General features: G+C 34.5%; 50 protein-coding genes (1 of these 50 cut by a window edge). 27 read left to right on the top strand and 23 right to left on the bottom strand.

All coding sequences use genetic code 11. The features are described from left to right. The 8 genes from DM397_RS10935 to DM397_RS10900 all read left to right on the top strand — a co-directional run. Positions 1-1,807, top strand: the 3' portion of a protein-coding gene (locus tag DM397_RS10935; protein WP_111377565.1) for a glycoside hydrolase family 2 TIM barrel-domain containing protein. Its footprint begins 680 nt before the window's first position; the window shows 1,807 of its 2,487 coding nt (coding positions 681-2,487); the start codon falls outside the window, past its left edge; it ends in the stop codon at positions 1,805-1,807. 195 nt (positions 1,808-2,002) lie between these two features. Beyond that, positions 2,003-4,402, top strand: coding sequence for a glycoside hydrolase family 31 protein (locus DM397_RS10930; protein WP_111377564.1), 2,400 nt, complete (start codon positions 2,003-2,005; stop codon positions 4,400-4,402). A gap of 268 nt (positions 4,403-4,670) precedes the next feature. Then, positions 4,671-6,677 carry a glycoside hydrolase family 97 protein gene (locus tag DM397_RS10925; protein WP_111377563.1) on the top strand — a complete coding sequence of 669 codons (2,007 nt, stop codon included), beginning with the start codon at positions 4,671-4,673 and terminating at the stop codon, positions 6,675-6,677. A gap of 183 nt (positions 6,678-6,860) precedes the next feature. Further along, a complete protein-coding gene (locus DM397_RS10920) occupies positions 6,861-8,417 on the top strand; it encodes a GH39 family glycosyl hydrolase (protein ID WP_111377562.1) in 1,557 nt (518 codons plus the stop codon). A gap of 93 nt (positions 8,418-8,510) precedes the next feature. Further along, positions 8,511-10,748, top strand: coding sequence for a glycoside hydrolase family 3 C-terminal domain-containing protein (locus tag DM397_RS10915; protein WP_111377561.1), 2,238 nt, complete (start codon positions 8,511-8,513; stop codon positions 10,746-10,748). 98 nt (positions 10,749-10,846) lie between these two features. Next, on the top strand, positions 10,847-12,355 hold the full coding sequence (locus DM397_RS10910) for a cellulase family glycosylhydrolase (RefSeq protein ID WP_111377560.1): 1,509 nt from the start codon (positions 10,847-10,849) through the stop codon (positions 12,353-12,355). Positions 12,356-12,470: 115 nt separating this feature from the next. Beyond that, positions 12,471-14,417 carry a sialate O-acetylesterase gene (locus DM397_RS10905; protein ID WP_111377559.1) on the top strand — a complete coding sequence of 649 codons (1,947 nt, stop codon included), beginning with the start codon at positions 12,471-12,473 and terminating at the stop codon, positions 14,415-14,417. Positions 14,418-14,702: 285 nt separating this feature from the next. After that, complete coding sequence (locus tag DM397_RS10900) at positions 14,703-17,099, top strand: glycoside hydrolase family 95 protein (protein WP_111377558.1); 2,397 nt, start codon at positions 14,703-14,705, stop codon at positions 17,097-17,099. A gap of 299 nt (positions 17,100-17,398) precedes the next feature. On the opposite strand, the gene DM397_RS10895 is transcribed toward DM397_RS10900, so the two are convergent. Then, positions 17,399-17,944, bottom strand: a complete 546-nt coding sequence (locus DM397_RS10895; RefSeq protein ID WP_111377557.1) for a CvpA family protein — start codon at positions 17,942-17,944, stop codon at positions 17,399-17,401. Positions 17,945-18,189: 245 nt separating this feature from the next. Here DM397_RS10895 and DM397_RS10890 point away from each other — a divergent pair, with 245 nt between their 5' ends. From DM397_RS10890 to DM397_RS10875, 4 genes are all read left to right on the top strand, one after another. After that, the gene (locus tag DM397_RS10890; RefSeq protein WP_111377556.1) at positions 18,190-18,546 is read left to right on the top strand and encodes a hypothetical protein; all 357 of its coding nucleotides are present in this window, start codon (positions 18,190-18,192) and stop codon (positions 18,544-18,546) included. Between the two features lie 186 nt (positions 18,547-18,732). Beyond that, complete coding sequence (locus tag DM397_RS10885) at positions 18,733-19,182, top strand: hypothetical protein (protein ID WP_239457839.1); 450 nt, start codon at positions 18,733-18,735, stop codon at positions 19,180-19,182. 84 nt (positions 19,183-19,266) lie between these two features. Then, complete coding sequence (locus tag DM397_RS10880) at positions 19,267-20,286, top strand: phenylalanine--tRNA ligase subunit alpha (RefSeq protein WP_111377554.1); 1,020 nt, start codon at positions 19,267-19,269, stop codon at positions 20,284-20,286. A 91-nt stretch (positions 20,287-20,377) separates the two neighbouring features. Then, on the top strand, positions 20,378-20,785 hold the full coding sequence (locus tag DM397_RS10875) for a hypothetical protein (RefSeq protein ID WP_111365565.1): 408 nt from the start codon (positions 20,378-20,380) through the stop codon (positions 20,783-20,785). Positions 20,786-20,931: 146 nt separating this feature from the next. Here the strand turns inward: DM397_RS10875 and DM397_RS10870 are convergent, their stop codons facing one another. From DM397_RS10870 to DM397_RS10860, 3 genes are all read right to left on the bottom strand, one after another. Beyond that, on the bottom strand, positions 20,932-21,927 hold the full coding sequence (locus DM397_RS10870; RefSeq protein ID WP_111377553.1) for an NAD(P)H-dependent glycerol-3-phosphate dehydrogenase: 996 nt from the start codon (positions 21,925-21,927) through the stop codon (positions 20,932-20,934). Between the two features lie 348 nt (positions 21,928-22,275). Next, the gene (locus DM397_RS10865; protein WP_111377552.1) at positions 22,276-23,433 is read right to left on the bottom strand and encodes an iron-containing alcohol dehydrogenase; all 1,158 of its coding nucleotides are present in this window, start codon (positions 23,431-23,433) and stop codon (positions 22,276-22,278) included. 171 nt (positions 23,434-23,604) lie between these two features. After that, the gene (locus DM397_RS10860; RefSeq protein ID WP_162615479.1) at positions 23,605-24,366 is read right to left on the bottom strand and encodes a type 1 glutamine amidotransferase domain-containing protein; all 762 of its coding nucleotides are present in this window, start codon (positions 24,364-24,366) and stop codon (positions 23,605-23,607) included. Positions 24,367-24,451: 85 nt separating this feature from the next. Here DM397_RS10860 and DM397_RS10855 point away from each other — a divergent pair, with 85 nt between their 5' ends. From DM397_RS10855 to DM397_RS10805, 11 genes are all read left to right on the top strand, one after another. After that, a complete protein-coding gene (locus DM397_RS10855) occupies positions 24,452-25,357 on the top strand; it encodes a LysR family transcriptional regulator (RefSeq protein WP_111377551.1) in 906 nt (301 codons plus the stop codon). 68 nt (positions 25,358-25,425) lie between these two features. Further along, complete coding sequence (locus DM397_RS10850; protein WP_111377550.1) at positions 25,426-25,794, top strand: PKD domain-containing protein; 369 nt, start codon at positions 25,426-25,428, stop codon at positions 25,792-25,794. 110 nt (positions 25,795-25,904) lie between these two features. Beyond that, positions 25,905-26,597: an NUDIX hydrolase gene (locus DM397_RS10845; RefSeq protein ID WP_111377549.1), complete on the top strand. Its 693-nt coding sequence runs from the start codon at positions 25,905-25,907 to the stop codon at positions 26,595-26,597. Positions 26,598-26,671: 74 nt separating this feature from the next. Next, entirely contained in the window at positions 26,672-27,505 is an 834-nt protein-coding gene (gene prs / locus DM397_RS10840; RefSeq protein ID WP_111377548.1) for a ribose-phosphate diphosphokinase, read from the top strand. A gap of 125 nt (positions 27,506-27,630) precedes the next feature. Next, positions 27,631-28,158, top strand: coding sequence for an NADAR family protein (locus tag DM397_RS10835; RefSeq protein ID WP_111377601.1), 528 nt, complete (start codon positions 27,631-27,633; stop codon positions 28,156-28,158). A 10-nt stretch (positions 28,159-28,168) separates the two neighbouring features. Further along, complete coding sequence (locus tag DM397_RS10830) at positions 28,169-28,675, top strand: O-acetyl-ADP-ribose deacetylase (RefSeq protein WP_111377547.1); 507 nt, start codon at positions 28,169-28,171, stop codon at positions 28,673-28,675. 41 nt (positions 28,676-28,716) lie between these two features. Continuing rightward, a complete protein-coding gene (locus DM397_RS10825) occupies positions 28,717-29,265 on the top strand; it encodes an RNA 2'-phosphotransferase (protein WP_111377546.1) in 549 nt (182 codons plus the stop codon). Between the two features lie 19 nt (positions 29,266-29,284). Next, a complete protein-coding gene (locus DM397_RS10820) occupies positions 29,285-30,124 on the top strand; it encodes an ADP-ribosylglycohydrolase family protein (protein ID WP_111377545.1) in 840 nt (279 codons plus the stop codon). A gap of 2 nt (positions 30,125-30,126) precedes the next feature. After that, positions 30,127-30,858 (top strand): metallophosphoesterase family protein, encoded by a 732-nt coding sequence (locus tag DM397_RS10815; protein ID WP_111377544.1) that lies wholly within the window; start codon positions 30,127-30,129, stop codon positions 30,856-30,858. Positions 30,859-30,860: 2 nt separating this feature from the next. Next, positions 30,861-31,322, top strand: coding sequence for a nucleoside 2-deoxyribosyltransferase domain-containing protein (locus DM397_RS10810; RefSeq protein ID WP_111377543.1), 462 nt, complete (start codon positions 30,861-30,863; stop codon positions 31,320-31,322). Further along, positions 31,319-32,788: a nicotinate phosphoribosyltransferase gene (locus DM397_RS10805; protein ID WP_111377542.1), complete on the top strand. Its 1,470-nt coding sequence runs from the start codon at positions 31,319-31,321 to the stop codon at positions 32,786-32,788. Before DM397_RS10810 ends, DM397_RS10805 begins: the two co-directional genes overlap by 4 nt. A gap of 187 nt (positions 32,789-32,975) precedes the next feature. Here the strand turns inward: DM397_RS10805 and nadD are convergent, their stop codons facing one another. The 4 genes from nadD to DM397_RS10785 all read right to left on the bottom strand — a co-directional run bounded on the left by nadD (position 32,976) and on the right by DM397_RS10785 (position 35,647). After that, complete coding sequence (nadD, locus tag DM397_RS10800; protein WP_111377541.1) at positions 32,976-33,557, bottom strand: nicotinate (nicotinamide) nucleotide adenylyltransferase; 582 nt, start codon at positions 33,555-33,557, stop codon at positions 32,976-32,978. A gap of 108 nt (positions 33,558-33,665) precedes the next feature. Then, positions 33,666-34,238: a guanylate kinase gene (gene gmk / locus DM397_RS10795; RefSeq protein WP_111377540.1), complete on the bottom strand. Its 573-nt coding sequence runs from the start codon at positions 34,236-34,238 to the stop codon at positions 33,666-33,668. Between the two features lie 96 nt (positions 34,239-34,334). Then, entirely contained in the window at positions 34,335-35,195 is an 861-nt protein-coding gene (locus DM397_RS10790) for a YicC/YloC family endoribonuclease (RefSeq protein WP_111377539.1), read from the bottom strand. 104 nt (positions 35,196-35,299) lie between these two features. Next, positions 35,300-35,647, bottom strand: a complete 348-nt coding sequence (locus tag DM397_RS10785; protein ID WP_111377538.1) for an arsenate reductase family protein — start codon at positions 35,645-35,647, stop codon at positions 35,300-35,302. Positions 35,648-35,726: 79 nt separating this feature from the next. Here DM397_RS10785 and DM397_RS10780 point away from each other — a divergent pair, with 79 nt between their 5' ends. Beyond that, positions 35,727-36,182, top strand: coding sequence for a DinB family protein (locus DM397_RS10780; protein WP_111377537.1), 456 nt, complete (start codon positions 35,727-35,729; stop codon positions 36,180-36,182). A gap of 33 nt (positions 36,183-36,215) precedes the next feature. Here DM397_RS10780 and DM397_RS10775 read toward each other — a convergent pair whose 3' ends face one another. The 6 genes from DM397_RS10775 to DM397_RS10750 all read right to left on the bottom strand — a co-directional run bounded on the left by DM397_RS10775 (position 36,216) and on the right by DM397_RS10750 (position 43,253). Then, entirely contained in the window at positions 36,216-36,704 is a 489-nt protein-coding gene (locus DM397_RS10775; protein WP_111377536.1) for a septal ring lytic transglycosylase RlpA family protein, read from the bottom strand. Between the two features lie 91 nt (positions 36,705-36,795). Continuing rightward, positions 36,796-37,218: a hypothetical protein gene (locus DM397_RS10770; RefSeq protein ID WP_111377535.1), complete on the bottom strand. Its 423-nt coding sequence runs from the start codon at positions 37,216-37,218 to the stop codon at positions 36,796-36,798. 107 nt (positions 37,219-37,325) lie between these two features. Further along, positions 37,326-40,106 carry a TonB-dependent receptor gene (locus DM397_RS10765; protein ID WP_317048804.1) on the bottom strand — a complete coding sequence of 927 codons (2,781 nt, stop codon included), beginning with the start codon at positions 40,104-40,106 and terminating at the stop codon, positions 37,326-37,328. A 331-nt stretch (positions 40,107-40,437) separates the two neighbouring features. After that, positions 40,438-42,081: a glucose-6-phosphate isomerase gene (gene pgi / locus DM397_RS10760; RefSeq protein WP_111377533.1), complete on the bottom strand. Its 1,644-nt coding sequence runs from the start codon at positions 42,079-42,081 to the stop codon at positions 40,438-40,440. A 114-nt stretch (positions 42,082-42,195) separates the two neighbouring features. Then, on the bottom strand, positions 42,196-42,681 hold the full coding sequence (locus tag DM397_RS10755) for a lipocalin-like domain-containing protein (RefSeq protein ID WP_111377532.1): 486 nt from the start codon (positions 42,679-42,681) through the stop codon (positions 42,196-42,198). A gap of 11 nt (positions 42,682-42,692) precedes the next feature. After that, a complete protein-coding gene (locus DM397_RS10750) occupies positions 42,693-43,253 on the bottom strand; it encodes a short chain dehydrogenase (protein ID WP_111377531.1) in 561 nt (186 codons plus the stop codon). A 95-nt stretch (positions 43,254-43,348) separates the two neighbouring features. Between DM397_RS10750 and DM397_RS10745 the strand changes: the two genes are divergently transcribed. After that, a complete protein-coding gene (locus tag DM397_RS10745) occupies positions 43,349-44,191 on the top strand; it encodes an AraC family transcriptional regulator (RefSeq protein WP_111377530.1) in 843 nt (280 codons plus the stop codon). 16 nt (positions 44,192-44,207) lie between these two features. Here DM397_RS10745 and DM397_RS10740 read toward each other — a convergent pair whose 3' ends face one another. The 9 genes from DM397_RS10740 to DM397_RS10700 form a co-directional block, all read right to left on the bottom strand. Next, positions 44,208-44,828, bottom strand: coding sequence for a hypothetical protein (locus tag DM397_RS10740; protein WP_111377529.1), 621 nt, complete (start codon positions 44,826-44,828; stop codon positions 44,208-44,210). Between the two features lie 23 nt (positions 44,829-44,851). Beyond that, entirely contained in the window at positions 44,852-46,072 is a 1,221-nt protein-coding gene (locus DM397_RS10735) for a M23 family metallopeptidase (RefSeq protein WP_111377528.1), read from the bottom strand. A gap of 25 nt (positions 46,073-46,097) precedes the next feature. Beyond that, positions 46,098-47,039 carry a tryptophan 2,3-dioxygenase family protein gene (locus DM397_RS10730; protein WP_111377527.1) on the bottom strand — a complete coding sequence of 314 codons (942 nt, stop codon included), beginning with the start codon at positions 47,037-47,039 and terminating at the stop codon, positions 46,098-46,100. Then, positions 47,039-47,809: a DUF3108 domain-containing protein gene (locus DM397_RS10725; protein ID WP_111377526.1), complete on the bottom strand. Its 771-nt coding sequence runs from the start codon at positions 47,807-47,809 to the stop codon at positions 47,039-47,041. The genes DM397_RS10730 and DM397_RS10725 overlap by 1 nt, the downstream gene beginning before the upstream one ends. A 298-nt stretch (positions 47,810-48,107) precedes the next feature. Further along, positions 48,108-49,268, bottom strand: a complete 1,161-nt coding sequence (gene hppD, locus DM397_RS10720; RefSeq protein WP_073415588.1) for a 4-hydroxyphenylpyruvate dioxygenase — start codon at positions 49,266-49,268, stop codon at positions 48,108-48,110. A 214-nt stretch (positions 49,269-49,482) separates the two neighbouring features. Continuing rightward, entirely contained in the window at positions 49,483-50,640 is a 1,158-nt protein-coding gene (locus DM397_RS10715) for a homogentisate 1,2-dioxygenase (protein ID WP_111377525.1), read from the bottom strand. Between the two features lie 318 nt (positions 50,641-50,958). Next, entirely contained in the window at positions 50,959-53,229 is a 2,271-nt protein-coding gene (locus DM397_RS10710; protein WP_111377600.1) for a patatin-like phospholipase family protein, read from the bottom strand. A gap of 7 nt (positions 53,230-53,236) precedes the next feature. Next, positions 53,237-55,027 carry an excinuclease ABC subunit UvrC gene (gene uvrC, locus DM397_RS10705; protein WP_162615478.1) on the bottom strand — a complete coding sequence of 597 codons (1,791 nt, stop codon included), beginning with the start codon at positions 55,025-55,027 and terminating at the stop codon, positions 53,237-53,239. A 107-nt stretch (positions 55,028-55,134) separates the two neighbouring features. After that, complete coding sequence (locus DM397_RS10700; protein ID WP_142479087.1) at positions 55,135-55,662, bottom strand: hypothetical protein; 528 nt, start codon at positions 55,660-55,662, stop codon at positions 55,135-55,137. A gap of 105 nt (positions 55,663-55,767) precedes the next feature. Between DM397_RS10700 and DM397_RS10695 the strand changes: the two genes are divergently transcribed. After that, positions 55,768-56,745, top strand: coding sequence for a succinylglutamate desuccinylase/aspartoacylase family protein (locus DM397_RS10695; protein ID WP_111377522.1), 978 nt, complete (start codon positions 55,768-55,770; stop codon positions 56,743-56,745). Continuing rightward, the gene (locus tag DM397_RS10690; protein ID WP_111377521.1) at positions 56,732-57,301 is read left to right on the top strand and encodes a 5-formyltetrahydrofolate cyclo-ligase; all 570 of its coding nucleotides are present in this window, start codon (positions 56,732-56,734) and stop codon (positions 57,299-57,301) included. Before DM397_RS10695 ends, DM397_RS10690 begins: the two co-directional genes overlap by 14 nt. Positions 57,302-57,671: the final 370 nt, after the last annotated feature.

Raw genomic sequence — 57,671 nt, 5'->3', positions numbered from 1 at the left:
AAAGGCAACTGTAACGACTACTATTTTTAAAGAAGACAAAAAAGTAACCTCAGTTACTCAAGATATAACCATCAATGCCAACGAAAATCAAACGCTCAATCAATCGGCAGTAGTTGAAAATCCGATTTTATGGTCAGATGAAAAACCGGAATTGTACACAGCAGTTACCGAAATTTCGCTTGACGATAAAATCATTGATCAATATAAAACCACTTTCGGAATCAGAGACTTCAAATTCGATTTGAATAAAGGTTTTATTTTGAATGGAAAACAGGTCAAAATAAAAGGTGTTTGTATGCACCACGATTTAGGTCCGTTGGGTTCTGCAATTAATACTCGCGCCATCGAGCGTCAGTTAGAGATTTTGAAGGAAATGGGCGTAAACGGAATCAGAACTTCTCATAATCCGCCTGCTCCAGAGCTTTTAGAGCTTTGCGATAAAATGGGTTTCATTGTTATGGATGAAGCTTTTGATATGTGGAAACAAAACAAAACGAAATACGATTATGCAAATGATTGGGACAAATGGCACAAACAAGATCTAACCGATCAATTGTTGCGCGACCGAAATCATGCCAGTATTTTTATGTGGAGTATCGGAAATGAAATTCCAGAACAATGGAATGAAACAGGTATTGAAATTGCAAAAGAATTGGCCGCAATTACACGTCAATATGATAAAACACGTCCGTTGACTGCTGGAATGAATCCGCCAGTAAACATGAATATTGATGCTGTGACTTTGCAATTTGAGAAAAAAAATGTTTCGATTAATCCGCTTGCGGGATCTGGAGTTTTAGATTTAATCGGATACAATTACGCACATCAGACATTCGAACATCATTTGAAGAATTTCCCAAATACACCTTTCATCGCAACTGAAACTACTTCAGGTTTACAGACAAGAGGATATTACGATGCCGTTTCAGATACTATCAAAAAATGGCCAGTAAGATGGGATCTTAAATTTACAGAAGGAAATCCAGGAAATACCGTTTCAGCTTACGATCAGGTACAGACTCCGTGGGGTTCAACACATGAAGCCACTTGGAAAATCATCAAAAAACATGATTTCTTAGCGGGCATGTACGTTTGGACAGGTTTCGATTATATTGGAGAACCAACTCCGTACGAATGGCCATCTGTAAGTTCGTATTTCGGAATTGTTGATTTAGCCGGTTTCCCGAAAGATGTGTATTATATGTACCAAAGCGAATGGACAGACAAAACCGTTCTTCACATTTTCCCACATTGGAATTGGAAAGCTGGACAAACTGTTGATGTTTGGGCCTATTACAATAAAGCTGATGAGGTGGAGCTTTTTGTAAATGGAAAATCAGTTGGAAAAAGAAGTAAAAAAGGAGACGATTTACACGTAATGTGGAGAATTCCTTTTGAAGCAGGAACTTTAAAAGCGATTTCTCGTAAAGACGGAAAAGTAGTTTTAGAAAAAGAAATTAAAACGGCTGGAAATCCTTCTCAATTAAAACTGACTGCGGATAGAAGTACCATTAAAGCAGACAAAAACGATTTGTCATTTATCACAGTTGATATTTTAGACGATAAAGGAACAATTGCACCAAATGCAAATAACGAAATTAATTTCTCTTTAAAAGGAAACGGAAAAATAGTAGGTGTTTGCAGCGGAGATCCGGTTAGCCACGAATCGTATAAAGGAAATAAACATACCGCTTTGGCTGGAAAATGTTTAGTTATTGTACAATCTGGAGATCAATCTGGAAGATTGGAATTGACTGCTAAAGCGAATGGGCTAAAACAAGCTACAATTGTAATTACAGCTGAATGATAATTATAATACGTTAAATTTTAAACACATAGAAACATAGATTTTTTGTTTGTGAAAAAGAAAATTAAAAGAAACTAGTTTCTAACACATAGCTATGTGAATTTAAACAAGTGAAACGCCTTTTTAAAGACTCCGATGAGCTATGATTCTATGTGTTTAAAAGATTTTAAGATATATAAAGAATAAAACTAACTCATGAAAAACAGACAACTAACCACATTGTTTTCGGCTTTTATGCTTGGATTTGTTTTGATGCCAAAAGCATCAGCTCAAATTCAGAACGCAGATGTGCTGAATGCGCCAATAGATATCAGTAAAGATTTTCAGAACTATCTGAACACCTTTTATTTTGCAGACGAACTGGCTTCTTTTGATCCTGCAACGGGAAAAGGAACCATCAAATATTTGAGATACAATTATAAAACACGTCAGGCTTTCAACAACATGATGATGAAACCAGATGTGGAAAAAGCAAACGAATTTCCAACAACAGAATACGCAGAATCTCCTGTTTTGCCATTCGAAATTCAGTTTGTTTCAGACAGAACCCTTCGTATCAAAACGACTTCAGGGCCACAATTTCATCCGCAAAAAGAGTCTTTAATGCTAGTTGACGGCGTTGCGCCAAATCACCCAGAATTATGGAAATATGCTAAAATTGAAGGTGGTCACAGTTATACTAGCAAACACGGAAGAGTTGAAATTTTGACAAAACCTTGGCACGTAAAAATCTACGATGAAAAAGGAAAACTGCTGACAAGCACACTTCACGATACGGACTTTAAAAACACGTATACACCAACGCTTCCATTTTCCTATGTTCGCAGAAATAGCGATTATTCAAGAAGTATGGGCGCGGCTTTCAGTTTAGAACCAGACGAAAAAATATTTGGTTGCGGAGAATCTTTCACACAATTCAACAAACGCGGTTCAAAAGTAGTTTTATGGACCGATGATGCAAACGGAATCCAAAATGAAACCATGTACAAACCAATTCCGTTTTACATGAGTAGCCGAGGTTACGGAGTTTTCATGCATCATTCAACACCAATTACAGTGGACTTTGGAAAATACTTTTCAAGTGCCAACGAAATGTATATTGGAGACGACGAAGCCGATTTGTTTTTCTTTATCGGAGAACCAAAAGATATTTTAGATCAATATACCAATTTGACAGGAAAAGCAGCTATGCCACCACTTTGGTCTTTCGGTTTTTGGATGAGCCGTATTACCTATTTCTCAGAAAAAGAAGGACGTGATGTTGCCAGAGATTTGCGTAAATACAAAATTCCAACCGATGTAATTCACTTTGATACAGGCTGGTTTGATGTAGATTGGAGAAATAACTACGAGTTTGCAAAATCTCGTTTCCCAGATGCTACAAAAATGATGTCTGATTTAAAGAAAGACGGTTTCCAGGTTTGTCTTTGGCAGTTGCCTTATTTTACGCCAAAGAATACTTTATTTCCAGAAATTATGGATAAAAACTTAGCCGTAAGAGACAGAAAAGGAAATCTTCCTTATGAAGATGCTGTTCTAGATTTCTCAAATCCAGAAACCATTTCTTGGTATCAAGGAAAATTGAAAAAGTTATTTGATGAAGGCGTAGCAGTTTTCAAAGTAGATTTTGGAGAAGCAGCTCCGCCAGACGGAATTTATCATTCGGGAAGAACTGGTTTCTATGAGCATAATTTATATCCGTTACGTTATAATAAAGCTGTTGCAGAAATCACGCAAAAAGAAAAAGGATATACTTTAATCTGGGCAAGAAGTACTTGGGCAGGATCACAGCGTTACCCTTTACATTGGGGAGGAGATTCTGAAACTACAAACGGAGCAATGTCGGCTGAATTACGAGGTGGACTTTCATTAGGACTAAGCGGATTCAGTTTCTGGAGTCATGATGTTGGAGGTTTTGCCACAAAATCTCCTGAGAATATTTACAGAAGATGGACACCGTTTGGAATGTTTACATCTCACGTAAGAAGCCACGGAGAACCGCCTCGTGAACCTTGGTTGTACAGCAAAGAATTCTTAGAAGGATTTAGAAAGGCAGATAATATGCGTTACGAATTGATGCCATATATCTACGCTCAAGCAAAAGAAAGTTCTCAAAAAGGATTGCCAATGATGCGTGCTTTATTTGTAGAATATCCAAACGATCCGGGAGCTTGGTTAGTGGATAATCAGTATTTATTTGGTTCAAGTATCTTAGTTGCACCGCTTTTTGAAGAAGTTGAAGAAAGAGACGTGTACCTTCCAGAAGGGACTTGGATTGATTACCAAACTAAAAAAGTGTACCAATCGGGCTGGCATAAAATCAAAGCAGGCGAAGTGCCAATCGTAGTTTTAGTAAAAGATGGAACAGCAATTCCGCACATCGGTTTAGCGCAGTCTACAAAAGATATGGATTGGAGCAAATTGACCTTAAAAGTATTTGCAAGCGATAAAACGACTTCGGCAACAGCCAAAGTATTTTTACCTGAAGGCGATGCGGTACAAGAAATAAAAGTGAATAAAAACGGAAACAATTTTGATGTAGTAGCAAATCCATTAAACGGAAAAACCACTTTTAAAACAGAGTGGGCAAAATAAAAAAGTTAGCCACTAATTGCACGAATTATCACAAATTTAATTCGCGGAAATTAGTGCAATTCGTGGCAAAAAAAAATATTTAAACACATAGAAACATAGATTTTTGTTTTTGAATAAAAGAAATTGGAAAGAAACTAGTTTCTCACACATAGAAAGCTATGTGAATTTAAACAAGTGAAACGCCTCTTTTAAAAATTCCAATAAACTATGTTTCTATATGTTAAAAAATATAGCCAGCATTTAGGCAAAAAATATAATACCAAAAAACATGAAAAACTATCTAATTCTCCCAGCCGCATTGTTTTCTATAGCAATAGGCTACAGTCAAAAAACGAAAAACGCTTACGAATTGGCATCGCCAAACGGAAAGAATACAATCAAATTTGAGCTGGTAAAAAATGCTCCAAAATACGCAGTTTCTCACGGAAAGACAGAAGTAATTTCTCCTTCTGATATGGGATTTGTATTGAAAGGAAACGAAGATTTAAGCACAAACTTTGAAATAAAAGGAGCAAAAACTTCTACGTTTGATGAAACTTGGGAACAAGTTTGGGGAGAAAAGAAAAATATTAGAAACCATTACAATCAATTGGTTGTTTATTTGCAGCAAAAAACAGGAAACAAAAGAAAATTACAAATTCAGTTTCGTGCTTTTGATGACGGAGTGGCTTTTAGATATGTTTATCCAAAACAAAATGTAAAAGACAGTATTTTCATCATGGATGAAAAAACAACTTTCAACTTAAAAGAAGATGGAAAGGCTTGGTGGATTCCGGCAAACAGAGAAAACCGTGACGAATATCTTTTCAAAGATGCGCCAGTTAGCACTTTAGATACCGTTTTAACTCCATTAACAATAGAAAGTAAAAGCGGATTAGCGTTAAGTTTCCACGAAGCAAACCTGATCGATTTTGCCAGTATGACTTTGGTCAATAATAAAGGAACAGAATTAAAGTCGGATTTGGTGCCGTGGCCTGATGGAGTTAAAGTTCGCGTAAAAGATTCGTTTACTTCTTCTTGGAGAACGCTTCAAATAGGAGAAAATCCAGGAGAATTGATTACTTCTTATTTGGTTTTAAACTTAAACGAGCCAAACAAATTAAAGAATACAAACAGTTATTTCAAACCATACAAATATTTAGGAATTTGGTGGGGAATGCATATTGGGAAATATACTTTCTGGGAAAGCGACAAACAAGGAGCAACTACAAAACACGCTGAAGAGTATATCGACTTTACAGCAAAAGAAGGTTTCAATCATTTATTAATCGAAGGTTGGAACAAAGGTTGGACACCGGGTTGGTATGAAAACCGTATGCACATGTTCAGTTTTACAAAAAGCGCAGACAATTTCGATCTTGAAAAAGTAGTCGAATACGGAAAGAAAAAGAATATCGAATTAATCGGTTATCACGAAACAGGTTCAAACTTAATTAACTATTTAAAAGAAGTTGACGAAGGTTTTGCTTTGTACAAAAAACTTGGAATTCATACCGTAAAAATTGGTCACGTGGGTTCGAAACTGAATATGAAACAAATGCACTTTGGACAATTTGGAGTGAACTATTTCAGATATATTTTAGAAAAAGCGGCGCAATATGATTTAGCCGTTTTATACCACGAATCGATAAAAGATACGGGAGAAAGAAGAACGTATCCAAACATGGTTTCCAGAGAAGCAGCGCGAGGACAAGAATATAATGCTTGGAGTGAAGGAAATCCGCCAAACCATTTAAGTATTATTCCGTTTACAAGATTGCTTTCTGGCCCAATGGATTTTACACCTGGAATTTTTGATGTTGAGGTAAAACAAGGTTATCCTGGAAAAAGAATCCAAGGAACAGTTGGACAGCAATTGGCATTGTATGTAACGATTTACTCTCCAATCCAGATGTTGGCAGATCTTCCAGAAAACTACGAAGGAAAACCAGCTTTACAATTCTTAAAAGATGTTCCAACAGATTGGGAAGACACTAAAATCTTAGAAGGAAAAATTGGCGAATACATCACAACAGCAAGAAAAGACAGAAATAGTGCCGATTGGTATCTAGGAACTTTAACAAATGAAAAACCTAGAAATGTAGAAGTTTCATTATCATTCTTAGATCCAAGTGCGACTTACGAAGCTCAGATTTATGTTGATGCCGAAGGAACAGATCAAACGCATAATCCAGAAGCAGTAGCAATTTCTAAGAAAATAGTAAAAGCTTCAGATAAATTACAATTGAAATTAGGTGGAGCTGGCGGTGGAGCAGTGAGATTTAAAAAGCTATAATTATTAATTTCTCAAACCCGACAGGTTTTAAAAACCTGTCGGGTTTACTCAACACAATGATTATACACAACGTAATCTGTAGAGACGCACTGCAGTGCGTCTAACATATAGTTAGAAAATAAAATATTTAGCCACTCCCGATAGCTATCGGGAGTGGCTAAAAATAAACAAAACCATTTCCAGATGAAAAAACTTTTAATAGTAGCAGTTTTATTTAGTTCAGTCCATTTGATGGCACAAAACCGAACGATAAAAGTGGATTATAAAAAAGAAGCAGGAAAATTAAACACCATGTTCAAAGAATGCATCGGTGCCGGAAGAGCAAACGAAGGTTTGAGAGCCGACTGGCAACAGCAATTGGCATTGGTGAAAAAAGAATGCGATTTTAAATACATCCGTTTTCATGGTTTATTGTCTGATGATATGGCCGTTTATCGTGAAGACGAAAAAGGAAATCCAGAATACAATTACCAATATGTAGACGTTTTGTTCGATTATATTGTGAGTTTAAAAATGAAACCGTTCGTAGAATTAGGTTTTATGCCTAATGCATTAGCAAGCGGAAAAGAAACTATTTTCTGGTGGAAAGGAAATGTAACACCTCCAAAAGATTATAAAAAATGGGAAGATTTAGTTAAGAATCTAACCCAGCATTTTAAAGAGCGTTATGGAGACGAAGAAGTAAAAACATGGTATTTTGAAGTTTGGAACGAACCAAATCTTTCACCTGGATTTTGGAGCAGCACACAGCAAGAATATTATAAATTATACGATTACGCCACTCGCGGTGTAAAAGCAGTAAATCCAGCTTACAAAGTTGGTGGACCTGCAACAGCTGGTTCTGCTTGGGTTGCTGAAACAATTGATTTTTGTGCGAAGAATAACGTCCCAATGGATTTTGTTTCAACACATACTTATGGAGTAAAACACGGATATTTGGACGAATTCGGAACTTCGGGAACGATTTTAAATCAGGACGAATGGAGTGTGAGTGGTGAAATTATCAATTCTAGAAAGTTGATTACGGAATCGGCAAAACCAAATCTGGAATTGCATTATACAGAATGGAGTACATCTTATACGCCAGCAGATCCAATTCACGATAGTTATCATTCGGCAGCGTATATTTTACAGAAATTAAAACAAGTTGGAAATGCGGCAAACTCAATGTCCTATTGGGTTTTTACTGATATTTTTGAAGAAGCGGGACCAAGATTTACGCCTTTCCACGGAGGTTTCGGATTATTGAATACGCAGGGAATTAAAAAACCAGCCTATTTCTCTTATTATTTAATGAATAAATTAGGAGAAACAGAACTTCAAAACTCAGATAAAGCTTCTTGGACTTCCAAAAATGCAAAAGGTGATGTTCAGGTTTTACTTTGGGATTTTACGAATACACATCCAGGCGATAAAGAATTGAATCAAACCTATTACATTAAAGACCTTCCATCAAAAGAAAAAGGAAAAGTGAAAGTTGAAGTTGACGGAATGCAAAAAGGAAAATATCTTTTAGAAATTTACAAGGTAGGTTACAAAGTAAATGACGCTTACGCGGATTATCTGGCGATGAATAAACCGAGTCAGTTAACACGTGAGCAAGTCAATTCCATAAAAGAGAAAAATAACGGCACGCCCATTTCGACAGAAAAAATTACAATTGACGGAAAAGGAACTTTCAGTAGAGAATTTAAAATCAACGAAAATGATGTTATAATGCTGAATTTAATTAAACAATAATTTTAGAGAAAACCACAAATACATAATATTAACGGTATTTAAAGAATATGTGTGAGGCTCAAAATCTTTAAATAAAAAAACACCTAACTATCTATGAAAAACAAAATGATATTCCTTTCATCAGCTCTAGTTTTTGCGTTCTTTACTTCATGTAAAAACGATGCACAGACAACGGCTTCAAATTCGGCGCAGACCGAAGAATACGTTGGAAAAGAAATAAGTACAGACCATGATGCAGAAATCGACAAACTGATTTCGCAAATGACATTAGAAGAAAAAATCGGAATGCTTCACGGAAACAGCATGTTTGCCAATGCAGGTGTAAAACGTTTAGGAATTCCAGAATTAAAAATGGCCGATGGTCCACTGGGAGTTCGTGAAGAGATCTCAAGAGATAATTGGGCTCCAGCAGGATGGACAAACGATTTTGCAACTTACTATCCTGCGGGAGGTGCTTTGGCAGCAACTTGGAATGCTGAAATGGCACATACTTTTGGAACCAGTTTAGGAGAAGAATTGCGTGCAAGAGACAAAGACATGTTGCTTTCTCCAGCCATCAATATGGTGAGAACACCGCTTGGAGGAAGAACTTACGAGTATATGTCTGAAGATCCGTTCTTAAACAAAAAAATCGCTGTGCCTTTGATTGTTGGTTTGCAAGAAAAAGATGTAATGGCGTGTGTAAAACATTACGCGGCAAACAATCAGGAAACGAATCGTGATTTTGTTGATGTTCAAATTGATGAGCGTACGCTTCGCGAAATTTATCTTCCAGCTTTTGAAGCTTCGGTAAAAGAAGCAAAAGCGTATAGTATAATGGGGGCTTACAATAAATTCAGAGGCGAATATTTATGTGAGAACGATTATATGCTAAATAAAATCCTTCGTGACGAATGGGGATTTAAAGGCGTTGTAGTTTCAGATTGGGCTGCGGTGCATTCTACAGCAAAATCATTGAAAAGCGGTTTAGATATTGAAATGGGAACTCCAAAACCTTTCAACGAATTTTTCTTAGCCGATAAATTAATTGCTGCAGTTAAATCTGGAGAAGTTTCTGAGAAAGAAATCGATCTGCATGTAAAACGTATTTTAAGAGTTTTATTCCAAGTGAAAGCAATGGGCGGAGGCGAGCGCGCAAAAGGAAGCATCGCAACCGAAGCACATTATCAAGACGCTTACAAAATTGCAGCTGAAGCAATCGTATTGTTGAAAAACGAAAACAATGCATTACCATTAAAACTGGATGGAGTAAAATCTATTGCCGTTATCGGAAACAACGCGACAAAGAAAAACGCTTTGGGCGGATTTGGAGCGGGAGTAAAAACCAAAAGAGAAGTTACACCGCTTGAAGGTCTTAAAAATAGACTTCCTGCATCAGTTAAAATCAATTATGCTGAAGGATATTTAGAGCGTTACGATAAAAAGAACAGAGGAAATTTAGGAAATATTACGGCTAATGGTCCTGTTACAATTGACCAATTAGATCCAGCAAAAGTTCAAGAAGCAGTAGAAGCAGCTAAGAACTCTGATGTAGCAATTGTTTTTGCGGGTTCAAACCGTGATTACGAAACAGAAGCTTCAGACAGAAGAGACTTACACTTGCCTTTTGGACAAGAAGAATTAATCAAAAAAGTAATAGAAGCTAATCCAAAAACGATTGTTGTAATGGTAGCTGGTGCTCCTTTTGATATTAATGAAGTAAGCAAAAAATCTTCAGCTTTAGTTTGGAGCTGGTTCAACGGTTCTGAAGGTGGAAATGCTTTGGCTGATGTTATTTTAGGAAAAGTAAATCCGTCTGGAAAATTACCTTGGACAATGCCTGTTGCTTTAAAAGATTCTCCTGCACATGCTACAAACAGTTTCCCTGGAGACAAAACGGTAAATTATGCGGAAGGACTTTTAATTGGATACCGTTGGTTTGATACTAAAAATGTAACGCCATTATATCCTTTTGGTTACGGATTATCGTACACTAATTTTGCTTTTGGAAATCCAAAAACGAATAAAACAGCTTATGCTTTAACAGATGTAATTGAAGTTTCTTTAGAAGTTAAAAATGTAGGGAATGTTGAAGGAAAAGAAGTGGTTCAATTATATACTTCAAAACCTGATTCTAAAATTACTCGTGCAGCACAAGAATTAAAAGGTTTCAAAAAAGTTGCTGTTAAAGCTGGAGGTTCAGAAAAAGTAACGATCAAAGTGCCAGTTAAAGAATTGGCTTATTATGATGTTGCTTCTAAGAAATGGACAGTAGAACCTGGAAAATATACTTTGAATTTAGGTAACTCTTCAAGAGATTTAAAATTCAAAGTAGATATTACAGTTAAATAAAACTGATATTGCTATAAAATAACCAAACTATTAACGCCAGCCCATGTACCAGCTGGCGTTTATTTTAAAAACTTACACTTAACTTAAACCAAACCAAAATGAAAAAAACAATTGGAGATTACCTTGCAAGCGTGCTTTTATCTTTTGCATTTTTAGGAGTTTTAGCATGCAGTTCTGATAAAGAAACAGCACAAAATTTGACTGTAAAAGGATTAACAGTAAACACAGATAAAATTGATTTTCAAAGTGCAGAAAGTAATGCTGAGATAACCATTAATAGTGAAGCTACAGCTTGGCTATTACAAATCTCAAACGCAAGCTGGATAAAGCTCAGCAAAGTGGCAGGAACTACAGGAACTACGGTTGTTCAGGTTACTGTATTAGAGAATACGACTTTAACCGCAAGAACAGGAATTATAACATTAACTTCGGGAGAGGCAAAACCTTTACAAATAAAAGTTTCTCAGGCAGCAGGAAAAGCAGTTGATGGCACATATCCAAGCTATAATACAAATCCGCTTCCTGCAGATGCTACAGGAATGAGCAGTACGGCAGTTCAATTGGCGGCAAAAATGAAATTAGGCTGGAATATAGGAAATACATTAGAAGCAACAGGAGGAGAAACAGCATGGGGAAATCCTAAAGTAACTAAAGAGCTAATAGACTTGGTAAAAGCGAATGGTTTTAATGCAATTAGAATTCCATGTTCATGGAATCAGTATTTAGCTAATGCTGAAAAAGCGCAAATAAAAGCAGATTGGCTTAACAGAGTAAAAGAGGTTGTGCAATATTGTGTAGATAATGATATGTATGTTATTGTTAACATTCACTGGGATAATGGTTGGCTTGAAAATAATGTTACAGAAGCTAAAAAAGACGCAAATAATGCTAAACAAAAAGCATTCTGGGAACAAATCGCAACTGAATTGAGAGGTTTTGATGAACATCTTCTTTTTGCAAGTGCCAATGAACCAAATGTTGAAAACGCAACGCAAATGGCTGTTTTAACTTCTTATCACCAAACTTTTATTGATGCCGTTCGTTCTACTGGAGGAAAAAATGCATATCGTAATTTAATCGTACAAGGTCCATCAACCGATATTGAAAAAACAAATAAATTAATGACAACTTTGCCAACAGATAAAGTGCCTAACAGAATGATGGCAGAAGTTCATTATTATACACCATATCAATTTGCTTTAATGGACAAAGATGCTGACTGGGGGAAAATGTTCTACTATTGGGGAAAAGAATATCATTCATCAACAGATCTTACTCGTAACGCAACATGGGGAGAAGAAGCAGATTTAGATAAATTCTTCCTTTCTATGAAAACGCAATTTGTAGACAAAGGAATTCCAGTAATTTTAGGAGAATTTGGAGCTATAAAACGCACTAACTTGACTGGAGATGATTTAACTTTACATTTAGCATCAAGAGCTTATTTCTTAAAATATGTAGTAAAACAATCTAAAGCTAATGGGTTAATTCCTTTTTATTGGGATGCTGGAAATTTAGGAGTAAATACAATGTCGTTATTTGATAGAAGTAATAACACAGTTTATGATGCCCAAGCATTAAATGCTTTATTGGATGGATTAAAGTAAAAAATATAGCCCCAAAAACACATCAGTGATATAAGTAAAATTAAGTAAAATTCAAAAATGAGCTTATGTTTTTTTATATCACTTTTGTTGTTTTAATTATTTAAATTAAGAATTAATGAAAAAAGCAATAGTTTTTATTTTGTTGATATTTAGTGTGATATCTAGCGCTAATGTAAGAATGCCTTTAATATTCTCTGACGGAATGGTACTCCAAAGAGACAAACAAATTCCGATTTGGGGTTTTGCTGATGCGAATGAAAGCGTAGAAGTTCATTTCAACAAACAAATCAAGAAAACAACAGCCGATAAAAACGGAAAATGGACGGTAAATTTGAATGCGGAAAAAGCCGGCGGACCATTCGAATTGATCATTATCGGAAAAAATAAAATCACGATCAAAAATGTTTTGGTTGGAGAAGTTTGGATTTGCAGCGGACAATCGAATATGGAATTTCAGGTTTTCAAAACCATGAATGCTGAAAAAGAAATTAGCAGTGCCAATTATCCAATGATTCGCCATTTTGGTGTTGCACAGGATTTAAGCGGAACTCCAAAAGACAATTTAAAACAAGGGAAATGGGAAGAAGCCAATAAGGAAAATGTTGGGAACTTTACAGCAGTCGGATATTATTTTGCTAGAAAATTATATTCAGAATTAAAAATCCCAATCGGAATCATCAATACTTCCTGGGGCGGAACCAATGTGGAAACCTGGACAAGCCGTGAAGCTTTTGAAAACAGCCCAGATTTTAAAGCCATGATTGCCGATGTTCCAACCGTAGATATCAATGCCATTTTTGAAACGTATAAAAAATCGGTTTTAGATAATCTGAAAAAAGTGCAAGGTTTTGATGTTTCGATGGAAAACGAAGAGCAATTTAAAGACCCAAATTTCCAAGACAAAAACTGGCCAGAAATAAAAGTTCCTTCACTTTGGGAAAACCAACAGATTGGCAATATCGACGGAATTGTCTGGATGCGAAAAACAATTGTTTTAACAGCAGAACAGGCTAAAAAAGAAGCCGTTTTACATTTAGCAAAAGTAGATGATGAAGATAAAACTTATGTAAACGGAGTTGAAGTTGGAACGAATAATCTTTGGGATGCTAAAAGAATTTACAAAATTCCAGCTAATGTCTTAAAAGAAGGAACAAACGTAATCGCAGTAAGAATTACAGACTATAGTGGCGGCGGCGGAATTTACGGCGATCCAGCCGATTTGAAAATCGATTTTAAAGATTCTAATGTACCGCTTGAAGGACTTTGGAAATTCAATGTTGTAAAAGTGAGAATCGAAGTTTCACCAAACAGTTATCCGTCATTATTGTACAATGCAATGGTAAATCCGTTGGTTCCTTATGCTATTCAAGGTGCTTTATGGTATCAAGGAGAAGCGAATGTTTGGAGAGCGGCAGAATACAAAAAATCATTTCCTGTAATGATCAACGATTGGCGAAGCAAATTCAAACAAGGAAACTTCCCTTTTTATTTCGTTCAATTGTCCACTTTTGATGAGTTCGGAGGCAATAGCCAAAAAGGAAGCCGTTGGGCAGAACTTCGCGAAGCACAATCGGAAACTTTAAAATTGCCAAACACCGGAATGGCGGTTACAACCGATATCGGAAATGCAAAAGACATTCATCCAACCAACAAACAAGACATTGGATTACGTCTGGCTGCCATTGCGATGAACAATCTTTATGGTAAAAAACAAGTTTACAGCGGCCCAACTTATAAATCTCAAACAATAAAAGGAAACGAAATTATCCTTACTTTCGATAACATCGGCAGCGGATTATCAACGCCAAATAATGATGAATTAAAAGGTTTCGAAATTGCAGGCGCAGACAAAGTTTTTCATTCCGCGAAAGCGATAATTAAAGACAACAAAATAATCGTTTCAAGTGATAAAGTTCAAAACCCCGTTGCTGTGCATTACGGTTGGGCAGATGACGATACACAAATCAATCTTTTCAATAAAGAAAAATTCCCAGCATCGCCATTTAGAACGGATAATTGGGAAATGCTAACGGCGAATGAAAAATATAAAGTGAGTAAGTAGTTATTAGTCGTTAGTGATTAGTCCTCAGTCCCCAGTAAATAGCTAAATAATTCGCAACGATATATGTTCCCCTAGGAACATTTCATCGGTAGCAATGGATGAAATCCGTTGATGAAAAAATAAACGTCCCGTAATAATGTTCCATAGGAACATCTGATTGATTATAGGTTTTTATCCTAACAGGTTTCCAAAACCTGTTAGGTATCACTAGATTTTTTTATTAGTTTAGATAAAAAATAAATACCTAACAGGTTTTTAAAACCTGTTAGGATAATATAACCAAATATGATTAAAAAAACATTTTTCATTTTACTTCTCACGTCTTGCTACACAAACATTTCGGCGCAATCCAAAAATGTTTTATGGTATAAACAACCCGCTGAATTCTTTGAGGAAAGCTTAGTTTTAGGAAACGGAAAAATGGGAGCAACCGTTTTTGGAGGAGCCAATTCGGATAAAATTTATTTGAATGACATTACGCTTTGGTCAGGTGAACCCGTAAATGCCAATATGAGTCCTGAAGCTTATAAAAACATTCCGGCAATTCGTGAAGCTTTACAAAAGGAAAATTACAAACTGGCAGAAGAACTCAATAAAAAAGTTCAAGGAAAAAACTCCGAGTCGTATGCGCCTTTAGGAACATTAGAAATTAATAATTCTGAAAAAGGCAAAGCAGTAAATTATCATAGAGAATTGGATCTTTCGAATGCCATTTCGAAAGTAAGTTATGAAATGGCGGGCATAAAATATACACGCGAATATTTCGTATCGGCTCCAGATAAAGTCATGATTATCAAATTGACGGCCGATCAAAAAGGAGCTTTAAATTTTGATATTAATCTAAAAAGCCTTTTAAAATCAAATGTTGAGGTAAGAAATAATATTTTGGTTTTAACAGGCTCTGCACCAATTCATGAAAACGCGGGATATAATGTACCTCAAAAATATTTGAGCTTAAAAGAAAGAGGAACACGATTTACAGGTTTAGTCCAAATTAAAAAAACAGACGGAACGGTTACAAGCTCTAGAGAAACGTTGACTTTAAAAGACGCAACCGAAGCTACAATTTTTGTTTCTGTTGCGACAAGTTTTAATGGTTTTGATAAAAATCCTGCGTCAGAAGGTTTAGATGATGTTTCGATTGCTTTGCAAAATCTGAATAATGCCTATGCAAAAGCATTCGACAAACTAAAAGAATCTCATATTGCCGATTATCAAAAATTCTTTAATCGTGTCAATTTAGATTTAGGAAAAACAACCGCTCCAGATTTACCGACCGACGAACGTTTATTACGGTATGCTGACGGAAAAGAAGATAAAAACCTAGAAATTCTATATTTCAATTTCGGACGTTATTTATTGATAAGTTCGTCAAGAACTTTGGGTGTTCCAGCCAATTTGCAAGGACTTTGGAATCCGTATGTGAATCCGCCTTGGAGCAGTAATTATACGATGAATATCAATCTGGAAGAAAATTACTGGCTGGCAGAAAACACCAATCTTTCCGAAATGCATTCGTCACTTTTGAGCTTTATTAAAAATCTTTCGGTAACGGGAAAAGTTACAGCGAAGACTTTTTACGGAGTAGATAAAGGCTGGGCGGCGGCACACAATTCTGATATTTGGGCCATGACCAATCCGGTGGGACAGTTCGGAAAAGAAGATCCAATGTGGGCATGCTGGCCAATGGCGCAAGCGTGGTTGAGCACTCATATTTGGGAACATTATACTTTTACACAAGATTTAGGGTATTTGAAAAAAGAAGGATATCCGTTAATGAAAGGTGCTGCTGAATTTTGTTTAGGTTGGTTGGTTACCGATAAAAACGGAAACTTAATTACATCGCCTTCAACTTCACCAGAAAATCAATATAAATTGGCAGATGGTTTTGTTGGAGCAACATTGTACGGAGGAACTGCAGATTTAGCCATGATTCGCGAATGTTTTGATAAAACCATAAAAGCTTCAAAAGTGCTAAATACGGATGCTGATTTTAGAAAAAAACTAGAAACAGCACTTTCAAAACTGCATCCGTATCAAATTGGAAAAAAAGGAAATCTGCAGGAATGGTATTTTGATTGGGATGATGATGAACCAAAACATCGTCATCAATCGCACTTATTCGGACTTTTCCCTGGCGATCATATTACACCTTTAAAAACTCCAGATTTGGCTGAAGCTTCAAAGAAAACATTAGAAATAAAAGGCGACGAAACCACAGGTTGGTCAAAAGGATGGAGAATCAATCTTTGGGCAAGACTTTGGGACGGAAATCGTGCGTATAAAATGTATCGTGAATTGCTTCGCTACGTAGATCCTGACGGAAAGAAGACAGAAAAACCAAGAAGAGGAGGAGGAACCTATCCGAATTTATTTGATGCGCATCCGCCATTTCAAATTGACGGTAATTTTGGAGGTGCAGCTGCGGTTGCTGAAATGTTAGTGCAATCAGACGAAAATGAAATTCGACTATTGCCTGCTTTGCCAGACGCTTGGGCAGAAGGTTCTGTGAGCGGTATCTGCGCCAGAGGCGGATTTGAAATTGAAATGAATTGGAGTGATAAAAAAATACAAAGAGTAATTATTTCTTCTAAAAATGGAGGAAAAACAACTTTGATTTATGGAGATAAAAAACAAGAAATTGTTTTAAAGAAAGGAGATAAAAAAGAAATTAATTTTTAAAATAATATTTGATTTTATAGTTAAACCCGACAGGTTTTTGAAACCTGTCGGGTTTTGTGTTTTTATGCAAGCTTCGGAGAAGCGAAATATTTATAGAATAAAATAAACATTTACAATATAAAGCTCCAGCGGAGCGACATATAAATTATTTACAATTCAATATTTCGCTCCGCTGGAGCTCTTTACATTCGGACGGTTTAATTTCTATAAATATTTCGCCTCGCTGAGGCTTTTTAATAATAAACCCGACAGGCTCTTGAAACCTGTCGGGTTTAATTCAATTTTGAACGACCAAACTATTATTTTTCTGTCTGTTCTTTTTCTTCTTCTGGTTTCTCAGAATGCTCCTTTTTAAAAGTTTCGTACCATTCTTCAATAGAAGGATAAACAAAAGCAGCCACTTTTTTCACTGGATTATAAAAAATATAACTGTCTAAAGTTTCTTTTTTTGCGAATGTATTATTGAAATTAATTTTCTCAAACAAAGCAATAAAAATACTCAGGATTAAGATGGTCTTTAAAACCCTGAAAAAACCTCCGCCCAATTTATTCATCCAGCCAAGCATGGCAAAATCGGCAATTCCAGTTAAAATTTTTGCCAAGAAATAAACGCCAATTACAACTAAAATAAAAGTCAGGATAAAAGCCGTAATTTGAATATTGGTCGGATTCCAAGAAACATGTTTTGAAATCATTCCAGTCATTAAAGATGAAAATTTAATGGCAAGATAAATTCCTAACAACAAGGAAATAAAAGAGGCAACTTCTACAAAAAGACCATTTTTAATGCCTTTATACAAACTGTATCCTAAAAGCGCGGCTACAATAATATCAAAAAAACTCATTTTTTTACGGGTGTTTAATAAAGGCGCAAAGATATATCTTTTTTTAAGGTTCAAAGGTGCAGAGAGACAAAGGTTCGTAGGTTTTACAACAGCTGTAATTTTATGTGTTTATTTTTTTTAGGCACATTGGGTTTGAACTCTGTATCTTTGCAAATCAAAATTTAGAATATAGATTGCGATTCTGCCCCCTCAGAATTGATTTTTAATCAGCAATCTAAAATCTACAATCAAAAATCATAAATTAAATGTCTAGAGATACACAATTAAAAGAGCGATGGGAAAAGCTCGTTGATATACTTTCCAATCAGTTTTCGCAAGGCGAAGATTTAGATTTGGATGCTATAATTTACTTAATCGGAGTTCAGGAATACGGAAAAGTGCACCGCGAATACAAGAAAGACGAAAAACTGAATTTAATGCACATTGCGATCTGTCGATTGCTGGAGCCATATGGTTTTTACGAATTCGAATATTTCGACGATGAAGGCTGGCCTCATTACAAAGTAAAAGAAAATTTGCCGCCGTTAAAAGCAGGCGAACAATCGGTTTTAATGAAAGAAGCTATTGTGAGTTATTTTTTGGAAAGAAAACTTATTGAGTAGATTTTTTTTTAGTGTTCAGTATTCAGTTAGCAAGTGTTCAGTGATGTAAATTGTAACTAAGCAAATCGAAACTGATCACTAAAAACCTGACCACTGACCACTAAAAAAATGTGCAGATACGCCATGACACCTTATAAACCTCATTATGCTTGTTTTAATTGTCGAAAGACCTTTAAAAGAAGATTGATGGTTGATATAAAAAAAGGAAAAGCATCGGTTTTTGAAGCCAAATGTCCGCAATGCGGGGAGTTTATGGCTAATATGGGACTGGATTTTGAATCGCCTAAAAAAGACGATGTCAAAATGTGGGAACATATTAAAAGTTTATTTTCTGTTGGTCTTACATTTCACTCTTGCGGTTGCAGTGGACCAGGGTATATCCCGAATTCAAAAGAAAAACTAGTAGAGTATTTTGAAGGCATAAAAAAGACCTATTTTAAAAATATGGATTTTTGGCGCACCAGAATTGAACCCACAAATAAACAAGAAAGAGAACGAGATTTAAATAAGAACTGGCATAAATTAAGCAGTATTTCTCCTAAATACAAAAAGGAAATCGTAACCAATCAAGAAGGATTAGATTATTGGCATGTAAAGATTAAACAAATTGAAGAAAAGTTAAATCTGATAAAATAATTTAAGGAAAACCGAAAACTGCGACTGTGACCGCACAGTTTCAACTAAAAACACTAAATTTGTACTCTCAATTATCGAAGGAAAATGATAGATAAGATAAAACAGCACATAGAGGAAGCTAAAGCCTTTAATGAGAAAAATAAAGAATCGTTAGAACAATTCCGTATTAAATATTTAGGAAGTAAAGGTTTGCTGAAAGAACTTTTTACTGAATTTAAAAATATTCCGAATGACCAGAAAAAGGATTTCGGACAAGTAATCAATACTTTAAAATCGGTTGCTGAAGAAAAAGTTAGAGTTATTCAGGAAGAGCTGGAAAGCAAAGAAGAGTCTAAAGGCATTTTTGGAGATTTAACGCGTGCTGCAGAACCAGTAATTATTGGTTCGCGCCACCCAATTTCTATCGTTAAAAATCAGATTATAGATATTTTTGCCAATATCGGATTCAACGTTTCTGAAGGACCAGAAATTGAAGATGACTGGCATAACTTTACAGCATTAAACTTACCAGAATATCACCCAGCACGTGATATGCAAGATACGTTTTTCATTCAGACCAATCCTGATGTGTTGTTGCGTACGCATACATCATCTGTTCAGGTGCGTTATATGGAAAATCATAAACCGCCAATTCGTACGATTTCTCCAGGACGCGTTTTCCGTAATGAAGCTATTTCATCTCGTTCGCACTGTATTTTCCATCAAGTGGAAGGATTATACATTGACAAAGATGTGTCTTTTGCTGATTTGAAACAAACATTGCTTTATTTCACAAAAGAAATGTTCGGAAAATCTAAGATTCGTCTTCGTCCGTCATATTTCCCATTTACAGAGCCAAGTGCTGAAATTGATATTTATTGGGGACTAAAAACAGAAACTGATTACCGTATCACAAAAGGAACAGGCTGGTTGGAAATTGGAGGTTGCGGAATGGTTGATCCAAACGTTTTGAAAAACTGTGATATCAATCCAGATGAATACAACGGTTTTGCTTTCGGAATGGGAGTAGAGCGTATTGCAATGCTTTTATACCAAATTGGAGATATTCGTATGTTCTACGAAAATGATGTTCGTTTCTTAGAGCAGTTTAAAGCAAATATTTAATTTAAGTCATAAAGTTGTAAAGTCGAAAGTCAAAAGTCTCAGAGTGATGGCTTTTGACTTTCGACTTTCGACTTTAAAATTTTTGACTCATATGAAAAAAGATATAATAATTCCAGAAGTTGAAAATGTATTTCTTGCAGCAGTGCAGGAATGGAGCGACGATTTTATGGAAAAAGTATGGTACGCTTACTTGGTTAATGATAGTGATTTTAACTTAGATAGCGTAATGGTAGTTTCAAAAGCTTTTGGAACTATTGATGGAGAAATGAAAAAAACTTCCATTCTGCGTCATGCGTTTGTTGAGGTTCCTTCTGTTTCTGTTGTGAAGATAGAATTGGTAGAAAAAAGCCTTTTAGCGCTTAATAATGAATTTATGGTAACTTTCTTCATCGGAAATACTTTATACGATAAGAAGTTTATTTTTAAAGCCAATTCGCTTGACGAAAACAATACGGAAGAAGTGCCGATTTTGTTTGTTGAAGGGATTATGGTGAAATAGTATTCAGTGGTCAGTTTTTTAGTGATCAGGCTCAGTATTCAGTTTAAAATTGAAATTAAGCATAAAATAAAAAAGTCCGAAAAATATTTTTTTCGGACTTTTTTATTTTGCTTTAACTGATCACTAAAAAACTGACCACTGAATACTTAATCCAAAGACTCAGTCAATTTCTTGAAAACTGTTTTAGCGTCTTTTCCTTCGTAAAGTACAGCATAAACGGCATCTATAATTGGAGTTTTAGCACCATAACCTTGATTTAGTTTATAAGCACTTTTTGTAGCGTAATACCCTTCGGCAACCATGCTCATTTCCATCATCGCGCTTTTTACAGTATATCCTTTTCCGATCATATTTCCGAACATTCTATTTCTAGAGAAAACGGAATATCCTGTAACCAGTAAATCTCCCAAATAAGCCGAATCGTTAATGTTACGTTTCATTTTATGCACTTTTCTAATGAACTTTTTCATTTCGCGAATAGCATTACTCATTAAAACCGATTGGAAGTTGTCTCCATAACCTAGACCATGTGCAATTCCGGCTGCGATAGAATAAATGTTTTTTAGCATTGCGGCATATTCAGTTCCGATAATGTCGTCTGAAATTTTGGCTTTGATATAATTTCCTGAAAGAGTTTTTGCTACAGTACAAGCTTTTTCTGGATCACCACAGGCAATTGTTAGGTAAGAAAGTCTTTCTAAGGCAACTTCCTCTGCGTGACAAGGTCCTGTAATAACTCCAATGTTGTAATATGGAATGTCGTATTGAATATGGAAATGTTCGCCCACAATTAAACTCGTTTCTGGAACAATTCCTTTAATAGCAGAAAAAATGATTTTATCGGCTAGAGAAACCGTCATGTTTTTTAATTCGGCATCTAAGAAAGCTGAAGGAATAGCAAAAATGATGTAATCTGCATATTCAATCGCTTCGTTTATGTTGCTTGTCAATTTAAGCTTGTTGGTATCAAATTCAACAGAACTTAAATAGTTGGGATTGTGTTTGTATTTCTGAAGATGTTCAATTGCAGACTCATTACGCATATACCACGCAATTTCCGAAAGATTCACACATAACATTTTGGCAATTGCCGTTGCCCAACTTCCTCCTCCAATTACTGCAAATTTTAACTTTTCGCTCATTATTTTATTAATTTGAAACAAAAGTACTTAATAATGTGCTAATAAAGCAAAATCTGCTTTAAGAAATTTGGCAAACCTCTTTAATTGCAATGACTTTCAAGAAGTTTAAGCGTAAAATATTTTTTTTAAATGCGATACAATAAAAAATAATCACCTTCCGTTATAATAGTTTATAAATTAGAATTTTAATGAATTTAAAAAAAATTGAGTTAGTTAGTTTTGTTTTAGTATTTTGAAAAGGCGTTCCTAAACTTGTTAAGAACGCCTTTTTTATTAGTTGGCAGTGTTCAGTTTTTTAGTGCTCACTATTTGTTTTGATTGACCACCAAAAACCTGATTACTGATTACTTAATAACTAAGCTCAACAATAGATCTTACTTTGTCTAAAGTTACCAATTGATTTTCTCCTAAACCTTTCCAGCCTCTTTCTTCAAAACGATTTACGATAAAATCTGCTGTGTTAGAATAGTCTTCGGTGTATTGAGAAAGTTTAGTGTCCATTCCCATTGTATGGAAAAATTCAACCGTTTTGTTGATGGCTTCTTTTGCTACTTCTTCGTCAGAACCTGTTAAATTGAAGATTCTTCTTCCGTATTGTGCTAATTTCGCTTTTTTAGTTTCAAACATTACATGGTACAAACTTGGCCCAATTATCGCCAAAGTTCTAGCATGATCAATTTCGTAAAGCGCTGTCAATTCGTGGCCAATCATGTGCGTTGCCCAATCGCTTGGAACTCCTTTCTGAATCAATCCGTTTAAAGCCATTGTACAGCTCCACATAAAATTGGAAGCCAAAGTATAATCGGTTGGGTTTTGTACAACGCCAGGGCCAACTTCAATTAACGTTTGTAAAATTCCTTCAGCAATTCTATCTTGAAGAAAAGCATCGGTTGGATACGTTAAATATTGCTCCATAACGTGTGTGTAAGCATCTACAACACCATTTTCTATTTGTCTTTTTGGTAAAGAAGAAATTACAGTAGGGTCGCAAATAGAGAATTTCGGAAACAAAGCACTTCCGCCAGAAGATAACTTTTCTTGAGTTGATTCGATTGTTACCACGTATCCAGAATTCATTTCGCTTCCTGTTGCTGGTAGTGTTAAAACAGTTCCAAACGGCATTGCATTTTCTTTAATCAAAATTCTTTTTTGAAGAATGTCAATCGGATTGCCTTCAAAATGAACTGCGCCCGAAATAAATTTCACGCCATCAATTACAGATCCGCCACCAACGGCCAAAATAAAATCGATTTTTTCTGCTTTGATCACATCAACAGCTTTCATTAAAGTTTCAAATCTCGGATTTGGTTCGATTCCGCCAAATTCCACAATTTCAAAACCTTTTAAGTTAGCAATTACTTGATCGTAAATTCCATTTTTGAAAATACTTCCACCACCATAAGCCAAAAGAATTTTAGCATCTTTTGGCACTAAAGTCGAAAGTTTTTCAATTTGTCCTTTTCCGAAAACTAAATTCGTCGGATTGTATAATTCAAAGTTTAGCATTTTTTTTAAGGTTCTAAGCTGCTAAGCTGCTAAGTTTTTTTATTTGTACTTATCTGTAGCCTAGCACATTGTTGTTTGTTTAATTTTTAATAGTAATGAAATAAGAGATTGAGTTTTTAAGCAACTAAAAGAAATCTTAGAACCTTAGCATCTCAGTCCCTTAGTCCTTTTTTAATTCAATTTCTTTAATAATTTATCGGCTACTAATTTAGACGATGCTGGATTTTGACCTGTAATCAAAAGCCCGTCTTCAACAGCGTAAGGTTGCCAGTTTGGTCCTTTAGAAAAAATTCCGCCGTTTGAAGCTAAAGCATCTTCCAATAAAAACGGAACTACTTTAGTTAAACCAACCGCTTCTTCTTCGTCATTTGTAAATCCGGTTATTTTTTTACCTTTTACTAAATATTCGCCGTTTACTTTTACATTTTTTAAAACGGCAGGAGCGTGACAAACAAACGCTACCGGTTTATTGTGGGTGTAAAAAGATTCGATTAAAGCAATAGAATTTCTATCTTGGACTAAATCCCAAAGCGGACCGTGGCCTCCTGGATAAAATACAGCATCGTAATCTTTTTGGTTTACTGTCGAAAGTTTTAAAGTGTTTTTTAGTTTTTCCTGTAAAACCTTATCAGCGTCAAAACGTTTTGTGTCTTCAGTTGCCGAAGCTGGATCGGCACTTTTTGGATCAATTGGTGGTTGGCCTCCAAGCGGAGACGCAATTGTAATTTCTACTCCTTGATCTAATAATTCATAATATGGTGCAGCAAATTCTTCTGACCAGAATCCTGTTTTTTCTCCTGTATTGCCCAGTTTGTCATTGCTGGTAACAACAAATAATACCTTTTTCATACTCTTCTTGTTTGATTTTTGAGCCTCAGCTGAAATGCTTACAGCTGTAAATGCAGTTATTGCGAATAGTGCTATTTTCTTCATAATATTAAATTTTGAACAAATTTACGTCGAATGTGATATCAGTAAAAATAAAATAAACTATGTTTGTTATAAATAAATTTATGTCATGGTAAATCTAGAATGGTACAGAACTTTTAAGGCAGTTTACAAAAACGGTAATTTTTCAGTGGCTGCGAAGGAATTATTTATGAGTCAGCCTGCGGTTAGTCAGCAGATTTCAATGCTTGAGGCGCACGTCGGAAATAAATTATTTAACCGGAAATCAAAAGGCGTTGAACCAACCGAATACGCTAAGTTACTGAATAATTTGATTATAGACGCTCTTGACAGGCTCGAAAGTGTCGAAACCAGTTTCAGAGCTAAAGCAGAAGATGCTAATCGATTAATTTCTGTTGGAATCTCGAAACATCTTTTTGACTGTGTTGGCAATCTTTTAATTTCAAAGTTTGATTTAATTGATTTTACTTTTGCAGAAAACGACGAACTTTTTGCCTTAGTTGATGCTAAAAAACTTGACTTTGCCATTACAACCAAAAGATTTGACACTTTTGATACGACTTATGAAATTGTTGGAAAAATCAAACTGATTTTAGTTGCTCCAATAAGTTTAGATATAACAGAGTTTCGTCAGAAATTAAAATCAGATAATTTTACTGAAATTGAACAATGGCTGAATGCACAAAAATGGTATAGTCACGATGCACGCATTCCACACATAAAATTATTCTGGTTGCATGCTTTTAATAAAAAAAGGCCATCGATGGTTCCTAATTACATTATACCTTCAGAATCTGAAATGTTGAGACTTTTGGCTAAAAATGAAGGAATAGCCGCAACTTGGAATTGCAACGCAAGACATTACATTAAAGAAAATAAACTGCAGTTAGTTTGGAATAGCTTTCATGTTCCAGAAGAGTTTGTGTATTTATTGGCGCCAAAAAATAATAATGTAAAGTCGTTTTTTGATATTATTGAGAAGGAGTTAAAACTGTTTTTTGGAAATAGATTATGATTTCGATCATTTGTTCTTATAGCATAAAAGACTAATTTTGATATATAAACCACTAAAAATTTCCGATTATGAAAAAGATTATGCCTATTTTGATGTTTCCTATGCTCTTTTTTGCAATTATTTCTTGCAGTAAAAGTGACGATGAAGCAATTGTAGATTGTTTTGGAGACTCAATATTAACAGAATTAAAGCATTCGGCAGATGGAACAAATTCGAAAATAATTAACTACTCCATAAAATACAGTGGTAGCAATACAGTAGCTTCTGTTAAATGGACTTTTGGCGATGGAAAAACAGAAACCATAAATACTTCGACCGGAGCTGTATCACATACTTATAGTACCGCGGGAACTTTTGAAGTAAAAGCTGATGTAACGCTAAAAAAAGATGGCGGAAGTTGTACTGTTAGTCCAAAGAAAAGTGTAACGGTCAACTAAAATACCGCTTGTAAAAATAGTAATGAGGGCCAACTTTGTAATTTATTGCGCAAGCATAGATTACAAAGTTGGTCCTCATTCGTTATATTTGTTTGATAGGATTTAGGATTATGGAAAAATTACAAAATATTAGAATTGCTGTAGATGCGATTGTTTTTGGATACAAGAATAATGATTTATATGTACTATTGATTGAGCAGAAATTTGGTTCAGCGGATAGATATTGGGCATTGCCTGGTGGTTTGGTTCAAAATGATGAATCTTTAAGTGACGCTGTTATTCGCGAATTGCATGAAGAAACCAATGTACAATTGACTTTTATGGAACAATTGTACACTTTTGGCGATGATATCCATAGAGATTCCAGAAATCGTGTGATTTCAGTAGCGTATTATGCTTTAGTTGATGCTTCGAATTTGGAAATTAAAGCTGATACAGATGCCGAACGAGTACAGTGGTTTAAGATAGATGAAATTCCACCTTTGGCATTCGACCATAATTTGATCTTAGAAAAAGGAATAGAAAGGCTTAAAGCCAAATTGACATACGAACCAATTGGTTTCGATTTACTTCCAGAAGAATTCTTGTTTTCAGATCTTGAAAACCTTTACTGCACGATTTTAGAAAAAGAAATAGACCGCAGAAACTTCAGAAAAAAAATACTCAGCTATGGTATTTTAGAAGAAACAGAAAAATTTTCGCCAATTAAAACAGGACGTCCGGCAAAGCTTTTTAAGTTTAATAAATTGAAATATAATGAGTTAATTGATAAAGGCTTTCACTTCGAAATAAAGTTTGCGTAATTTTTACACAAAATAAATTGTTTATTTAAAATTTAATTCTACATTTGCGTATAATTAACGCAAAATAAAAAACCATGATACTAAATCTCGACCCAAAATTCGCTCCATTTCAAAATCAGGAAGAAATCAAATTTCAAAGTTTTACATTTTCTGGTGGAGAACCACACATTAAAATTGCTCCAGATTTTGATGCCAATAGAAAAGTAACCATTACACATAGATTAAATTCATTCAACGATTTAGGTTTATTATGCGTTACAGTAGATGCGTTACGCAGAATGGATGTGAAGATTATCGATCTTTTTATTCCGTACTTTCCAGCTGCTAGACAAGATCGTGTTATGATTCCTGGCGAACCGCTATCTGTAAAAGTGTATGCTGATATTATAAATGCAATGCAGCTGAACAAAGTTTTTGTTTTTGATGCCCACTCTGAGGTTACTCCAGCTTTGTTGAATAATAGTACAGTGATTCCGAATTATACTTTTATAAAAGCAGTTTTAGAAAACATTGGAAATGATGTAAAACTAATTTCTCCAGATGGAGGCGCTTTGAAAAAAATCTACAAAGTATCTGAGTTTTTAGGCGGAGTTGAAGTGGTAGAATGCAGTAAAAGCCGAGATGTTAAAACAGGAAAACTATCTGGTTTTAAAGTGTATGAAGATGATTTGCAAGGAATGGATTGTTTAATTGTGGATGATATCTGCGATGGAGGAGGAACTTTCGTAGGATTAGCTGAAGAATTAAAAAAGAAAAATGCCGGAAAATTATACTTATCTGTAAGCCACGGAATTTTCAATAAAGGTTTTGAAGTTTTAAACTGCTTCGATGGAATTTTTACCACAAACTCTTTTAAAGATTTTGAAGGTGATAGTGTTCAAGTGATTGGATTAGATCAATTAGTTTAAATGTTTCAAGTCCTCTGTGTAACGTAAACCTGAAACAAAAAAAAGCTAACTGTTTCAAGTTAAAAACAGTTTTCAAGTTCAGTGAAAAACCTGAAACTTTAAACTTGAAACAAAAAACAAAGAAAATGAAATACAATATAGATACTATAGCTCCAGAAAGTAAATTTTTACTTTTCTGGGGACATCAGCCAAGCAAAGACGGAATGATTACCAAAACCTGTTTCAGCCAATGGTGGTTAAGCTCTTTTGAAGTTAATGGTGTGACTTACAAAACAGCCGAACATTGGATGATGGCAAAAAAGGCTGAATTGTTTAAGGATCAGGAAATTTTAGAAAAAATCATAAAATGCAATTCACCTGCCGAAGCCAAAAAATTAGGCCGTAAAGTGAGAAACTACGATGATAAAATCTGGTTAGAAAACCGATTTGAAATCGTAAAAGAAGGGAACTTTCACAAATTCGACCAAAATAAAGAATTGAAAACCTTTCTTTTAAGCACAAACGATAGAGTGATTGTAGAAGCAAGTCCCGTAGATCCAATTTGGGGAATTGGAATGGCAAGCGATCATACAGAGGCGTTAAATCCTGAGAAGTGGAAAGGTTTGAATCTTTTAGGTTTTGCTTTGATGGAGGTTAGGGATGAATTGAGATAAAACTTGGAAAATGAAAATTGAACTTCTTAAAGCGGATATAACAGAAATTCAGGTTGATGCGATTGTCAATGCTGCCAATACTTCGTTATTGGGCGGAGGCGGAGTTGATGGAGCGATTCACAGAAAAGGAGGAAAAGCAATTTTAGAGGAATGTGTCCAAATTAGAAATAAGCAGGGAGGATGTAAAACAGGTGAAGCCGTTATAACAACAGCGGGAAATCTACCTTCAAAATATGTTATTCATACAGTCGGACCAGTTTGGAATGGAGATAAAGAAGAAAAATCTAAGTTACTAGCTGATTGCTATACAAATAGTTTGAATCTAGCCACTCAAAATGGAATTAAATCTATTGCTTTTCCGAATATAAGTACTGGAATTTATCATTTTCCAAAAGATAAAGCCGCAGAAATCGCAGTAAGAACTGTAAAAGATTTCGATAAATCAAATGAAATAGAAAAGGTAATATTTGTCTGTTTCGATGATGAAAATTACAAGATTTACAAAAGCCTTTTGTAGATGTTCCATCGGAACATTTCGTAGGTAGAAAAAAAATAATCATGAATGAAAATATAGCAAAGAGCGTCAGCAAATTTTTGAGTTTGGTGCTCAGACATTCGCCAGAAAAAATCGGATTAAAATTAGACGAAAACGGTTGGGCAGATGTCAATGAATTAATAGAAAAATGTACTAAAAAAGGGAATCGTCTCGATGCCGAACTTTTAGATTACGTAGTCGAAAATAACGATAAAAAGCGTTTCGCTTATAACGAAGATAAAACTAGAATCCGTGCAAGTCAGGGACATTCAATTTCGGTTGAATTGAATTTAGCCGAAACAGAACCTTCAGAATATCTGTATCACGGAACCGTTGGAAAATTCATGGAAAGTATTCAGAAAGAAGGTTTGAAAAAAATGAACCGTCAGCATGTGCATCTTTCCAAAGACAAAGAAACCGCAACAAAAGTGGGAAGTAGAAGAGGAGTTCCACAAATTTTAACCGTTAGAAGCGGTGCCATGTACAGAGACGGATTCAAATTTTATTTGTCTGAAAACAATGTTTGGTTGACAGATGAAGTTCCAGCAAAGTATATCGAGTTTAAATCTTAAATAATCAAACACAACAATTATGATTTTAGAAGCAGCAATAGGCGATGCATACGGAGCAGGTTTTGAGTTTAGGGATTTAGATTTTATTTCTAAAAACAACAATCTGACTCAGTATGATAAACACGGAATGTATACAGAGATTTATAAAAAATATACTGATGATACTCAAATGGCAATTGCGATTTCAGAATTGCTGCTTGAAGATGATAATTGGAACGAGATAAAAGTAGCAGATAAGTTTGTTGAGGTATTTCATAGAGATAAAAGACGCGGTTATTCAGACCGAGTTTACAATGCCTTAGATGCCAGTAAAAATGGCTCCGATTTTATCAAAATAATCGACAATGGAAGCAGCGGAAATGGTTCTGCAATGAGAGCGTATTCAATTGGACATTTAAAAGATATCAAACAAATACTCGAGTTCTGTGAGATTCAGGCGAAAACTTCGCATAATACGGTTGAAGGAATAACCTGTGCTAAACGTATTGCGTTGGCAGTTCATTATTTTAAATATAATCTTGGCGATGGATCTACTTTGACAAATTTTCTGAACGAGACTTTAAAAGAAAATGAAAACTATAGAATAACTTCTCCAATTGATATGCATGGCTATCCAACCACGCAAGCGGTAATTAAAATGGTTTCTGAAGTTGTTTCGATGAAAGATTGCCTAAAAACAGGAATAAGTTACGGCGGAGATACCGATACCGTTGCAGCATTGTCTATGGCAATTTTAAGTCAGAAACAGAATTGTGAGAAGACATTACCATCATTTCTTTACGAAGAATTAGAGAACGATAAATTTGGAAAAGATTTTCTAATAAAACTGGATGTAGCTCTGAATAACAAGTTTAGTTAATCATGAAAAGAACCTTAGTTTTTGGAGACATTCATGGCGGATTAAAAGCTTTAATTCAGTTATTAGAAAGAATTAATTATTCAGAAAAGGACCGATTTATTTTTCTAGGAGATTATGTTGACGGTTGGAGCGAATCGAAACAATTAATTGATTTCCTTATTGATTTATCTCAAAAGCAGGAATGTGTTTTTATAAAAGGAAATCATGATGCCTGGTGTCAGGAATGGTTAGAGAATGATGTTGTAAATGACATTTGGTTTTTGCACGGAGGAAAATCGACTATAGAAAGTTATAAAGGAATTGATTCTTCAGATAAAGAAAAGCATCTTGAATTCTTCAACGGAATGAAAGATTACTTTGTAGACGAAAATAACAATTTGTTTATTCATGCTGGGTTTTCATCTATGCATGGTCCAGAGAAAGAACATTACAAAACCAATTATTCATGGGATAGAACACTTTGGGAAATGGCTTTGACAATGGATAAAAGAATTCAAAAAGATTCGCTTTCATATCCAAAACGATTATTGCTTTTTAATGAAATTTATATCGGTCACACGCCAACATTGCATTATGATGTTGAAATTCCGATGCAAGGTTGCAATGTTTGGAATATTGATACAGGAGCAGGTTTTTATGGTAAATTAACTTGTTTGGATGTTGAAACAAAAGTCTTTTGGCAAAGTGATGCAGTACAGACATTTTATCCAAATGAAAAAGGAAGAAATAAATAGTCATGAAGAAAATTTATAAAGCACCAGAAGAAATTCCCTTGCAAATTGATTTAAAAACCATTTTCTTAGCAGGTTCTATAGAGATGGATAAAGCGGTTGATTGGCAGAAAAAATGCGAAGAATTGCTGCAAGATCAATTTGTTGTTTTTAATCCCAGAAGAAATGAATGGGATAGCAGCTGGTCACAAACCATAGAAAATATTCATTTTAAGGAACAGGTAAATTGGGAACTTGATGCACTTGAAAAAGCAGATATTGTTATCATGTATTTTGCAGAAAATACAATGTCGCCAATATCGTTGCTAGAGTTTGGACTTTATGCGCAATCGAATAAAATGAAAGTAGTTGTTGAAGAGAATTTCTGGCGAAAAGGCAATATAGATATTGTATGCGAAAGATATTCGGTACAACAATTTAAAACATTAGATGAGTTGATTCAAAATTTATTAAATAAAAATATATGAACCCACTATTATTAACCGACGGTTACAAAGTTGACCACAGAAGACAATATCCAGACGGAACAACATTAGTATATTCTAACTGGACTCCTCGTAAATCTAGATTAGAAGAAGTTGATGAAGTTGTGTTTTTCGGATTGCAGTATTTCATCAAAAAATATATTATTCATGACTTTGAAGAGTATTTCTTTAAAAAATCAAAAGAAGAAGTTGTGGCAAAATACGCTCGCAGAATCAATAATTATTTAGGCGAAAACCAAGTTGGAACTAAACATATTGAAGATTTGCATGATTTAGGATATATTCCGATGGTTTTTAAAGCTTTGCCAGAAGGAGCAAGCGTTCCGTTGAGAGTGCCAATGTTTACGATGTATAATACCATTCCAGAGTTTTTCTGGCTGACCAATTATTTCGAAACTTTACTATCTGCTGTAATCTGGCTTCCTTGTAACTCTGCTACAATTGCAAAAGAGTATAGAAAAGTTTTAGATAAATATGCAGATCAGACTTCATCTGTTCCAGAATTTGTAGATTGGCAAGCACACGATTTCTCTATGAGAGGAATGGGCGGAATCGAAGCTGCTGTAACTTCTGCTGCTGGACATTTATTAAACTTCACAGGTTCTGATACTATTCCGGCAATTGATTTCTTAGAAGAATATTACAAAGCCAACTCAGATCAGGAACTGGTTGCGGGTTCAGTTGCAGCAACAGAGCACTCTGTTATGTGTATGGGAACTACGGAAGGCGAATATGAGACTTTTAAAAGATTAATTACTGAAGTTTATCCTAAAGGAATTGTTTCTATCGTTTCTGATACTTGGGATCTATGGAAAGTTTTAACGGATTATCTTCCAAGATTAAGAGAAGATATCGTTTCAAGAGAAGGAAAAGTCGTAATTCGTCCTGATAGTGGTGATCCTGTTGATATTATCTGCGGAAATCCAAACGGAAAAACAGAACAGGAGAAAAAAGGAGTTATCGAATTGCTTTGGGATGTTTTTGGCGGAACAACAAATGCGAAAGGATTCAAAGAATTGGTTCCGCAAATCGGAGCTATTTACGGAGATAGTATTACAGTAGCCAGAGCAACTCAAATCTGCGAAAGATTAAAAGAAAAAGGATTTGCTTCTACCAATGTGGTTTTAGGAATCGGATCTTTTACCTATCAATATAATACCAGAGATACTTTCGGATTTGCGATGAAAGCAACTTATGGAGAAGTAAACGGAGAGGGAAGAGCAATCTTCAAAGACCCAATTACTGATGACGGAACGAAAAAATCTGCTAAAGGATTGATGAAAATTGATTTAATCGACGGTAAGTATCATTTAACTGATAATGTTTCTTGGGAAGAAGAAAAACAAGGTGAATTGAAAGAAGTTTTCAGAGATGGAAAACTTTTGATTGATCAATCGCTGAGTGAAATCAGAACGAGAGTGAAAAGCGAAGTGAGTATCGAAGCTTAATTGTAAAACGAAAGCCTGAATTTTAAATTCAGGCTTTTTTTGTGAATTGCCTCCAGTTTTAACTGGAGGGTAAAAATAAAGGCCTTGGTTCGGCTTTAGCCAAAATATCGCAATTTGGCTAAAGCCTCCTCCTTTTGTAAATAAGAAACCTCCAGTTAAAACTGGAGGCAATTCAAATTTGATAATCTTACTTCTTATAAAAATTATTATGATCAATATATTCCCAAACCTTTGGTGGCAATAATGGCTGGATATTTTTGCCTTCTTTAATGCTGTTTCTAATAAAAGTCGAAGAGATTTCTACAATTGGCGCATCGATAACATGAATTTTTGGATGCGATTTTAACTCTACATTTTCAGGTTCATCAGAAATTCTCGGATATACATAAATATCATGATTTTCAAGAATTACTTCGTAGTTTCTCCATTTATGCAGCGTTTTCAAATTGTCTTCACCCATAATTAATGAAAACTCATGAGTTGGATATTTTTCTTGTAAATGAGCTAGTGTGACTACTGTATAGCTTGGTTGAGGTAGTTTAAACTCAATATCCGATGGTTTTATCTTCGGATAATCTTCTGTTGCCAGATAAACCATTTGTAGACGCTGCTGGTCGTCTAATAAAGTAGATTTCTTTTTTAACGGATTATGTGGCGTTACCACCATCCAAATCTGATCTAAATCTGCAAACTCAGCCATGTGATTGGCAATGATCAAATGACCAACATGTATAGGGTTATATGTTCCGAAGTAAAGACCTATTTTCATTTTTTATAGTTTCACAGAGAATCGCTAAGATAGCACAAAGATTCGCAAAGTTTAAAAAACCTTTTGCGAATCTTCGTGTTTGTCTTTGTGAATCTTTGCGTAATAAAATTACTTGTTTACGAACTCTTTCACTAATTGATATGCTTCTTCTTTAGCAGTATCTAAATCGTAGTTTTTGATAATGGTATCAAATTGAGGAGCAGTTGCCAATTCAACAGAAGCTTTTGCAATACGCATATTGATTTTATCTTCGCTCTCTGTAGAACGCTGTTTTAATCTACGTTTTAATTCGTCAACACTCGGCGGTTTTACGAAAACGGCTAAAGTTTGTTCTGGAAATTTATGTTTAATACGAAGACCGCCGGCAACATCAATGTCAAAAATTACGTTTTTCCCCATTGCCCAGATTCTTTCGATTTCTGCTTTTAAAGTTCCGTAGAAGTTATCGCGATAGACTTCTTCCCATTCTAGGAATTCTTCTGCTTTAATGTGTTTTTTGAATTGTTCCAGCGAAATAAAATAATAATCTTTTCCGTGGACTTCTTCTCCGCGCGGGTCGCGTGAAGCTGCAGAGATTGAAAATTCTAAGTTTAAATCTTCTTTCCCAAGTAAATGCTTTACGATAGTTGTTTTTCCTGAGCCTGAGGGTGCCGAAAAAACAATTAATTTTCCTTTGTTCATTATTGTTGTGCTTTAGGCTTTAAGCAATATGCTTTAAGCTTTAATATTTGTGCGGTATTTTGTTGCCTATAGCCTACTGCTTAAAGCTTATAGCGTTTACAAAACATTCAAAACCTGTTCCTTAATTTTCTCCAATTCATCCTTCATCATTACGACCAATTTCTGCATTTGCGCGTGATTTGATTTAGAACCCATCGTATTGATTTCACGTCCCATTTCTTGAGTGATAAAACCAAGTTTTCTTCCGTTGGCTTCAGAACCGTTTAAAGTTTCTATAAAGTAGTCTAAATGATTTCCTAAACGTACTTTTTCTTCTGTGATATCTAATTTCTCTAAATAGTAGATTAATTCCTGTTCAAAACGGTTTTCGTCTACATTAACTTGCAATTCAGAAATTGCAGTTTGTAAACGGTCTTTAATAGCTTGAATACGCTCTGGGTCTAGTGCCAGTGTATCGTTCATGTACTGGCGAATATTTCCAATTCTTAAATTGAATTCTTTTTCAAGAGATTCTCCTTCGTCTTTACGGAAATTTAAAATATTTTGAAGTGCTTCGTCAATAATTGTCTGAATTTGCTCCCAATCATTTTCGTCGATTTCCTCACGTTCTGTTTTTAATGTGTCTGGCATACGAACGGCCATTTTCATTAATTCAGTTTCGTCGGCATCAGGATTTACTTCTTTCAACTGTGCGATATAATTTTTTACAACAGGTACGTTTACTTTAGTTGAAGTCTGTTCTGCAGTGCTTTCTACATAGATCGCAAAATCAATTTTGCCTCTTTCAAGTTTAGTCGAAATAAGAGTTCGTAAACCAAGTTCCATCTCGCGGTAAACAGATGGCATTCTTACATTCAAATCTAAACCTTTACTGTTTAGGGATTTTACTTCAACGGTAATTTTTTTTGTAGGCAATTGCAAAGAAGCTTTGCCAAACCCTGTCATAGATTGTATCATATAATTGAGTATAAAGGCGCAAAGATAAATAAAAGTTTGCTCTATTTGATTGGAAATTAGTGTTCAGTCGCAGTTTTCAGTTTAACAGAAAAGAAAATAGCTATTTAGCTTAAAGCATTTATTACTTCGGCTACATTTTTTTGGCTGTTGCCGATGTAAATTTTGCCATCAATAATAAAAACTGGGCGACTTAAGAAAGTATAGTGTTCCAAAATGTATTTCTTAAAATCGGCTTCAGTCAAAGATTGATCTTTTAGTCCCATCGATTTGTATAGCTGTGCTTTTCTGCTAAATAATGCTTCGTAACTTCCTGCAAGTTTGTGCATTTCTTCCAATTGTTCTTCTGTAATTGGATCTTGTCTGATGTCTTGAAAGACTAAATTGTTTTCAGGTAAACTTTTGATGATTTTTCTGCAAGTGTCGCAAGACGATAAATAATATATTTTGTTCATTATTTTATGAATTTGTTAGAATGCAAAGAAAATCCATTTGAAACTTAAAAATGACTAATTTTAGAAAAAAAATGTAATTATGAATTCAGTATTTGAAGTACAAAAAACAATTCGAGAAGTTCTTTTGAAAATTTTAGATGGTCATTCATTAGAACAATTGAATAAAATCCCAGACGGATTTAATAATAATTTAATTTGGAATGTTGCACACTGTGTGGCTTCGCAACAAGTGTTGGTTTATAAATTATCAGGTTTGCCTACTATGGTTTCTGAGGAATTTATTGCAAAATACAGAAAAGGAACAAAACCGGAAGGTGATGTTTCGCAAGCAGAGGTTGATGAAATCAGAACGTTATTGTCATCTACATTTTTACAAACGATTAATGATTTTGAGAACAAGATCTTTGTCAATTATACCGAATATGCAACAAGCTTAGGTTATACGCTAAAAAATATTCAAGGGGCTTTAGATTTTAATAATTATCATGAAGGTCTTCACACAGGAGTTGCAATGGCTTTACGAAAATTGGTTTAAATAAAAAAAAACCGCTTTTTAAGCGGTTTTTTTTTATTCGATTATGGTTTCGATGGTAACCTTCATTGCTCCGGCACCTTTATTTTTTGTGATGTCCATAAAAGCTCTTTTAGACAAATCGATTTCACGAGTTTTTACAAATGGACCGCGGTCTGTAATTTTGACGATAACAAATTTGCCATTGGCTTCATTGGTTACTTTTACTCTAGTTCCAAAAGGAAGTTTTTTGTGAGCCGCTGTGTAGCTGTTGTTGTTAAATCGACTTCCGTTAGCAGTTCTTTTTCCATTAAAACGATCAGCATAGTAGGAGGCATGAGCGTTTTTCTTGTATGGTCTAAGTTTTAAACCTTTGTCTGTAAAAACCGAATCCGGTAATGGGATAATAGTTGGTTTTACATTTTTAACAGTATCTTGAATGATTTTAGGTTCTGTTGTAGGTTTGGTCTGGCTTATCATATAGGTAAAGCCGCTAATTAGGGTTAAGGCGATTGTGGCGAATAAAATGTTTTTTTTATTTCTCATGGGTTATTCTTTTTCAGACTTGGGGGGAGTTTGTACAAATAATATGCCGAGATAAAAAAAGCCCTGATAAAGGGCTTTTAATTGGTATTTTTTAGAACCAAAGGTTCCATGGAATTCTACTTAAAATAAGCAATAATCCTAATGTGTAAAAAATAGCAAAGGTTTTAAATTTAGCTTCGCTATTAACTAATTTTTTATGTTTAGACCATCCAATAGTAATTAGGATGATAGCAATAATGTTAATTAGGGGGTGTTCTAATGATGTTAATCTATAATCTGCATTGGACATTTGTCCTAATACTTGAAGTCCAAGCGGAGAAACAAAATATAAGATTAAACCAATCAATAATTGAGTGTGTGTGCCAATTAAAGCAAATAAAGCGATTTTACGATCTTTAGCTGTAAATTCTTTTTTTGAAGTTACTCCGATAATTGCGTTAACAACTGCAACTAGCAGAAGAAGCAATGCTAAGTATGCCCAGCCAGAGTGAAATTTTTGTAGAAAATTATACATAAGGGGTGTTTTTTGTTTAAAAACAAATATAGCAAAAAAGGCTATAAAAAAACGGCATTAAACTTAAAAGTCAATGCCGTTTTTATTATTTATTTAGATTCTAAATTTTAGAAATCGTAACGTAAACTAAAGTTCCAAGTTCTTCCGTAACCAAAGTAAACTCTGTTTGCAGTAGCAACTCCGTTGTAAACTTCTCCAGCTTGTGCATAAGTTACACCAGCAGGGTTTGCTGTAGTAGGAGCAGTTTTGTAATCACTTGTAAAGATGTTTGTAAATGATTCGTTGATGAAAATTTTATCAAAAACGTTGTTTACATTTAATCTAAAGTTTAATGCGCCAATCTTAGGAGAGATGTTCCATTTGTATGATACACCAGCATCTGTAGTTGCGAAACCTGGCAATTCCATTGCTCCTTTGTTGTTTGCAGCTGAAAATTTAGATACATCGATGTTTCCAAATAACTTCTCAGAATAGTTAAGGTTTGCATCAACATTAAGACCGTTTAAGATTTCGTAAGCAGCTCCAATTGCCATTGTAGTTTGAGCATTGTTTCCAACTTTAACTCCATCTAGGTATAAAGGTTGGTCTCCACTAATTGGGTTGTTAGCAACATCAAAACGGCTACTTGTAGCATTTCCGCTGTATTTCCAGTCACCAATAGAGATCATCCCGTTTAATTTTAACTTGTCAATTGGTTTAGCTGTAACATCTAATTCTAAACCTTTGTGTATTTCATTAACACCTTGGAAAGTGTAGTATCCGCTTGGGTTAGTTGGTGCTTGATCTGTTGCAGTTGTAAATCTGTCATCCCAAGTTGTGTAATAAGCATTTAAGTTTGCGTTAAAGATTCCAGAACGGAAACCGTAACCAACTTCAACTGCTTTGATTTTTTCGTTTGTAAGGTTTGGGTTAACGATTGAAGCATTGTTAGGATATACTGCATTGAAAAACGGTTGTTTTGAGTATATACCTCCATTTACAAATACATTATGGTGCTCATTAATGTTGTAGTTAGCTCCAGCTTTAATGTCTCCACCAGTAATAGTTTTGAAACCTGTTTTAGCAAGAGGGCTATCATAAGTATACTTGAAATGGTCAATTCTTTGGTAAGCTTGTTGAGAAATAGCTCCTTGAAGGAAAGCAGTAAAGTTACCAGTAGTATATTCTAATTGAGTAAATGCTCCATAGTAATTAACTTTACTGTCATTCCAGTAGTTAATTCTATCTTGATAATCTGTGCTAACAAATGGATTTCCATTTGGTCTTGGAGCATAAGTAGTGCTAAAATAACCAGGATTGTTATTTACGTCAGCTGTATTTTTGTAAACATCAGCTCCAAGTAAATCAATTAAGTTTTGGAAGTGGATACCTTGGTACATTCTTCCCTCAACTCCAAAATCGAATGTAAAGTTTTCAGAGAATTTTTTGTCTAAATTGATTACTGCACCATACCAGTTGTGTGAGTTTACAGAAGCAATTTGAGAAATACCCGCTGTGTTATTGATGACACCAGTAGAGCTACGTCCCGTATCAGCACTATTCTCATATCTACCATTTACAGGTACTCTTGTTCCTAAAGTTGTTGGTTGACCTGAATTCCAGTTTTGAATTAAATCAAAGTTAACAAGACCGTCAGCTGTTCTTAAAGAGTTGTTTGTAGAGTAAGCGTTATTTCCTCTAATACCACCATTTGTATTAGTTCCTCCTCCACGTCCCCATGAAGCATAACCTACTGTAGATAATTTTGTAGTAGAGTTGATATCGTAATCCCAGTTAAGAGACATTACAGGTTTGTGGTAATAATTTGTTTTTAAATTATATTGCTCACCATTTCTCATTCCCCAATCAGCGTTGTATTTAATGTTTGGGTCAGTACCATTACTTCCGTATTTTAAGAAATCACTTAAAAGAGGAGATTGAGATCTTTGGTCGTGCCATTGAGGTGCTCCTGTAAATGTAAATTGGAAGTTATGTTTGTCGCTAGCTTTGTAGCCTAAAGCAATAAAATAGTTGTATCCTTCAAATTCAGTTGCGTTTACATAACCGTCTCCAGCTGTTCTGCTAAATAAAACAGAAGCTGAAAGTCCGTTTTTCATAACTCCAGTGTTGTAAGAAGCTTGTGTTTTTAAGTAATTATTGTTACCAAAGCTTGAAGAAACAGATCCACCTTCTTTCATGTCAGATGTTTTTGTAACGATATTGATTGTTCCTCCAACAGAAGAAATAGCCAATTTAGAAGCTCCAAGACCTCTTTGAACCTGCATTGCAGAAGTTACATCAGAGATACCTGCCCAGTTACTCCAGTAAACAGAGCTGTTTTCCATATCATTGATTGGCACACCGTTGATCATAACGGCAATATTTTTTTGGTCAAATCCACGAATCGCAATTCTTGAATCTCCATATCCACCACCTGCTTTTGAAGCATACACAGATGGAGTGCTTTTTAAGATTTCAGGAAACTCCTGAGATCCTAATTTTGCTTGAATTTCAGCAGCTTTAATTGTAGAAACTGCAACAGGAGTTTTTCTGTCCTTTGCAACGTCAATAATGCTGCTTGTAACTACAACTTCACTTAATTCGTTAGAATTTGAAGCTACCAAAGTGATAGTTCCTAAGTCTGTAGTTCCCGCGTTTGATACGGTAAACTTTACAGTTTGGTTGTCATAACCTAAAAAAGAGATTACAATCTCTCCTGTGTTTGATGGTGTAGTAAGTGTAAATTTACCATCAAAATCTGTTGAAGTTCCTGTAGTAGACCCCTTGATCACTACATTTGCTCCTGGTAATCCGCCTGTTCCGTCGGTAATTTTACCAGTAACTTTTCCTTGAGAAAATACGGTCGAAACTATCATAAAAAATAGTCCAGTCAGTAACCAATTTTTCATTTTCTTCATTTTGTTATTGAGTTTATTGTTTTTGGCAAAATTATAACAAATAACTCAGATAATGTTATCGAAATGTTAAGAAAAAACAGTTTTGTCTTTTGTGCTGCGCATTAAAATGAATTTTTCTTTTTTCATTAAAAAAAATATTGTTTTGTTGAATTAATACATTGCTTTTTTGTTAAATATATAATTTTTTGAATATTGTTGTAGGAAGAGATGTGCAAATCAACGTTTATTTGAGCGTTTAGTCGATGTTTTATACGAAAAAACGCCTTAATTTCGATTAAATTAAGACGTTTCAGTATGTTATGAAATTTTTAATTTTTGCCTCTTATTTATTCTTTAAGAAGTGGTTTAGCAAAAATGAAGTCGAGCTATCATGATTCTTAACAGTTTTAGAATTGATCTCGTCTAAAATAGAATTTGCCAATTGTTTGCCTAACTCAACTCCCCATTGATCAAAACTGAAAATGTTCCAGATAACACCTTGAACGAAAATTTTGTGTTCGTATAATGCAATTAATGATCCTAAGCTTTTTGGTGTAAGTTTTTGAATCAAAATAGTATTCGTTGGTTTGTTTCCTGTAAAAACTTTAAACGGTCTTAAGTAAGATGCTTTGTCAGCAGAAAGTCCTTGTTTGTCAAACTCTGCCTGAACTTGCGCTTCTGTTTTTCCATTCATTAAAGCTTCGGTCTGAGCGAAGAAGTTAGACATTAATTTATCATGGTGATCTTCGTTGCCATAAAGAGGTTTTACAAAACCGACGAAATCTGTTGGGATTCTTTTTGTTCCTTGGTGAATTAATTGGAAGAAAGCATGTTGTGAGTTTGTTCCTGGCTCTCCCCAAATGATTGTTCCAGTTTGATAGTTAACAGGTTTTCCATCACGACCAACACTTTTTCCGTTACTTTCCATAAAAGCTTGCTGTAAATAAGGAGCAAGTTTGTGTAAATATTGTGTGTACGGAATCAGAGCTTCGCTCTCAGCACCATAAAAATTATTGTACCAAACGCTTAATAAAGCTAAAATAACTGGAATGTTTTCATCAAATTCTGCCGATTTGAAATGTTCATCCATTTCGTAGGCGCCGTTTAATAAATCATTATAATTGTCAAATCCAACAGCTAAAGCAATGCTTAAACCAACGGCACTCCAAAGAGAAAATCTTCCACCAACCCAGTCCCACATAGGGAAAACGTTGTCTGGATTAATTCCGAATTCTGTTACATTTTTAATGTTTGTAGAAACCGCTACGAAGTGTTTTGCAATGTCTTCTTGAGAAGCCGATTTTAAAAACCATTCTTTTATAGTTTCTGAATTTGAAAGCGTTTCTTGAGTTGTAAAAGTTTTAGAAACAATTACAAATAAAGTAGTTTCAGGGTTTAGTTTTTTGATAACTTCATTTACGTGGTCACCGTCAACATTTGAAACGAAATGTGTGTTTAGGTGATTTTTGTAAAATTGTAAAGCTTCAACTGCCATAACAGGGCCAAGGTCAGAACCACCAATACCAATATTTACAACATCTGTAAAGGCTTTTCCAGTGTAACCTTTTCTTTGTCCAGAGATTACTTCTTGTGTAAAGTTTTTGATTTTATTTTTTACTTCGTAAACTTCTGGAATTACATTTTCTCCGTCTACTTTAATAACTGCCGATTCTGGAGCACGTAATGCTGTATGTAAAACTGCACGGTTTTCTGTCTGATTGATTAATTCTCCTCCAAAATATTGTGCAATTGCATCTTTCAATCCAATTGAATTTGCTAATTCTAATAAAAGAGAAACCGTTTCTTGACTAATATTATTTTTTGAATAATCTACTAAAAAATCATTCCATTGTAAATTGAATTTTTCTGCACGGGCACTATCTTGTTGAAACAATTCTTGTATTGTGGTTTCGTGAATTGCGTTATAGTGGTTTTGTAGATTTTTCCACGCTTCAGTCCCAGTTGGGTTTGTTGTGTTTAAAGCCATTTTTATCTATAATTGAGTTTGTTTTCTGAAACACAAAAATACTGAAATAACTTTTAAAAGGGGAGCGGTTTGCAATTATATAACAATTAGTTACGAAAACGTTTTATGAGTAAGTCATAACTTTTTCCAGACAACTTCAGCTGTTACCGATTTTCCGCCTTGGGTAGTATTGGTCACCGCATATTTAAGTTCGTTGTTTGCAAAAGTGTACGACCTCATTTGAATTGTTCCTTCCCAGTTTGGAAAAGATGCCGTTTTTATTTTAAAAGTTATAGTCTTATTTGTTTCGTCAATTTGATATTTGCCAAAATGCGAATTGCTTCCCTGAACAATTGCCGCGTTTTCCTCGGGTGTGCATTTATTTTTATCTCCAGATGCAATTTTTGCCCTTTTATCTTTATAAATCTGAATTGCATAGTTTCCTTTTTCATCAAAGAATAAAAAGCCCTTAGGATTTGTATCGTACGGAAGGCTTTTGGTTCCGTCAGAATTCGTGTTTTCAACCGAAACCAAAGTCCATGAACCTGAAAATTCAGATTTTTTTTGTGCGTGAATTGAATTTAAAATCAAAAGCAGTAAAATCAAAATTACGTTTTTCATCTTTTAAAAATTTAATAGTTTACTTTAATAATTTCTCCATTTAAAGTTTCTTCAATGCTCTTTGCATAAGCGTTTATTAAATCTTCAGTCGGAATATCTGCGACTTTTGCCGGACTAATAGCATTTAGTCTAATTCCTCTTTCCAATTCTAGCGAAGCTGCAAGAATAAAACTGTTGATTCCGCCATTTACAATCGCTTTACTAATATTGTTCTTCACGGGTTTATCGCCCATTTTTCCTGAAGTGAGTGTAAATGATCCGTTATCGTTTAAATGTTTTTGTCCAATTAAAACCAGATTAACTTGGCCAAGCAATTTGTTCTGAATGCCAATGTTTAGTTTTTTTTCGTCAAGCGAAAGCAAATCTCCGGTGTAACAATCGCCCGCAACACAAATGCAAGCATCAATGTTTTTAACTTCTTCGAATAATTTTTCAATCGAATTTGAATCTGATAAGTCGATTCTGAAATTGCCGCTGTTTCTTCCAGCCGAAATTATTTCATGATTTTTTGCGAAAGCAGGATGCAGTATTTTGCCAATTTCACCATTTGCGCCAATTAAAAGTATTTTCATTTTGCAGATTTTTAATTTGTTATCTGAAACAAAATTAAGAAGTTAGCATTCGCTGAAAATTGTACTTATTGGTACTAAAATTGTATTTTTACATAATGACAAACAAGAATTTATATCTTCCTTTTGAAGTTGATTTTAAAGAATTGGAGCAGTTTCCGAAAACAGTTCGGAAAAACAATTTCTTTGAATTGATTTATATTGTTGATGGAACAGGAATTCAAGTTATTAATGACAATAAGTTTCAATATAGAAAAGGAAATCTATTTTTGGTGACGCCGCAAGATGTGCATTCGTTTGAAATTGTAACACCAACAAAATTCTTCTTTCTTCGATTTAATGAATATTACGTAAAAACAGGTTCTCAAAATGGGCAATCTGAAGCAGTTTTGCGAATGGAGTATATTCTGCAAAATGCAAGTCATCGCCCAGGTTGTATTTTGAAAAATCAAATTGATAAACCTTTAATTGCTTCATTAATTGACAACATAATCAGTGAGCAAAACAATCAACAGATTTACCATCAAAAGATTATTGAACAGATTGTAAATACAATAATTACAATTGTTGCGAGAAACATTGCTTTGAAACTCCCAAAGAATATTAAAGAAACAACCGGAGAAATGGTTCTTGAAATTCTACATTATATTCAAGAGAATATTTACAATCCAAAAGAGTTAAAATCAGAAAAAATAAGTGGGCATTTTAATATTACGCTTAATTATTTGGGTAAATATTTTAAAAAGCAAACGGGAGAAACATTACAAGAATATATTGCAAACTACAAATTGAGGTTAATTGAAGCTAGACTTTTGAACAGCGATATGCGAATTAATGAAATCGCAGATGAATTAAACTTTTCGGACGAAAGCCATTTAAATAAAGTCTTTAAAAAACATAAAGGAATGAATCCTTCGGAATTTAGAAAAAAATATTCTTAGTAATTAAGAGATTTAATTACCAAAACTTCCACCAAGGTTTTTTGTTAATCTCTATGGTTTTTTTCGAAACATCGACATCAATTCTTTTTGGAGATTCTGTTTTAATTTTAGAATCATCAAAAAAAAGTTCGCCATTATCACTCATTCCGAGTGGCGATTTTGTTCTTTCTTTCCAATTTTCGGTCTGTAATTCTGGAATTAAGTCAACATCAATTTTTTCGCGAAAGCGTTTATGAGCTTTTTCTATAATTTCTTCTTCTAAGTTTGAAGATGAATTTTTGAAAAGTGAAATCGAATTGTCTGGAATATTTAAAAGAAAAACTTGGGTTTTATCACCGATTTTCTGAATGTCCAATACTTTAAAATAGGCAATTGAATCTAAAAGAAAATGTCCAATTTTTGCCGAATCAGGATTAAATTTCGACAAATCTTTGGCATGCGCGCTTGCAATTAAATATCTCAAATTTCCCGAAAGCCCTCCGCCAATCGAACTCATGTCGGTAAAACCTTTTTCTTGAATGATTTGTCCGACTTTGTAATTTGAAATTAAACTTTCGGTAAGATTGGTGTCTCTGTAAAATAATTTTAAACCAGAAAAAGTTTCATGATACATGGTTTTAAGGCGTGCGTTTTTCATGACTTTCAATTCAAAAAGATGATTTACAGATTTCCAATACTGTCCAACTCTCTTTTCAGAGGTTCAATTTGTGTCATAAAACGAGTTCTGTCGTTTCCTGTCAAAGATTCTCCCGTTGGAAGATTTAATCGAAGCGCATCAACTTGTACGCCGTTTTTCCAGAAACGATAGCAAACGTGCGGACCAGAAGCCAGACCTGTACTTCCAACTAAACCAATTGTCTGACCTTGAGTAACGCGTTGTCCACGGCGAACCAAGATTTTAGACATGTGTAAATATTGGGTAGAGTAGGTTCCGTTGTGTTTTACTTTTACAAAGTTTCCGTTTCCAGCTGTATATCCAGTAGTTTCTACAACTCCAGAAGCAGTAGTAGAAATTGGAGTTCCTGTTGGAGCCGCGTAATCGGTTCCTTTATGTGCTTTCCAAGTATGCTGTACGGGATGAAATCTATTCATGGTAAATCTAGAAGTGATTCGGCTGAATTTGATCGGAGTTTTTAGGAAGAAATTTTTAAGCGTTTTTCCTTGATCGTCATAATATTCAATCTTTCCAGAAGTAGTATCTCTTTCAAAAGGAAAAGCATAAACGATTTTGCCTTTATATTCAAAAAATGCAGCTTCGAGATCTTCAACTCCGTCATAGGTTTTTCCGTTAATGAAACGTTCTGTGAAAATTAATCCGTAACGATCACCTTTTTTTAGTTTGAAGAAGTCAATAGACCAAGAAAAGACTTTTGTAATTCTGCTCGCTAATGCTGTTTCTACATCTTCACCTCCTAAAGTTTCAGATAATGAAGTTTTTAAAACGCCTCCAATAATTTTTCTTTTTAAAGTAACTGGTTTTATTTTTTTATATGCTTTGGCAATACTGTCTCTTAAATCAATAACATAATAGCTTAAAGCATCAGGCTGATAAATAAAAACCTCCAAATTGTTGGTTTTATTTTTGGCGCGAAGTAAAGTAAAAGGTTTACCGTAACGAATGCTTCTAACATTAAAAGAATCTTTTACCTGCTCAACAATATCATGCACTTTTTTGTCTCCAATATTTTGGCTTTGCAAAATCGAGCCAAAAGAATCTCCTTTTGAAATAGTATCATTAACAATATTAAAGTCTGCGTAATTAAAACCGAATTCTATTTTTTTGGTTGTTGGTTTAGTAATTTTTGCTTCTACTTTTTCTTCTTCTTTTTTACATGAAAAAATAGAAAACAAGACAATTAAAATTACGACTGCTTTTTTCAAACTTTATAAAATTTTTGTGGTGAAATTAAACTTCGGTTTCATTTCCCCAATTGGACAATTCTTCTTCGGTCCACAATTTAGGAAAAAAGATGCGTCTTTGGTATTTTGGGTGCATATATTTTTGCCAGTCGCTTCCGCCAGTCGCTTCTCCGTTTCCTTTTCCACTTTCCAAGATGTATTTTCTTGCAGTATTAAGATGCTGCATTACCCAAGTAATATTTACCGTTTTGTCGTAATGGCGCATAGCAGCGATCAGTTCTGTATTTTGCTGATCTTCAACTGGTAATTGAGTGAATTTTTGCCAAATATTTTTCGTTTTAAACGAAGCCATTTGTCTTAAAAACTGCTCTTTGTATTTTTTTTCAAACTCATTTAATAAATATGATTTTTCGCCAGTGTGATAATCTTTTCCGGCAGCCTGCCAATAAAGATGTTCAAAACTGGTTTCCAAATCCGTGTTTTCGTCAAAATTTGCTTTGTATCTGCGGTCTGTCAAATTGATAACATCAGTCGAAGCAAATTCGATCATTCTATATTGAGCGCTCTGGAATCCGCTTGCTGGAGTAAGAGTATTTCTAAATTTCATGTATTGATCTACTTCCATTCCGTTTTCCATAATACTGAACGAATTGGTAAGCATGTCAAAATATCTGGTGATTCTTGATAATCTTTCACTGAAAAAATCAACCTGAATATTTTCTGTTTCGGCAATCTGGTCAATTTCCCACAAGATCATTTTAAAGATTAATTCGTTTACCTGATGATACATGATAAAAACCATTTCGTCAGGAAGTGTAGTGCGCTGAATTTGTAAATTTAATAAGGCATCTGTTTGAATGTAATCCCAATAAGTAATTGGTTTGGCCCAAAGCAATCCTTCTAACTGAACATCAGTTTTTTGATTTATGGCTTGAAATTTTAGGTCAATTTCTTTTAAAATTGCTTCAGAATGATCTGTAGGGTTCATTATTTTTTTGCTTTTAGTGGACTTTTTAATCCTTTATATTCATCGAGATCGGCCTTAAGAGATCCTACTGCCAAATCTGCTTTAATTCTAATTGGAACTTTGTTTACATCGTCTGTTATCCAGAGTGTTAAACTTTCTTTTTCTTTAAATACTCTGCCTGTCTGCACCAATGGTTTGAAGACCATCGTAGAAACCGTTCCAAATTTAGTCGTAATATCTTGACGACCTACATATTTTAACTTAAATTTTGTGATTTCATCATCAAAAAACATGTCGATTGTAATGGCCTCGCCGGATTTAAGTTTGTCAATGTTTGGATGATTTCTTAAGTAGTAAAATGCAGAAACAATATCCTGCACTTCTTCTGAAACCATGATGGTTTTTTCTGATTTACGTTTATAATCTTTTACTAAAACTTTATTTTCATTTTGATTAAAAAAACCTTCTTGATTTTTGGTGTAACCCCCTTCGTCAATTTTTCTAACATATCGGTATGGTTTTCCTGTTTCTTTGTCAAAATAACTTTCATATAAATCTTCTACTTTAAAGAAAAATTTGGACATTCCAGTTGTGTAACCTTTTCCAACAGAATGATATACCTTTTTGTTGTTGATAGTAGCATCTTTAACTTCAAGTGTTGCATATCCGGCATTTACAAATCCGTAATGTATTCTAAATTTGAAATATTCTCCTGTGTCGAAAGCGTCTTCTTTTTGAGGTGAGAAGGATAGTAGTGTTAGTGATAATATGATGAGGACGAGCTTTTTCATAGTACAATCTTTACATTTAATTATAAAGGTAGATAAATGCAAATTCTATTCCAAATGTACCAAAACAAAAAAACTCAGTCAAAGATGACTGAGTTTTTATGCTATTAACTAACCAAAAAACTATAAATTATGAAATTTATATCAATTCGGAAGGAAACCACCCCTTCCTGATTTGCGAGTGCAAAGATAGATAGAAAGTTCAAAAATCAAATAGCGAAAGTCAAGTTTAACATAACATTTGCAAAAAAATCATCGTTTTTTGGAGAATTATGCGGTTTTGTGCATCAAAATTAACAATTTACAGTGTTCCTCTCAATTCTTGCTCTCTTTCGATAGACTCAAAAAGGGCTTTAAAGTTACCTGCACCAAACCCTTTTGCACCCATTCTTTGAATAATTTCGAAGAAAAGCGTCGGTCTGTCTTGAACTGGCTTTGTAAAAATCTGTAATAAGTAGCCATCTTCATCGGCATCAACCATGATAGCTAGTTTTTCGATTTCGTTCAAATCTTCTTTCATCATATCCATGTGAACTCCTAATCTTTCAGGAATTGCTTGGTAATATGTATGAGGAGGAGCTGATAAAAATTCAACACCGCGCGCTCTTAATTGTGATACTGTTTTAATAATATCATCTGTAGCGATAGCGATATGCTGAATTCCAGGTCCGCCGTAGAAGTCTAAATATTCTTCAATTTGAGATTTTTTCTTTCCTTCTGCTGGTTCGTTGATTGGGAATTTAATTCTTCCATTTCCGTTAGACATTACTTTGCTCATCAAAGCAGAATACTCTGTGGTAATTTGTTTGTCGTCAAATGATAAGAAGTTTACAAATCCCATAACTTCTTCGTAGAATTTTACCCAAGTATTCATTTCGTTCCAACCTACATTTCCAACCATGTGGTCAATGTATTTTAATCCCGTTGGTTCTGGGTTAAAGTCAGATTTCCATTCTCTGTAACCTGGCAAGAAAACACCATTATAGTTTTTTCTTTCTACGAAAATGTGAACGGTTTCTCCGTAAGTGTAAATTCCAGAACGAACTACCTGACCAAATTCATCTTCTTCAACCGTTGGTTCCATAAAAGAACGCGCTCCACGTTTCATAGTCTCTTCGTAAGATTTTGTAGCATCTTCAACCCAAAGTGCAGCAACTTTTACTCCGTCTCCGTGTTTTTTCAAATGTTCATTAATTGGAGAATCTGCTGTTAAAGGAGTCGTTAAAACAATTCTGATTTTATCTTGTTTCAAAACATAAGATGCTCTGTCTCTTACTCCAGTTTCCAATCCGGCGTAAGCCAATGACTGATATCCGAATGCAGATTTATAATAGTGTGCTGCTTGTTTTGCATTACCCACATAAAATTCTACATAATCTGTTCCTAATAATGGAAGGAAATCTTGTGCTCCTTCAAATATTTTCTCTAATCCGTATTCTACTGATTTTACTTCTTTTGACATGATGTTTATTTGTTTAATCGGTTAATCGTTTAATTGATTTTCCGAAATGTTGTGTTTAAGTTTTTTTTACCGCAAAGAGCGCAAAGATTTTTTTAAGTTAGATTTTGTAAAATCGCTAAGAACGCAAAGCTTTGTGAACTCGTTTGAGTAAAACGTCATTAGAATCTTTGTGAACTTTGCGAAAAATCCTCTGCGAACTTTGCGTTACATTAATTTATTCAACCCAAGATTTGTAGTACTGACCATCGTCAAGTCCCATCGCTTCTTCAGTAACCATTAATGGACGGAAAGTATCCACCATAACAGCTAATTCCTGAGTTTCTTTATGACCAATACTACGTTCCATTGCGCCAGGCGCTGGTCCGTGCGGAATTCCTTTTGGGTGTAAAGTGATATGACCTTGCTCAATATTATTACGGCTCATAAAGTCACCGTCAACATAATATAGCACTTCGTCAGAATCTATATTGCTGTGATTGTAAGGTGCTGGAATAGCTTTTGGGTGATAATCGTAAAGTCTTGGGCAGAATGAACAAACTACAAAAGTAGCTGTTTCAAAAGTTTGGTGTACTGGTGGCGGTTGGTGAACACGCCCAGTTATAGGTTCGAAATTATGAATTGAAAATCCGTATGGAAAATTGTAGCCATCCCAGCCTACAACGTCAAACGGATGTGTGGCGTAAACCACTTCGTGCATCATCCCTTCTTTTTTGATTTTAATTAAAAAATCACCTTTTTCGTCGTGCGTTTCCAATTCATTTGGCAAAATAAAATCACGCTCGCAAAAAGGAGAATGTTCTAAATGCTGACCAGATTGGTTTTTGTAACGTTTTGGAGTATAAAAAGGGGAGTACGATTCTACATAAAATAATCGGTTATCTTCGGTTTCGAAATCAATTTGATAAATAATGCCACGTGGAATAATCAAATAATCGCCATATTCAAACGGAATATTTCCTAACATGGTTCTTAATTTTCCTTTTCCTCTATGGATGAAAAGCATTTCATCGGCATCGGCATTTTTATAGAAATAGTTTCGAAGTGATTCTTTCGGCGCAGCCAAACCAATAATACAGTCTTTATTGACTAACATTGCTTTTCGGCTGTCCAGAAAATCATTTTCAGGTTTCAATTCAAAACCTTTAAAAAGAAGCGATTTTATATTTTTTCCGATTGCAATTTTTGGTTCAACCGAATAAGAGTTTAAAATTTCTTTAACCTGTGTTGGTCTGTGTACATGATATGATAGCGACGAATGTCCGTGAAAACCTTCGGTTCCAAACAATTGTTCGTAATAAAAACCTCCATTTGGTTTTTCAAATTGGGTGTGTCGCTTTTGAGGAAAATCCCCAAGTTTATGATATAGTGGCATGGCTTTTTCAATTAGATAATTAGTAAATTAGATAATTCGAAAATTTGAATTGCAGAGATAATAATCAGTTCAATTTTTGCAATTGACTGATTATTTCAATTCGATAGAGCCATTACTCAGGATTTCTCTTGATGAGGAATTGAAGATACTCTAATAAACCTGTCCAATTTGTTTTCATTATAACAAATGTCGTAATTTTTTCGGAGTAAAAATAAAAATTATATTATTTATAACTATAAAATAACTTAGTTTTTTTGATATAATTTTTATGATATAAAAAAATAGGCAGAATTTATTGAAGTATTCTCGATTATACTACTAAAATTGAAACCCGATGCTAAACCACGTAAAACTTTTTGACATTTCTGGAGACCAAGATTGTTTTACTTCTATAGGACCAATGATGGTTTCTAAACCATAACCCACGGCATAACCAGTATATTTTGGCATAGAAACCCAATCGACAGAAGAGAAAATGTCATCTCCCAAATTGGCAAAATTAGCTGATACATTGATGTGGTTTTTTTTGAAGATTTCGTAATCAATATTGATGTCAGCTTTAATGTAACTGTTGCCAGCAATACTTAGAAAATCGTAGCCATAGAAATAATTGAAATTGTTTATTTTGTTGTAGCCATAACCTCCAAATATAAAATCAAAAAACGGAACGCTGTCGCTGCCAATATTAAATCCCGCATCGGTTCCAAATTTTATCGTTGCTTTTTTAAATAGTGGTCTAACAATTGATACCTCGGCTTTTGCAATCGAAAAAGGCTTAAATTGATTGGTGTAATCTGACGATGCCATATAAGTCTGCAGATCTGTAGAAAAATACAATCCAGAACTTGGGTAATATTTTTCGTCTAGCGAATCGTATTTTAAATAGGCAAAGGCACTAAAATAATTGCTTTTTTCAATTGTGTTGTCTTCGTTTGTAAGAGTTGGTGAGCTAATTTTTAGATACTTATATTCTAAACCACCGCCCATTAAAAATTTCTGTACAAAAATAGTCTGGAAATAAGCCTGATTGGTTATATCCATAAAGTCAACATTAATAAGGTTAACATTGGGATTCTCTTTGAGAACGCCACTCAAACTAGTAGTTACATTTCGATTAAATTGATTCAATCTCGAACGGAAGCCAAAGCTGATGTTAAAACCATTTTCGACATAATAGTTAAAATCATATCTGAAATTATCACCCAAAATAATATCGAGAGAAGTAACATCGTTTTTTAAGAAAGTCTTTTTATGTGTTAGATTTAATAAAACGGCACTTTTGTAAAGACCGTCATAATGAAGTCCAAGTTTTAAATAAGTCTGAGTTGGGTTTTCTCTTAAAACTAAGTCCAAGTCGTCTTTATCGCCATCTGGTTGAAGGCAATAGGAGATTGTGCTAAAGTTTTGTGTTGCGTTTAAGTTGTTTATCCCAGCTTTAAGTCCATCATAGGTTATGGTGCTTCCTGGTTTGAAACGAAGTTTGCCTCGAATGTATTCTTTAGTGTAATTTTCTAATTTGTCAGTGTTTATATCTTGAATATGAAGAGTATCTGAAGCCAGTTTTAGTTTTGGTTTTTTATAAAAATTGCTTTCATCCGTCAAGGTTTTGAGTTTTTCATAAACAGCAAAAGCGGCTTCTTCTCCTTTTCTGATGATTTCTTCTCCTCGGTCAAATGAAATAACACCAAAGTCACGAATATCCGGTTTAATATAAATATCGGTATCCTTTCTTTTGTTTTTCATTTTTTCGATAGATTGCAGATTGGTAATCTGAACCAAAATTCTAGTGGCATTTTTCAGGTTCTTTCTTTTCAGCAAATCGTCCTGAACATCGACCCCAATAATAATATCAGCACCAAGATTGCGAACTTCCTGTATTGGGTAATTATTTACCACACCACCATCAACCAACAGATTCCCATCAATTTCTACTGGAGTAAATAGGGAAGGAAAAGCCGCACTTGCCATCATGGCTTGAACGAGATTTCCTTTATTTAATAATACTTCTTCGCCAGTTTCAATATTGGTTCCGATACATAAAAACGGAGTTGGGAGTTTGTTGAAATCACGAACATGACGCACATTTCTAGTCAAACTGCTTAGCAAATTATAATTGTACATTCCTTTTGAAAGTGCTTCAGGAATGCCAATTCTAAAATTGCTAAACGGTAAAACAACTGCATACAGCTCGTCATTCTTTTTGCCATAAAAGTTTTTGGATGAACGCGGAATGTAATCGTTTATTAATTCGTCAAAATTGGTTTTTTTGAAAATGGAATCAATCTGTGAAGCATTGTATCCAGAAGCATAAAGTCCTCCAATTACAGAACCCATACTGGTACCGCCAATATAATCAATTTTGATTCCGGCTTCTTCCAGAACTTTTAAAACTCCGATATGAGCAAAACCTTTGGCGCCACCACCGCTTAAAACCAAACCAATTTTAGGTCTCTTTACGCTGTCTTTTTTTGCTTCTTGAGAAAAAGATTCTTGCGAAAACAAAAAGGTCATCAATAAAACAAATGAGAATGCGCACGAAGAAGCTCCTTTGAACCAAATTTTTGAAATGTACAGTTGGAATGAACGCATAAAAACTTTAATTGGTTTTGTAAAAGTCGACAATTTTTTTGGCTTTAGAAACACCTACAACGGCTGAAATTTCTTTTTCTGTAGCCAATTTCAATCTTTTAACACTTTTGAAATGTTGTATTAATGTTGTCATGGTTTTTTCGCCAATTCCCGGAATGCTTTCAACCGAAGAATTAAGTGCCGATTTGCTGCGTTTATCTCTATGAAATGTGATTCCGAATCTGTGTGCTTCGTTTCGTAAATGCTGAATCACTTTTAAAGTTTCTGATTTTTTGTCTAGATATAACGGAATCGAATCGCCTGGATAGAAAAGTTCTTCCAAACGTTTTGCGATTCCAATAATAGCCACTTTTCCGCGTAAGCCTAAATCATCAATACTTTTTAATGCTGCCGAAAGCTGTCCTTTTCCACCGTCAATAATAATCAATTGCGGAAGCGGTTCGTTTTCGTCCAATAATCTTTTGTAACGGCGATATACGATTTCGGTCATCGAAGCAAAGTCGTTTGGACCTTCAACGGTTTTGACATTAAAATGGCGGTAATCTTTTTTGCTTGGTTTTCCGTCTTTAAAAACGACACAAGCCGCAACAGGATTTGTTCCTTGAATATTCGAGTTATCAAAACATTCTATATGTCTTGGTTCAGACGGAAGACGTAAATCTTTCTGCATCTGCGCCATAATTCGATTAACATGACGATCGGGATCTACAATCTGTAATTGTTTTAATTGTTCGATTCGATAGAATTTCGCATTTCGAATCGATAAATCCAGAATCTGTTTTTTGTCTCCAAGCTGCGGAACAGTGATTTTGATATTTTCGCCCAAATCCATTTCAAAAGGAACAATAATTTCTTTTGATAATAATTGAAAACGCTCGCGAAGTTCTACAATAGCTAATTCTAATAATTCTTCATCGCTTTCGTCCAATTTTTTCTTCATTTCTAAAGTGTGCGAACGGATAATTGAACCATGAGAAATCTGAAGGAAGTTGACAAAAGCCGCACTTTCATCGGAAACAATAGAGAAAACATCAATATTGGTAATCTTCGGATTGATGATTGTCGATTTTGATTGATAGTTTTCTAAAACCTCAATTTTCTCTTTTATTTTTTGTGCTTCTTCAAATTGTAGATTCTGAGCATAGTTGTTCATCAATTTCTTGAAATCCTTTAAACTTTCTTTGAAGTTTCCTTTTAGGATTTCGCGAATAGCATTGACTTGTTTTTGGTATTCTTCCAAAGGTTCCAAACCTTCACAAGGGCCTTTGCAGTTGCCAATATGATATTCCAAACAAACTTTAAATTTTCCTGAACTAATGTTCGATTCGCTCAAATCGTAATTGCAAGTTCGAAGCGGATATAATTCTTTAATTAAATCTAAAATAGTATGTACTGTTTTGAAACTGGTGTATGGACCAAAATATTCAGAGCCATCCTTGATCATGTTTCGAGTTGAAAATATTCTCGAAAAAGGTTCTTTTTTAATACAAATCCAAGGGTACGTTTTGTCATCACGAAGCAAAACGTTGTATCTCGGCTGAAGTGTTTTAATTAAATTGTTTTCTAATAAAAGCGCATCAGTTTCGGTTGGAACTACGATGTGTTTTATCGTTACGATTTTTTTTACCAGAACGTTGGTTTTGGCAGTATCGTGAATTTTATTGAAATAGGATGAAACCCTTTTTTTTAAATTTTTGGCTTTTCCGACATACAAGATTTTCCCGTCTTTATCATAATATTGATAAACGCCAGGATTATCGGGTAAGGTAATAATTTGAAGTTCAAGAGGACTCTGCATAATTACAAAATTAAACTATTGAGCTTAAAGTTTAAAATTCTTTTGAGTTTCTTCGTCAAAAAAAAAGAGCCCTTTATATTGTAAAGGGCTCTTCTGTAAAACATATTTTATTTGATCGAAAAATATTCTGTTTGCAGTAAATGTGTTCTTTCGTCAAAAGTAAAATCTACATATTTAGCATCATCTTTTTTAATGTCGACTTTTAATCGGCTTCTTCCAATTTCTTTTTTATCAGCATTGAAAGCTTTTAAAATTAGATCGCCTTTAAAGTCATTTTTAGCTATTAAATAAATAGTTACTTTTTTTTCTTTGTCTTCGCTAGAAGCATAAATTTTTTCGGCTTTGCAATCTTCAAAATTTGCTTTAAAAGAGGCTTCAGCAATTACATCAGATTGATTTATGCTTTCATTCACTCCAGAATTTATTCCTTTTATCACATCTCCAATACCTTTGGAAGCGCTTTTTGCAGCTGCTTTCCCTTCATCTTGAAGCGCTTTTCCAGCACCTTCAATTAATTTAGATTTTACAGCAATTGCTTCATTTCCATCTTCTTCGGCTTCTTTCATTTTTTCTTCCTTGCTCATGCATGAAACCATTAGCATCAGTGCGCTAAGTAATATTAAAGTCTTTTTCATTCTTTTGGTAAATAGGTTATTGTTTTGTTTATATAGGAATTTGTGTATTAAATCCAAAAGTATGAATTTAAAATATAATTTCTATATTTAGATTTTATAATTCACATGAAAAATAATGCTCCATTGGTTATTTTCGGCGAATCGATTTTGCCGGGAGAACACAGAACCATAAACGTCGAAATTGCCCGACTGCATACTACAACTAAGTTGAATATTCCTGTTATTGTTCGTCGTTCAAAACACGAAGGACCGACTGTTTTATTTTCTGCTGGAATTCATGGTGACGAAATTAACGGAGTTGAAATCGTTCGTCAGATTATCAGTAAAAAAATAAATAGACCTGCGCGTGGCACAATAATTTGCATTCCAGTAATCAACATGTACGGATTTGTAAATAAATCTCGTGAATTTCCAGACGGTCGTGATTTAAACCGCGTTTTTCCAGGAAGTAAAAAAGGTTCGCTTGCCAGCCGATTTGCTTATCATATTGTCGAAGAGATTTTACCAATTTTAGATTACGCAGTCGATTTTCATGCAGGTGGCGCAAGCCGTTTTAATGCTCCACAAATTAGAATTACCGAGAATAATCCCGAACTGAAAGTTTTAGCCGATATTTTTAATGCGCCATTTACATTGTATTCTAAAAACATAAACGGTTCTTTTAGAAAAACTTCTGAAAGTGCCAATGTGAAAATGCTGCTTTTTGAAGGGGGAAAATCATTAGATATCAATAACGAAATTGCTAATCAGGGAGTTTTAGGGACAAAACGTTTGCTTCATTATTTAGGAATGCTGGATTCGAAACAAATTATGGAACCTGCATTAACACCTTCAATTTACATTAAACAATCAGTTTGGCTTCGTGCGAAATGTTCTGGACTGCTGCATGATTTTAATCTCGTTGGAAAGTTCGTAACCAAAGGCACAATCTTAGCCATCATTACAGATCCGTTTGGGAAATTTGAACAAAAAATCAAAGCGCCACATGATGGTTATGTAATTAATGCCAACCATTCGCCAATTGTTTACGAAGGCGATGCTATTTATCATTTATCTAAAACTCCAGACAATGCCGACGAGTAAAAAGGAACTTCGCACAGAATATAAAAATCTCCGTAAAGCACTTTCTTTCGATGAAATAGAAGAGAAAAGTCTAGAAATTGCCAATCAATTGATTCAAATGCCTATTTGGGACAAAACGTATTATCATGTTTTTCTTCCAATTGAAGAGCATAAAGAAGTGAATACAGAATATGTCCTGCATTTGCTTTCTGGAAAAGACAAAGAAATTCTGATTTCGAAAAGTGATTTTGAAACCAGAAAAATGACTCATTTTCTTTTAACAGACAATACTAGAATCAAAAAAAACGAATACAATATTCCAGAACCAGTTGACGGAATCGAAGTGCCTTCTTCTAAAGTGGAAGTGGTCTTTGTACCGCTTTTGGCTTTTGATATTCATGGAAATCGAATTGGTTACGGAAAAGGTTTCTACGATAAATTCCTTGCCGAATGCAAACCTGAAACCTTAAAAATTGGGCTTTCATTTTTTAAAGCAGTTAATCAGATTGATGATGTTTTTGAATCGGATATTAAATTGGATTATTGCGTTACGCCTGAGAGAATTTATCAGTTTTAATTTTACATTCTGGTATTCTGTAGAGACGCACCGCAGTGCGTCTAACACATAGAATATAAATTACTGCCACAGATTACAAGATTAGAAAGGATTAATCTTTTAAAATCATTTTATCTGTGGCAAAAAATAAATATTCATTCCAGTGCATCTGACACAATGTTTGTCGATATGCTTGACGTAGACGCACTGCAGTGCGTCTCTACAATTCTGTATGGACAAAAGATAGAATTGCATTTCACTTCTCACATTTCTCATTTTACAAAAAACAAAAAAATATTTTCAGCTAAAAATCCCTTTAAAAATAAGGGTTTCTCATTTTATTTTCACGTAAGAAAAATATTTGTAAAAAAATTGGCACGATTTTGATACT

It is taken from the genome of Flavobacterium nitrogenifigens (assembly GCF_003254565.1).
GTDB lineage: Bacteria > Bacteroidota > Bacteroidia > Flavobacteriales > Flavobacteriaceae > Flavobacterium > Flavobacterium nitrogenifigens.
Note: the sequence above shows the minus strand (reverse complement) of the source record. Positions and strands in the feature narration are given on the sequence as shown.

Excerpts from the sequence above, each read along its gene's own strand:
- DM397_RS10780 (WP_111377537.1), top strand. The coding sequence starts at position 35,727 with ATGAATTCAGTATTTGAAGTACAAAAAACAATTCGAGAAGTTCTTTTG.
- DM397_RS10925 (WP_111377563.1), top strand. The coding sequence starts at position 4,671 with ATGAAAAACTATCTAATTCTCCCAGCCGCATTGTTTTCTATAGCAATA.
- DM397_RS10745 (WP_111377530.1), top strand. The coding sequence starts at position 43,349 with ATGACAAACAAGAATTTATATCTTCCTTTTGAAGTTGATTTTAAAGAA.
- DM397_RS10715 (WP_111377525.1), bottom strand. The coding sequence starts at position 50,640 with ATGCCACTATATCATAAACTTGGGGATTTTCCTCAAAAGCGACACACC.
- DM397_RS10895 (WP_111377557.1), bottom strand. The coding sequence starts at position 17,944 with ATGAGTTTTTTTGATATTATTGTAGCCGCGCTTTTAGGATACAGTTTG.
- DM397_RS10875 (WP_111365565.1), top strand. The coding sequence starts at position 20,378 with ATGAAAAAAGATATAATAATTCCAGAAGTTGAAAATGTATTTCTTGCA.
- DM397_RS10775 (WP_111377536.1), bottom strand. The coding sequence starts at position 36,704 with ATGAGAAATAAAAAAAACATTTTATTCGCCACAATCGCCTTAACCCTA.
- uvrC (WP_162615478.1), bottom strand. The coding sequence starts at position 55,027 with ATGCAGAGTCCTCTTGAACTTCAAATTATTACCTTACCCGATAATCCT.
- DM397_RS10880 (WP_111377554.1), top strand. The coding sequence starts at position 19,267 with ATGATAGATAAGATAAAACAGCACATAGAGGAAGCTAAAGCCTTTAAT.
- DM397_RS10830 (WP_111377547.1), top strand. The coding sequence starts at position 28,169 with ATGAAAATTGAACTTCTTAAAGCGGATATAACAGAAATTCAGGTTGAT.
- DM397_RS10860 (WP_162615479.1), bottom strand. The coding sequence starts at position 24,366 with ATGAAGAAAATAGCACTATTCGCAATAACTGCATTTACAGCTGTAAGC.
- DM397_RS10865 (WP_111377552.1), bottom strand. The coding sequence starts at position 23,433 with ATGCTAAACTTTGAATTATACAATCCGACGAATTTAGTTTTCGGAAAA.
- DM397_RS10710 (WP_111377600.1), bottom strand. The coding sequence starts at position 53,229 with ATGCGTTCATTCCAACTGTACATTTCAAAAATTTGGTTCAAAGGAGCT.
- DM397_RS10770 (WP_111377535.1), bottom strand. The coding sequence starts at position 37,218 with ATGTATAATTTTCTACAAAAATTTCACTCTGGCTGGGCATACTTAGCA.
- DM397_RS10885 (WP_239457839.1), top strand. The coding sequence starts at position 18,733 with ATGGTTGATATAAAAAAAGGAAAAGCATCGGTTTTTGAAGCCAAATGT.
- DM397_RS10890 (WP_111377556.1), top strand. The coding sequence starts at position 18,190 with ATGTCTAGAGATACACAATTAAAAGAGCGATGGGAAAAGCTCGTTGAT.
- DM397_RS10690 (WP_111377521.1), top strand. The coding sequence starts at position 56,732 with ATGCCGACGAGTAAAAAGGAACTTCGCACAGAATATAAAAATCTCCGT.
- DM397_RS10755 (WP_111377532.1), bottom strand. The coding sequence starts at position 42,681 with ATGAAAAACGTAATTTTGATTTTACTGCTTTTGATTTTAAATTCAATT.
- DM397_RS10850 (WP_111377550.1), top strand. The coding sequence starts at position 25,426 with ATGAAAAAGATTATGCCTATTTTGATGTTTCCTATGCTCTTTTTTGCA.
- DM397_RS10900 (WP_111377558.1), top strand. The coding sequence starts at position 14,703 with ATGATTAAAAAAACATTTTTCATTTTACTTCTCACGTCTTGCTACACA.
- hppD (WP_073415588.1), bottom strand. The coding sequence starts at position 49,268 with ATGTCAAAAGAAGTAAAATCAGTAGAATACGGATTAGAGAAAATATTT.
- DM397_RS10805 (WP_111377542.1), top strand. The coding sequence starts at position 31,319 with ATGAACCCACTATTATTAACCGACGGTTACAAAGTTGACCACAGAAGA.
- DM397_RS10810 (WP_111377543.1), top strand. The coding sequence starts at position 30,861 with ATGAAGAAAATTTATAAAGCACCAGAAGAAATTCCCTTGCAAATTGAT.
- DM397_RS10910 (WP_111377560.1), top strand. The coding sequence starts at position 10,847 with ATGAAAAAAACAATTGGAGATTACCTTGCAAGCGTGCTTTTATCTTTT.
- DM397_RS10725 (WP_111377526.1), bottom strand. The coding sequence starts at position 47,809 with ATGAAAAAGCTCGTCCTCATCATATTATCACTAACACTACTATCCTTC.
- DM397_RS10815 (WP_111377544.1), top strand. The coding sequence starts at position 30,127 with ATGAAAAGAACCTTAGTTTTTGGAGACATTCATGGCGGATTAAAAGCT.
- DM397_RS10915 (WP_111377561.1), top strand. The coding sequence starts at position 8,511 with ATGAAAAACAAAATGATATTCCTTTCATCAGCTCTAGTTTTTGCGTTC.
- DM397_RS10740 (WP_111377529.1), bottom strand. The coding sequence starts at position 44,828 with ATGAAAAACGCACGCCTTAAAACCATGTATCATGAAACTTTTTCTGGT.
- prs (WP_111377548.1), top strand. The coding sequence starts at position 26,672 with ATGATACTAAATCTCGACCCAAAATTCGCTCCATTTCAAAATCAGGAA.
- gmk (WP_111377540.1), bottom strand. The coding sequence starts at position 34,238 with ATGAACAAAGGAAAATTAATTGTTTTTTCGGCACCCTCAGGCTCAGGA.
- DM397_RS10730 (WP_111377527.1), bottom strand. The coding sequence starts at position 47,039 with ATGAACCCTACAGATCATTCTGAAGCAATTTTAAAAGAAATTGACCTA.
- DM397_RS10695 (WP_111377522.1), top strand. The coding sequence starts at position 55,768 with ATGAAAAATAATGCTCCATTGGTTATTTTCGGCGAATCGATTTTGCCG.
- DM397_RS10835 (WP_111377601.1), top strand. The coding sequence starts at position 27,631 with ATGAAATACAATATAGATACTATAGCTCCAGAAAGTAAATTTTTACTT.
- DM397_RS10825 (WP_111377546.1), top strand. The coding sequence starts at position 28,717 with ATGAATGAAAATATAGCAAAGAGCGTCAGCAAATTTTTGAGTTTGGTG.
- DM397_RS10765 (WP_317048804.1), bottom strand. The coding sequence starts at position 40,106 with ATGAAAAATTGGTTACTGACTGGACTATTTTTTATGATAGTTTCGACC.
- DM397_RS10845 (WP_111377549.1), top strand. The coding sequence starts at position 25,905 with ATGGAAAAATTACAAAATATTAGAATTGCTGTAGATGCGATTGTTTTT.
- DM397_RS10785 (WP_111377538.1), bottom strand. The coding sequence starts at position 35,647 with ATGAACAAAATATATTATTTATCGTCTTGCGACACTTGCAGAAAAATC.
- DM397_RS10790 (WP_111377539.1), bottom strand. The coding sequence starts at position 35,195 with ATGATACAATCTATGACAGGGTTTGGCAAAGCTTCTTTGCAATTGCCT.
- DM397_RS10870 (WP_111377553.1), bottom strand. The coding sequence starts at position 21,927 with ATGAGCGAAAAGTTAAAATTTGCAGTAATTGGAGGAGGAAGTTGGGCA.
- DM397_RS10820 (WP_111377545.1), top strand. The coding sequence starts at position 29,285 with ATGATTTTAGAAGCAGCAATAGGCGATGCATACGGAGCAGGTTTTGAG.
- DM397_RS10930 (WP_111377564.1), top strand. The coding sequence starts at position 2,003 with ATGAAAAACAGACAACTAACCACATTGTTTTCGGCTTTTATGCTTGGA.
- DM397_RS10905 (WP_111377559.1), top strand. The coding sequence starts at position 12,471 with ATGAAAAAAGCAATAGTTTTTATTTTGTTGATATTTAGTGTGATATCT.
- DM397_RS10750 (WP_111377531.1), bottom strand. The coding sequence starts at position 43,253 with ATGAAAATACTTTTAATTGGCGCAAATGGTGAAATTGGCAAAATACTG.
- DM397_RS10700 (WP_142479087.1), bottom strand. The coding sequence starts at position 55,662 with ATGAAAAAGACTTTAATATTACTTAGCGCACTGATGCTAATGGTTTCA.
- pgi (WP_111377533.1), bottom strand. The coding sequence starts at position 42,081 with ATGGCTTTAAACACAACAAACCCAACTGGGACTGAAGCGTGGAAAAAT.
- DM397_RS10920 (WP_111377562.1), top strand. The coding sequence starts at position 6,861 with ATGAAAAAACTTTTAATAGTAGCAGTTTTATTTAGTTCAGTCCATTTG.
- DM397_RS10855 (WP_111377551.1), top strand. The coding sequence starts at position 24,452 with ATGGTAAATCTAGAATGGTACAGAACTTTTAAGGCAGTTTACAAAAAC.
- nadD (WP_111377541.1), bottom strand. The coding sequence starts at position 33,557 with ATGAAAATAGGTCTTTACTTCGGAACATATAACCCTATACATGTTGGT.